The organism is Desulfoferrobacter suflitae, assembly GCF_022603395.1.
Taxonomy (GTDB): domain Bacteria; phylum Desulfobacterota; class Syntrophobacteria; order Syntrophobacterales; family Syntrophobacteraceae; genus Desulfoferrobacter; species Desulfoferrobacter suflitae.
Window position 1 is genome coordinate 574741 of the sequence record NZ_JAIBKA010000001.1, and the last position, 45317, is coordinate 620057.

Annotated in this window: 42 protein-coding genes and 1 tRNA gene (1 of these 43 running past the window's edge); 24 read left to right on the plus strand and 19 right to left on the minus strand. The window is 53.8% G+C overall.

Going from position 1 to position 45317, the window contains the following annotated elements:
* The 7 genes from K1V27_RS02710 to K1V27_RS02740 all read right to left on the minus strand — a co-directional run.
* Positions 1-402 carry the 5' portion of a hypothetical protein gene (locus K1V27_RS02710; RefSeq protein WP_258927977.1) on the minus strand. It extends 216 nt beyond the left edge of the window, so only the first 402 of its 618 coding nucleotides appear in the window; the start codon lies at positions 400-402; its stop codon lies beyond the left edge, outside the window.
* A 324-nt stretch (positions 403-726) separates the two neighbouring features.
* A complete protein-coding gene (locus tag K1V27_RS02715; RefSeq protein ID WP_258927978.1) occupies positions 727-2241 on the minus strand; it encodes an ArnT family glycosyltransferase in 1515 nt (504 codons plus the stop codon).
* Between the two features lie 68 nt (positions 2242-2309).
* The gene (locus K1V27_RS02720) at positions 2310-2672 is read right to left on the minus strand and encodes a response regulator (RefSeq protein ID WP_258927979.1); all 363 of its coding nucleotides are present in this window, start codon (positions 2670-2672) and stop codon (positions 2310-2312) included.
* Positions 2673-2691: 19 nt separating this feature from the next.
* Complete coding sequence (locus K1V27_RS02725) at positions 2692-3906, minus strand: glycosyltransferase (protein WP_258927980.1); 1215 nt, start codon at positions 3904-3906, stop codon at positions 2692-2694.
* 16 nt (positions 3907-3922) lie between these two features.
* Positions 3923-4906, minus strand: a complete 984-nt coding sequence (hflC, locus tag K1V27_RS02730) for a protease modulator HflC (protein ID WP_258927981.1) — start codon at positions 4904-4906, stop codon at positions 3923-3925.
* 88 nt (positions 4907-4994) lie between these two features.
* Positions 4995-6053 carry an FtsH protease activity modulator HflK gene (gene hflK, locus K1V27_RS02735; protein ID WP_258927982.1) on the minus strand — a complete coding sequence of 353 codons (1059 nt, stop codon included), beginning with the start codon at positions 6051-6053 and terminating at the stop codon, positions 4995-4997.
* An 89-nt stretch (positions 6054-6142) separates the two neighbouring features.
* On the minus strand, positions 6143-6310 hold the full coding sequence (locus K1V27_RS02740; RefSeq protein ID WP_258927983.1) for a hypothetical protein: 168 nt from the start codon (positions 6308-6310) through the stop codon (positions 6143-6145).
* 538 nt (positions 6311-6848) lie between these two features.
* On the opposite strand from K1V27_RS02740, the gene K1V27_RS02745 reads away from it, so the two are divergent.
* The 3 genes from K1V27_RS02745 to K1V27_RS02755 all read left to right on the plus strand — a co-directional run bounded on the left by K1V27_RS02745 (position 6849) and on the right by K1V27_RS02755 (position 8945).
* On the plus strand, positions 6849-7337 hold the full coding sequence (locus K1V27_RS02745; RefSeq protein WP_258927984.1) for a universal stress protein: 489 nt from the start codon (positions 6849-6851) through the stop codon (positions 7335-7337).
* A gap of 67 nt (positions 7338-7404) precedes the next feature.
* A complete protein-coding gene (locus K1V27_RS02750; RefSeq protein WP_258927985.1) occupies positions 7405-7875 on the plus strand; it encodes a universal stress protein in 471 nt (156 codons plus the stop codon).
* 50 nt (positions 7876-7925) lie between these two features.
* On the plus strand, positions 7926-8945 hold the full coding sequence (locus tag K1V27_RS02755) for an NAD-dependent epimerase (RefSeq protein WP_258927986.1): 1020 nt from the start codon (positions 7926-7928) through the stop codon (positions 8943-8945).
* A gap of 25 nt (positions 8946-8970) precedes the next feature.
* Here the strand turns inward: K1V27_RS02755 and K1V27_RS02760 are convergent, their stop codons facing one another.
* Entirely contained in the window at positions 8971-10089 is a 1119-nt protein-coding gene (locus K1V27_RS02760) for a M24 family metallopeptidase (protein ID WP_258927987.1), read from the minus strand.
* Positions 10090-10264: 175 nt separating this feature from the next.
* On the opposite strand from K1V27_RS02760, the gene K1V27_RS02765 reads away from it, so the two are divergent.
* From K1V27_RS02765 to mtaB, 4 genes are all read left to right on the plus strand, one after another.
* A complete protein-coding gene (locus K1V27_RS02765; RefSeq protein ID WP_258927988.1) occupies positions 10265-10693 on the plus strand; it encodes an NIL domain-containing protein in 429 nt (142 codons plus the stop codon).
* A 68-nt stretch (positions 10694-10761) separates the two neighbouring features.
* A complete protein-coding gene (locus K1V27_RS02770) occupies positions 10762-11271 on the plus strand; it encodes an iron-sulfur cluster assembly scaffold protein (protein ID WP_337833344.1) in 510 nt (169 codons plus the stop codon).
* The gene (gene mnmA, locus K1V27_RS02775; RefSeq protein ID WP_258927989.1) at positions 11213-12280 is read left to right on the plus strand and encodes a tRNA 2-thiouridine(34) synthase MnmA; all 1068 of its coding nucleotides are present in this window, start codon (positions 11213-11215) and stop codon (positions 12278-12280) included. Before K1V27_RS02770 ends, mnmA begins: the two co-directional genes overlap by 59 nt.
* Positions 12277-13596, plus strand: coding sequence for a tRNA (N(6)-L-threonylcarbamoyladenosine(37)-C(2))-methylthiotransferase MtaB (mtaB, locus tag K1V27_RS02780; RefSeq protein ID WP_258927990.1), 1320 nt, complete (start codon positions 12277-12279; stop codon positions 13594-13596). Before mnmA ends, mtaB begins: the two co-directional genes overlap by 4 nt.
* On the opposite strand, the gene K1V27_RS02785 is transcribed toward mtaB, so the two are convergent.
* On the minus strand, positions 13586-15268 hold the full coding sequence (locus tag K1V27_RS02785; RefSeq protein ID WP_258927991.1) for a DUF6178 family protein: 1683 nt from the start codon (positions 15266-15268) through the stop codon (positions 13586-13588). The genes mtaB and K1V27_RS02785 overlap by 11 nt on opposite strands.
* A gap of 262 nt (positions 15269-15530) precedes the next feature.
* On the opposite strand from K1V27_RS02785, the gene K1V27_RS02790 reads away from it, so the two are divergent.
* The 3 genes from K1V27_RS02790 to K1V27_RS02800 are packed head-to-tail and all read left to right on the plus strand — an operon-like array spanning position 15531 to position 17926.
* Entirely contained in the window at positions 15531-16307 is a 777-nt protein-coding gene (locus tag K1V27_RS02790; protein WP_258927992.1) for an ABC transporter ATP-binding protein, read from the plus strand.
* Positions 16286-17512 (plus strand): SufB/SufD family protein, encoded by a 1227-nt coding sequence (locus K1V27_RS02795; protein ID WP_258927993.1) that lies wholly within the window; start codon positions 16286-16288, stop codon positions 17510-17512. The genes K1V27_RS02790 and K1V27_RS02795 overlap by 22 nt, the downstream gene beginning before the upstream one ends.
* 42 nt (positions 17513-17554) lie before the next feature.
* Positions 17555-17926 (plus strand): hypothetical protein, encoded by a 372-nt coding sequence (locus tag K1V27_RS02800; protein WP_258927994.1) that lies wholly within the window; start codon positions 17555-17557, stop codon positions 17924-17926.
* Positions 17927-18018: 92 nt separating this feature from the next.
* Here K1V27_RS02800 and K1V27_RS02805 read toward each other — a convergent pair whose 3' ends face one another.
* Genes K1V27_RS02805 through K1V27_RS02825 form a run of 5 tightly spaced genes read right to left on the minus strand, consistent with a single transcriptional unit; the run spans position 18019 to position 24656 of the window.
* Positions 18019-19917, minus strand: a complete 1899-nt coding sequence (locus tag K1V27_RS02805; RefSeq protein ID WP_258927995.1) for a peptidylprolyl isomerase — start codon at positions 19915-19917, stop codon at positions 18019-18021.
* A 28-nt stretch (positions 19918-19945) separates the two neighbouring features.
* Positions 19946-20155 carry a PLDc N-terminal domain-containing protein gene (locus K1V27_RS02810; RefSeq protein WP_258927996.1) on the minus strand — a complete coding sequence of 70 codons (210 nt, stop codon included), beginning with the start codon at positions 20153-20155 and terminating at the stop codon, positions 19946-19948.
* A 3-nt stretch (positions 20156-20158) separates the two neighbouring features.
* Complete coding sequence (locus K1V27_RS02815; protein ID WP_258927997.1) at positions 20159-21886, minus strand: GTPase; 1728 nt, start codon at positions 21884-21886, stop codon at positions 20159-20161.
* A gap of 54 nt (positions 21887-21940) precedes the next feature.
* Positions 21941-23683 (minus strand): dynamin family protein, encoded by a 1743-nt coding sequence (locus K1V27_RS02820; RefSeq protein WP_258927998.1) that lies wholly within the window; start codon positions 23681-23683, stop codon positions 21941-21943.
* Positions 23667-24656, minus strand: coding sequence for a DUF4126 domain-containing protein (locus K1V27_RS02825; RefSeq protein WP_258927999.1), 990 nt, complete (start codon positions 24654-24656; stop codon positions 23667-23669). The genes K1V27_RS02820 and K1V27_RS02825 overlap by 17 nt, the downstream gene beginning before the upstream one ends.
* A gap of 311 nt (positions 24657-24967) precedes the next feature.
* On the opposite strand from K1V27_RS02825, the gene rpsF reads away from it, so the two are divergent.
* From rpsF to hflX, 7 genes are all read left to right on the plus strand, one after another.
* Positions 24968-25408: a 30S ribosomal protein S6 gene (gene rpsF, locus K1V27_RS02830; RefSeq protein WP_258928000.1), complete on the plus strand. Its 441-nt coding sequence runs from the start codon at positions 24968-24970 to the stop codon at positions 25406-25408.
* Positions 25409-25438: 30 nt separating this feature from the next.
* Entirely contained in the window at positions 25439-25684 is a 246-nt protein-coding gene (gene rpsR / locus K1V27_RS02835; protein ID WP_258928001.1) for a 30S ribosomal protein S18, read from the plus strand.
* Positions 25685-25821: 137 nt separating this feature from the next.
* Positions 25822-26799, plus strand: coding sequence for a YybS family protein (locus K1V27_RS02840; protein WP_258928002.1), 978 nt, complete (start codon positions 25822-25824; stop codon positions 26797-26799).
* A 54-nt stretch (positions 26800-26853) separates the two neighbouring features.
* Positions 26854-27300, plus strand: a complete 447-nt coding sequence (gene rplI / locus K1V27_RS02845) for a 50S ribosomal protein L9 (protein ID WP_258928003.1) — start codon at positions 26854-26856, stop codon at positions 27298-27300.
* Between the two features lie 5 nt (positions 27301-27305).
* Positions 27306-28646, plus strand: a complete 1341-nt coding sequence (dnaB, locus tag K1V27_RS02850; RefSeq protein WP_258928004.1) for a replicative DNA helicase — start codon at positions 27306-27308, stop codon at positions 28644-28646.
* A gap of 265 nt (positions 28647-28911) precedes the next feature.
* Complete coding sequence (locus K1V27_RS02855) at positions 28912-30210, plus strand: phenylacetate--CoA ligase family protein (protein WP_435051656.1); 1299 nt, start codon at positions 28912-28914, stop codon at positions 30208-30210.
* Positions 30211-30357: 147 nt separating this feature from the next.
* A complete protein-coding gene (gene hflX, locus K1V27_RS02860) occupies positions 30358-31944 on the plus strand; it encodes a GTPase HflX (protein WP_258928006.1) in 1587 nt (528 codons plus the stop codon).
* A 28-nt stretch (positions 31945-31972) separates the two neighbouring features.
* On the opposite strand, the gene K1V27_RS02865 is transcribed toward hflX, so the two are convergent.
* Entirely contained in the window at positions 31973-32953 is a 981-nt protein-coding gene (locus tag K1V27_RS02865; RefSeq protein ID WP_258928007.1) for a bifunctional riboflavin kinase/FAD synthetase, read from the minus strand.
* 174 nt (positions 32954-33127) lie between these two features.
* Between K1V27_RS02865 and K1V27_RS02870 the strand changes: the two genes are divergently transcribed.
* Positions 33128-33214: transfer RNA gene (locus K1V27_RS02870), tRNA-Leu, on the plus strand.
* A gap of 888 nt (positions 33215-34102) precedes the next feature.
* On the opposite strand, the gene K1V27_RS02875 is transcribed toward K1V27_RS02870, so the two are convergent.
* A complete protein-coding gene (locus K1V27_RS02875; RefSeq protein ID WP_258928008.1) occupies positions 34103-35470 on the minus strand; it encodes a DUF7453 family protein in 1368 nt (455 codons plus the stop codon).
* 331 nt (positions 35471-35801) lie between these two features.
* On the opposite strand from K1V27_RS02875, the gene K1V27_RS02880 reads away from it, so the two are divergent.
* The 5 genes from K1V27_RS02880 (at position 35802) to K1V27_RS02900 (ending at position 39106) form a co-directional block, all read left to right on the plus strand.
* Complete coding sequence (locus tag K1V27_RS02880) at positions 35802-36110, plus strand: hypothetical protein (protein ID WP_258928009.1); 309 nt, start codon at positions 35802-35804, stop codon at positions 36108-36110.
* Between the two features lie 196 nt (positions 36111-36306).
* Positions 36307-36516, plus strand: a complete 210-nt coding sequence (locus tag K1V27_RS02885; protein ID WP_258928010.1) for a hypothetical protein — start codon at positions 36307-36309, stop codon at positions 36514-36516.
* Positions 36513-36743: a hypothetical protein gene (locus K1V27_RS02890; RefSeq protein WP_258928011.1), complete on the plus strand. Its 231-nt coding sequence runs from the start codon at positions 36513-36515 to the stop codon at positions 36741-36743. Before K1V27_RS02885 ends, K1V27_RS02890 begins: the two co-directional genes overlap by 4 nt.
* Before the next feature lie 230 nt (positions 36744-36973).
* The gene (locus K1V27_RS02895; protein WP_258928012.1) at positions 36974-38602 is read left to right on the plus strand and encodes a hypothetical protein; all 1629 of its coding nucleotides are present in this window, start codon (positions 36974-36976) and stop codon (positions 38600-38602) included.
* A 144-nt stretch (positions 38603-38746) separates the two neighbouring features.
* Positions 38747-39106 (plus strand): TraR/DksA family transcriptional regulator, encoded by a 360-nt coding sequence (locus K1V27_RS02900; RefSeq protein ID WP_258928013.1) that lies wholly within the window; start codon positions 38747-38749, stop codon positions 39104-39106.
* A 659-nt stretch (positions 39107-39765) separates the two neighbouring features.
* Here K1V27_RS02900 and K1V27_RS02905 read toward each other — a convergent pair.
* Genes K1V27_RS02905 through K1V27_RS02915 form a run of 3 tightly spaced genes read right to left on the minus strand, consistent with a single transcriptional unit; the run spans position 39766 to position 43616 of the window.
* On the minus strand, positions 39766-42216 hold the full coding sequence (locus tag K1V27_RS02905; protein WP_258928014.1) for a glycosyltransferase: 2451 nt from the start codon (positions 42214-42216) through the stop codon (positions 39766-39768).
* Between the two features lie 24 nt (positions 42217-42240).
* Positions 42241-42942 (minus strand): phosphatidylserine decarboxylase, encoded by a 702-nt coding sequence (locus K1V27_RS02910; protein WP_258928015.1) that lies wholly within the window; start codon positions 42940-42942, stop codon positions 42241-42243.
* On the minus strand, positions 42924-43616 hold the full coding sequence (locus tag K1V27_RS02915) for a class I SAM-dependent methyltransferase (protein WP_258928016.1): 693 nt from the start codon (positions 43614-43616) through the stop codon (positions 42924-42926). The genes K1V27_RS02910 and K1V27_RS02915 overlap by 19 nt, the downstream gene beginning before the upstream one ends.
* A 515-nt stretch (positions 43617-44131) precedes the next feature.
* On the opposite strand from K1V27_RS02915, the gene K1V27_RS02920 reads away from it, so the two are divergent.
* Positions 44132-45317: cache domain-containing protein (locus K1V27_RS02920; protein ID WP_258928017.1), on the plus strand; the 1186-nt coding region annotated here is incomplete at its 3' end.

The window sequence follows — 45317 nt, forward strand, 5'->3', positions numbered from 1 at the left end:
CTCGATTTTGATCGCTTCGCTCACCGGGGCGGGGAACTCCTCCCTTGTCAACTCAGAGGGCAGCTCGGATTCCTGCTCGGGAGCGATGCTTTGCGACGCATCCATGGACTGCTTCCGATGAGCGTCCCGGATGTTTTCCTCTTCGAAAGAGAACCCGCCCAGGTCGTCCTCCAGAAACAACTCTTCATCACTCTCGAAATCCAGTTCGATCTCCTGCAGGTCCAGTTCCGAGTCGGTCTCTGCACCCACCTCGCCAGGAGGGACTGGCTCTTCCGCTATTTCCAGAACATCCTCCAGCTCGATGATCTCTTCGCCGTCATCAAGGTCAAGATCAAAACTGGCCTGCGCCCTCGGGTCCACTTCATAATCCTGCCACTCGCCGGGCCGTTTGGGTTTTTTCATGGCATGACTCTCTCATTCGCAGCTCCGGCATCCCAGAGCCGCCTCGCAACTGATACAAAGAAACCATATCCTCCCGGCCGTGCATCCCCGCCGGATGAATCCAATTCCCGCCGCCGGGTCCCGCCCCCGAAAGGTCGAACATCAGGCAACATGACAGGCAGGTCTGACTGCCGTAAGGCATTAAAGCAGCAAGCGGCCTTTGCCATCATCGATGTCCCGGGCCCCTTTCATGCCTGCCAAAAGAGGTTACTTTGCCGGATGCCCGCAAACTTGTCAAAATAGAAATCGCCGTCGGCCGCATATTTGTCTTCCACCACCTTCCTGTCAATCCGGCGGTTGCATGACGGCAATTCCCACCCGCACATGCTCTTTATCGGCATACTTGTAAGGCAGGTCGTGATAGACAATATTGAATTGATGCGGGGCGACCCGCACCTCGTTGCGCAGAAATGTTTTCAATCTGTCGGGCATCCCGTCCGTCTTTGTGCTTTTCCAAAAGGCTACCAGGCACCCTTCTGCAGATCTTCTGTCGCTGTCAAGCCCGGTGAGGTTGGATGCCAAGACCAGGCTATCAGGCAGTTGTAATCGGATGTTGCCGGCATCCAGCTGACTGTCGGCCAAAATCATATTCGGAACCGAGCACTGCTCCTCTATTTTGTCCGCCAACGCAGCATAGGGAAAATTAAACGCTGTGTAATAGCCCAGAGAAGGCCCCAGGACTATTCTTGCAGGCATCATCACCAGAATCGTGGAAGCGGTCAACAGGGCCAGGGCCAGAAAGACGCGCGACGCCCTGGGGTGGGAGGAAGTATCCTTGACATAGGTGAAAAAATAGAGGGGGAAGAGGAAAAACAACGGTTGCATCCAGCGATCCTTAAAGTAGGTGACGCGCCAGACCAAAATCATGACCCACAACAGGCAGAAGAGCGCCAGGAAGTAGCGTTGCACCGGAAAAGAAGTCCTGTGCATGGGGTGATGGCGCAGAATCATGGAGAACCCGCGGGGGAAAAGCAGCAGGTAGACCAAACAGAGGGGACCGAGAAACATAAGTGTGACATAGATCAGACGCCCTGTCCCTTTGACAAAATAATTGCTCGGGCCGATGTCGAGGTCATGCAGAGACGAAGTGACGGAATCCAGATGGAAAACAACCCACCCCGCATAGGGCAGCACAATAATCAGCACAGCCGCAAGAGTCAGCAATGCCCGTCGATCGGACAGCACCGAGCGCCCGCGTGCGTAGGTCAAGAGCGTGATCAGAACAGCCGCGATAAACAATGCAAAATTGTATTTGGCCAGGGTGCCGAACCCGATGGCCACCCCCAGCCAGACATAATCTCTGCTGCATTGAGACTGCAGCAGCCGCAAGACAACGTAAAAGCTCATGGCGCTCAGAGCCGTAACCAGTATCGAATGGGTGAGATCCCTTTGCGATTCCCAGGATATCTGAGGAATCAACAATAGGGACAGGGTCGCCAGGACAGCCAAGCGGGCATCATTGAAAAGCAGGCGTGCGCCGGCAAACACAAAGGCATAGGTCGAGAACAGGAGACCGTTTTTCAGCAAGCTCAACGCCAACACATTGGTGCCGAACAGCTTAAAAAACAAAATTTGCAGCCAGGTATACAAAGGAGGCTTGGAAAGATAACTGGCGCGCAGCCATTGGGAGAACAAAACCTGCTCCGCTTCATCCGTCTCCAGAGACGACGACACCACGGTGCGCAAAAATATGTGGGCTGCAAAGTAACAAAGCAGCCCAATGAGAAACCGTTGCGAGATGATCTGATCGGTTGAGGATACACAGGGAGTGTTGCTATGGATGTTGCTTGAAGAATTCAAGCCGTCGTCCCCAGGCAAAGCCATTGGCCCATCGGGTATCGGGAATCCGGATTTCAGCAGCACACGCCCTAAGGCAGTCGTGTTTCAAGAGCCATTGCAATTTTTTTCTTAAGCTCTGTTAAATCAAAGCTTTTTACCACATAGAAGTCAGCTGCAATGGACTTCATGTCTTCCTTGAACGTGTCATATGCGGTGGACAGTATTACCGGCAGATCGTAGTACTGGTTGCGAATGTCCTGCAGCAAATCAAGACCGTTGTAGTCCACCATTTTGATATCGAGAATCACCAGGTCCGGCTTCTCTTCCTCGATCCGCTCCAGCAGCTTATATCCACTGTCTGCGGTAATCACCTCGTAGCCCGCTTCCTTTAATTCCTCAGAGTAGAGCAGCCTAATGTGTTCTTCGTCATCGACAACCAGAATCTTGGGCATTTCACTATCCTCCACCTTTTTATTCCATTATTTTCACTAAATAGGGTTTATTTTCTTCAAAAACCATGCACTCATTTTCTACATATTCTTCGGCCTGCTGCAACGACATTCTCTCGGTCTTCTTAACGAAGGACAATACCTTGCCCAAATAGAGAGGCAGCAGAGAATCGATGAGGTTGGCACGCTGCTCTCCCTGCATGGCCGAATAGGCTTTGAAGGCTTCAAACAATATTCGGGCCCAGGTTTGACCCGGGAAGGAAAAATGTTGCAGGCCCAGGCTGCGGATTTCCTGCAGCTTATTGACGTGGGTCTGATCAAATTGGGCTTCCCACAGGGCGAAATGATCATCAAAGCCCTTGAGAAACCTCTCATGCAACTTATTCATATTGATTTCAACAGGTACCGGCGTGGCCACTTCCTGAGCGTCCATGCCAAACAGTGCGGTCGGCTTACTCCATTTGACCATGCGCCAAAAGTCGGAATAAACCGCCATAAGGTCAAACATGGCACTCACAATCTGCCTGAAAAGAACACTCAATTGCGCATAGGGGTCTTTCACCCGGTGGATCTTGGGACTACCCATAAATGACTGATAGATGGGCATTCGAGCATTCAGGGCGACGGTGGTCATCCAGATGTCCACTCCGAAATGTTCGATGGATTCCGTCCAGACGGGAGAATCCAGGAATTGGTTCACCAGCTCACCCCTGAAGCCGAAATCCCCGGCGTCCGGCTGTCTCACCCGCCGCCCGTAAAGGCAGCGCGTGAGAGGATAAACGAGGGAGCTCGTTAAAGTCCCCTCATATTTGTGTCGCACATAGAGCGGGCACACGTAGCCGGCACCCTTCACTATAGGCTGCCCAAGATTTCTGATCCAATAGGGCGCCAGGTTCTTGACATCCGCTTCGATGACTACAACCGTCTTCGCCTCCAGTTCCCGCACCTTTTCAAACAGATTGCGCAGGTTGTTGCCTTTTCCCCTCTGATCCTCCGGCGTAGACAGGTATATCTTGGGCACCTCGCCCGCAGCTTTCAGGAAGGCGTCTTTGGTTCCGTCCGTTGAATGATTGTCGCAGTTGATCAGTACGCCCTGCAAATCGCCAAAGAACTCGACCAACCCCGCACCCGCCTGTTCAGCCACGGACCCGATGGTCTCCGCCTCGTTGAACGACGGGATAGCCACCACTATGTCCGCCTTGCTAATATTCCGGGGGTTCTCCTCGTAGAATGCCACAGCTCCTCCTCCTGCTCTACTCCCTCGATGTTCCCGCACTGTTTTTGAGATATTTGAAAATATCCGCATCAGTCGTCAGAACAAAGGAGCTTTTGGGATTGTTGAAATTCTTATAAAAATCCAGAGTGCGGTAGAACTCAAAAAATTCAATGTCTTTTCCGAAGGCCCTTGCATAAATCGAGGTGGCCTCTGCGTCCGCTTTGCCTCGGATCTCCTGGGACGTGCGAAATGCTTCGGAAGTGATCTTGGCCAATTCCCGCTCCATTTGCCCCAGAACCGCAGCTCGTTCACCTTCTCCTTCAGACCGATACTGAGAGGCGATGCGCTGCCGCTCCGAAATCATCCGCTCGAAAACCTTTTCCTGGACCGAGTCAACATAATTGATGCGCTTGATGCGAATATCCAGCAGCTCAATGCCGAACTCGGGCACCAGCCGGGAAGCATCGGCGACCATTTCGCGAGTTATCTTTTCGCGGCCCTTGATCAGCTTATCTCCCTGGGATTCGCGGAAAGCGCCCAGGAACTGCAGGTCGGGCAAGCCCGCCTCCATCAGTTTCTGCCGGGCCTCCTCCCAACCTTCACTGCGAACCAGCTCTTCCAGGTTGTTGTTGGAAACCCGATCACGCACAACGGAATCAATGATGCCGTCCAGGCGGCTGAGAGCGGTCGCATTGGAACCCATCCGTTTCAGAAACAGTAACGGATCCTGAATGCGCCAGCGGGCCGTGGTGTCCACCCAGATGTATTTTTTGTCCTTGGTGGGGATTTGATTCGGACTTCCATCCCATTTCATCACCCGCTTTTCGAAATAATTGGCTTTTTGTATCACAGGTATCTTGAAATGCAGCCCCGCCTCGGTAATCGGTTCGCCGACCGGCCTCCCGAGCTGCGTGATGACCACCTGCTTGGTCTCATCCACCACAAAAAGCGCAGTGGCTGCAAACAGGCCCACCACCGCAACAACAATGATCGCTACTACCCCTGTTCCCTTCGCAAGCATTTAATTCCTTTTCTCCCTCCGAGCCGCAGAAAACTCTCTACTGCTTCAATTGGGTCAAAGAGTCTTCACAAAATTTGTCGACTGCCGACTATTGAGCGTCCACTGCGGGCACGTCCTGGGCGGACATTTTGCCGATGTCAAAAAGAGGCAACAGATTTTGCTGACTCTCATCAATGACGATCATGCGGTCTATCTTGCTGTTAAAATCGGCGAAGGCCTCCAGGTACATGCGGCTGCGCGTGACATCCGGCGCCTTCTCATATTCGGTCAGAATGTCGGAAAAACGGGCCACTTCTCCCTGTGCTTTGTTGATTCTCTCCAAGGCATAGCCTTCCGCCTGAGTTATTCTTTGCCGTGCCTCCCCTTTGGCCCGCGGAATCTTCTGGTTGTATACCTGCTGGGCCTCATTGATCATGCGCTCCTTTTCCTGCTGGGCTTCGTTGACCTCATTGAATGCCTGTTTTACAGGATCAGGAGGATTGGCGTTCTGGAGCTTGACCATCGTGATCTCCAAGCCGGTCTTGTACTGATTCATGATCTCCTGAATCTCGACTGCAGCCATGTCCGCGACGGAAGCCCTGCCCACGGTGAGCACTTCGTCCACATACCGGTTTCCCACGATTCGGCGCATGACCGATTCGGATATGTCATCCAGCGTCGCTTCCACATCCTGCACCTGAAACAGATAATCCATGGGGTCTTGTATCTTATATTGGACTGTCCACTGCAGGTCGATGACGTTAAGATCGCCGCTCAGCATCCGAGCTTCCTCTTCGTAACCCTTTTCTACCAGACGGGAACGTGCACCGGGCTCAATGGTTCGATATCCGTATTCGCGCTGCAGCACACGTCCGGTCACAACCTTGCGCACCGTCTCGATTCCGAAGGGGATCTTAAAATGCAGGCCGGCATCCGCGGTCCGCACGAATTTACCGAAACGCTGGACGACCGCCGTTTCCTGTGGATCAACGGTGTAATAGGAGTTGAAGCCGATCAAAATTAGAACAACGAGCACTGCTATCCACACAATGGAACCGCGTGGAAATTTCGAAAAATCATAGCGGTCTTTGAGCCGCCTGAGCACCTCTTCGAGATCTTGGATGTTCCCAGGTCCCGGACCCCTGTGAGGCTGTCTGTCCCAATCCATATTCTCTCCTCAAAAAAAATTTATCCTCACCACTGCGTTGCATGAGGATCAAAACGATTCCTGCTGCCACAACCATCGAATCGATTCAGCTACTTTTCACGCCGGTGTATCGCTTCAAACACATAGGCAAAGAAAACCAGCACCAGCGCTGCTAAAATTATTGTTGCGGGCCCGCCGGCAGGAAAGAAAAAGCGGGCCAGCAGAAACGCAAAGAAAAGGCCAAGAATAACCCTCATGACGAGAACTTTTGGCTTCATACCGCTTCACAACCCAGACCCTGGTGGAACGCCACCCGGTCCTCAAATCATTCCTCTGCAGTTTTGACCGATCCCGCTGAACACCCATAGAAATCACGCTATCCTATCGGGGCACGGGTACAATGTCAAGATTATCCAAAATTTCTCAGTCTTGCGGCAGGAGGAACAAAGCGAGCAGACCGTGCGTACCCGGACTTGTTGGAGCATGACGCTCAGGTCAGCCAAAGAAGTTATACCGGTTAAACATTAGATGTTTCATTGCAGGCCTTGTTGATGGGTTTCGCTTCGCTCTACCCATCAGTGACTGCCCGCATGGAAATGCATGTCTCTTCCCTCAACAAGTATACTATTGCGTTGTTGTGCTGCCCGGATGTATAAGAATGGCCAACAGTTGGAATGCAGCCCGGCTGGTTCCGGCTGGATGAACGCGGTCAACGCTTTTGAGACGGCCCCTGTCCGCCCAACCAAGGCGGGCAGAAGAGTGTTTGGGACGGGCTCCTTGCCGGCCACTTCAAGGAAATGACGAAAGAAAAGCAGCATGGAACATTTTATTGTCGCACTCGATGACACACCGGGTTCTCTCAAGAGCATTCACTACCTGAACCGAACGTTGAAAGGTGTCAAACACGTCCAGTTGACTCTTTTTCATGTCCTGGACACGGCGTCACCCAATTTGCTCAAAAAAGAAGAGGTGCGCCGCATCGAGAGGATCCACGAGGAACAGCCGCACCTCAGCGGGTATTTTTGGACTGCCGAGAACGAGCAGAGGATGCTCGATACCTTCCATCAAGCCAGGCTGCTGTTGCTGGAAGGAGGATTCCCCGAAGAGCAGATTCGCACACACTACAGCGTACAATTTGCCGAGGTTGCCCAGGTGATTTTGAACGAGGCCAAGGCGCTGCAATGTTCAACCATCGTATTGGGCCGCCGCGGGCTGGGGCGCGTAAAGGAATTTTTTCTTGGCAGCGTTTCCAACACGGTCACCAAATTCGCACGCAACATGACCGTGTGGGTGGTGGACGACTGAGAGGTTCAAGGCCGGCCATTGCCCATTTGAATGGAATATTTTCGCACTGAATTCAATGGAGGTCGCCATGACAAACCATACTTTCAAGCAAATCGCTTTCTGCACCGACTTTTCAGAAAATGCGGACCTGGCCTTCAGTGTCGCCAAAGACTTGGCATGGCATTATGCGGCCACCCTGCATATCGTGCACGTGATGGTGGATTTTGCTCTTTCTCCCCCCATTCACTCGACGTACATGCCGATCGAGTATCAGCCGGAATTCATTGAACAGGTCTCCAAGGCTTCGCGCGAATCCATACAAAGCCGCTATGTAGACCGGCTGAAGGAGAAGCAAACTTATGAAATTCAGCTGCTGTCCGGCTATGCTTCCACCGAGATCATCCGGCTGGTGAAAGAGAAGGCCATTGATCTGATCGTCATGGGGTCCCATGGATTGACCGGACTCGCCCATGTACTGTTTGGCAGCACGGCGGATCGGGTGGTGCGCAAATCGCCCTGTTCGGTACTGACAGTGAGGCCGCAGGGCAAAGCTGAATGAGCTTTCCCTGTGGTATGGGCAACCCATGTGCGAATCAGGACGTCCCACAAATGCATAGTGACCAACCTGTACTGATCACCGGTGCGGCAGGATTTATCGGCTACCATCTGGCGTTGCGCCTGCTTAAGAGCGGCACACCCGTCATCGGACTCGATAATATCAACGACTACTACGACGTCAGGTTGAAGCTGGACCGCTTGAAACAGCTTGAACAATTCCCTGATTTTCAATTTCAGCGGGTCAGTCTTGAAGATCGCCCCTCGATGGAATCCCTTTTTCAGCAGGTGCGCTTCGAAATCGTTGTGCATCTTGCGGCCCAGGCCGGCGTCAGGTACTCTCTCACCCACCCCCATGCTTATGTCGACAGCAACCTGGTCGGTTTTGTCAACATCCTCGAAGGATGCCGGCATGCTTTGGTAAAGCACCTGGTGTTTGCTTCCTCGAGCTCCGTTTACGGCGCCAACACGGCCATGCCGTTCTCGGTGCATCAGAATGTGGACCATCCGGTGTCACTCTATGCCGCGACCAAAAAAGCCAATGAGCTCATGGCTCATACCTATGCGCACCTGTATGGACTGCCCTGCACGGGGCTGCGTTTCTTCACCGTCTACGGCCCGTGGGGAAGACCCGACATGGCATTGTTCCTATTCACCCGGGCGATGTTGGAGGGACAACCCATCCAAGTCTTCAATCACGGCAAAATGCGCCGAGATTTCACCTACATCGATGACATCATCGGGGGCGTGCTGCGGGTGATGGAAAACCCGCCCCGGCCGAACCCCGGTTGGAACTCGGAAACGCCCGATCCAGGCACGAGTTATGCTCCCTATCGCATCTACAATATTGGCAACAATCAGCCTGTGGAGTTGATGGAATTTGTCGAAGCCATTGAAGAGGCGCTCGGAATTGGGGCCAAAAAGGAGTACCTGCCCATGCAGCCCGGCGACGTGCCCGCAACCTATGCCGACATTGACGACCTAACCCGAGACTTGGGGTTCAGACCTCAAACCGACATTCGCCAGGGCGTTCGCCGCTTCATAGCGTGGTACAAAGAATACTACCGAGTCTGAGCTCTCATCGGCCGCGCCTCACTCGTCAACTGCTCTGCCAAGGGTAAAACAGGTCCAGGTGATTGAGCACTTCGCAGCCAGTGTGCGTGACCCGCACCATATTTTCCAGCCGAACGCCGCCAAACCCGGGCACATAAATGCCGGGCTCGACGGTGACCACCATATTCTCTGCCAGGAGCCGGCCTTTCTTCTTTCTCAGCCTTGGCTGCTCGTGCACCGCAAGGCCGACTCCATGACCCAGTCCATGCCCGAAGTAGTCACCGTACCCCGCCTGCTCGATGACGCTCCTGGCGGCGGCATCGACCTCCCCCGCGTCCACCCCGGGCCTGATGAGTTGCTGGGCGGCGAGCTGCGCCTCGCGCACAATATGGTAAATGGCGCGCAATTTTTCCTGCGGCGCTCCCGCGGTCCAGGTTCTTGTCATGTCGGAACAATAGTGGCGCAATTTTGACCCCAAATCCAGGATGACCGGGTCTTGCGCCTGAATTTTGCGATCGGTCGGCACTGCATGCGGTAAGGCGGCGTTGGGCCCGCTGGCCACTATGGGAGGGAAGGAAACACCTTGGCCGCCGCCTTCGCGGATGAGCACTTCAATTTTCCAGGCGACTTCCTTTTCCGTCAAGCCCGGCTTCAACATGTGCCAAACGGCGTCCAGGGTCTTTTCCGTCAGAGCCAGGGAGTCTCTGATGCGATCCATTTCTTCCGGTTCCTTGATCACCCTCAACCGCTCGACCAGCCCCTCGACAGACAGCGTGACGGCTCCGGGGAAGACTTCCTTGAGAGCTTCTTCAACGTCCAGGTAAAGGCTGTGAGTGCAATAGTGCCCCTCGACTCCGAGTCTTTTCACCTGGAGGTCGCGCAGCAGTTCAGGCAGCACCTGGCGGAGCCCCTCTCTGTAGACGACCAGTTCGAACTCCGGTGCATCCTGCCCGGCCTCCTCCTGATAGCGGAAATCGGTCAAAAGCAGCTGCCTGGATTGGGAAATCAACAGGTATCCTGAACTTTCCACCAGATTCATGTCTTCAGCCTGATAGCCGCTCAGGTAGTATCGGTTTTCAGGAACCGCAACCAGGAAAGCATCCAACCGCTCCTCCACCATCAACTCTCTAAGCTTGCCCATTCTGTTCACTACGGCACTCTTCATCCGTTTCCTGCTCCTCTCTGCGGCACGATGACGCTCAGGCGGCATGGCATCTGCGGGTAACGAGAATACAACCCCATCCACAAAAAAACACCGACAAAACGTTGGGAATTTTAATCACAAAGTGTTATTTTTGGTAGGTTTACATATTTTCTGCTGATGATAAGGAGCCTCCCGCATGCTTGCAAGAATGCTGGTTCTACGTTTTTCCAGAGAAATCGTAGACAAGCCGATCATAACCAATTTGGTGCGCAATTATAATTTGACCTTCAATATCCTGAAGGCTCAAATTTACCCGCGAAAAGAAGGCATGGTGGTGCTTGAACTGCGCGGCAACCGCGACGACTTTCACGCCGGAGTGCAATATCTCAAGGATATCGGCGTGGTTGTCGAGTCCATCGCGCAGGCGATTCGAAGGGACGAAGAAAAATGCTACCAGTGTGGCGCCTGCACCGCCATTTGCCCCACCGGAGCGTTGCACATTCAACGGCCGGAAATGTGCGTTCTTTTTGAATCCGAACGCTGCAGTGCGTGTGAGTTATGTGTCAAGGCGTGCCCTTCCAGAGCCATGATAGTGACCTTTGACAAGAACATTGCCATGGACTGAAAGTTCAGGCCCGCCAGGCGGAGACGCCTTATCAATACCTGACCGGAGATCGGCAAGGAGCGGAGGTAATGAATTACAGTGACAAAGTGCTTGACCATTTTATGAACCCGCGAAACGTAGGGGAACTGGACAATCCGGACGGCGTAGGACAGGTTGGAAACATCAATTGCGGCGATATTATGCGGATGACGATCAAAGTTGTCGACAATCGCATTTCCGACATCCGCTTCAAGACATTTGGATGCGGAGCCGCCATCGCAGTGAGCTCCATGGTTACAGAAATGGTGCGCGGCAAGACCCTTGAAGAATCAGTGACGGTGAATCGTGACGATGTGGCCGGAGCCCTGGGCGGCCTGCCCGAGAAGAAGCTGCACTGCTCCAACCTGGGGACCGACGCCCTGAAGGCGGCTGTTAACGATTATTGGAGACGCACCGGCCATCCGGAAAAAATTGTGCCCCTTGAAGATGAACATTTGGAACATCAGGCGGAAGAACAAAACAGTGCGTGTTGCGGTAGCAATGAGCGGGGGTGTCGACAGTCTGCGGACAGCGGCCCTGTTGAAAGAACGGGGGATTGAAGTTTTCGGTATTCACATGCAGCTTTTCCCCGATCCGCGATCCCGAGGATGGAGCAATGACTCCATCTTTGGAGATCGACAACACAACCTCAAATCCCTGGCTGACCAGCTTGAAATCCCCCTGGCCACGGTCGATTTCCGGGATTTGTTCAGAACCAAGGTCATTTTGCCCTTCATGCAGGCCTACCGTGACGGATTGACGCCAAATCCCTGTGTCATCTGCAATCCGACCATCAAATTCGGTTTTCTCTTCGAGGAAGCACGACAGCGCGGTGCGACATATCTGGCAACGGGCCATTATGTCACATTGGTGCCGCCGACAGGTGCGTCTGACCGCTTCAAACTCTACCGCGGTAAGGATTCCGGAAAAGATCAGTCCTATTTTCTGTACGGGTTGAGCCAGCAGCAATTGTCGCGCGCCTTGTTTCCACTGGGCGACCAGAGCAAGGAACAAGTGCTGGAGTGGGCCTTTAATCAAGGGTTTCCCAGGGATCTTGCCATAGAAAGCCAGGAGCTTTGCTTCATCCATTCGGGTACTTACCGGCAATTACTGGCGCAGGATTCGCCTGCAGCGGCAAGCGGCGGACCAATCGTTGACATGGAGGGCAATTGCCTGGCTCGACACAAAGGAATTTTTGCCTACACCATCGGCCAACGCCGCGGCCTGGGCATTGCCTCATCGGCCCCGTATTATGTCGTTGACCTGGATGCCGCAAGCAACACGGTGCGGGTCGGCCGAGAGCAGGACCTGTATCGTTCGCAACTGCTGGCCGACAAGGTCAACTGGCTTTCCATAAGCCCCCCGCAAACACCCTTGCGGGCTCAGGTGCGCATCAGAAATCAACATCAACCGGCTCCGGCCTGGATTATTCCAGGACAAGGCGCCGACCGGTGTCTGGTACTTTTTGATGCCCCCCAGCGCGCCGTTACTCCAGGGCAGGCCGCCGTATTCTATCAGGACGCTCTGGTTTTGGGCGGCGGTACCATTAAAAAGCAGCCCGCATCATGAATCCAACCGTCGCGCTGGAGACCCTGGGCTGTAAAGTCAATCAGTACGAATCGTCCCATTTGGCGGAAATTCTGACGACGGCGAACTACCATTGGGTACCCTTCCGCGCCAAGGCGGACATCTATATTGTTCACAGTTGCGCCGTCACATCCAGGGCTGCTTTCCAGACCAGGCAGCTGCTGCGTCGCGCCAGGCGCAACAACCCTGCTGCCCTGGTGCTGGCAATCGGTTGTGATGCTCAGTTGGAACCGCACCGAATTGCGCGCGAACGACTGGCCACCCATATACTTGGGACTGCTGAAAAACTTGACCTGCTGCACTGGCTGAATGCCGCCGGAAGTTACTCCAACCCCTGCCTGGCCGTGAGTGATGCGCGCCTGGCCGCTACCCTGAAGCCTTTGCCGACAACCCGCATGCACTCGGGTCGTGCCAGAGCGTTTCTAAAGGTGCAGGATGGCTGCGATTCCTTTTGCTCGTATTGTGTCGTTCCCTATACCCGGGGCAAAAGCAGGAGCCTGCCGCAACAGGATGTTCGCGCGCAACTGGAACGTTACACGCGCCACGGCTACCGGGAAGTGGTCTTTACCGGCATCCATTTGGGGCAGTGGGGGAAGGATTTGGAACCTTGCCAAGACCTAGCGGGGCTGCTCCAATTTCTTGCCGCGGACGCACTCCCTCCAAGGATCAGACTCAGCTCCTTGGAGCCCGGGGAGTGGAGCGATCACCTCCTGCGTTGTGTCAGCTCCAATCCGAGCATCTGCCCCCACTTCCATGTTCCTCTGCAAAGCGGGAGCCGGGACGTGCTGCAGGCCATGCACCGGCCCTACACGCCGGGGCAATACTCCGAACTGATATGCGAGATGCGCCGCAGATTTCCGCGCGCAGCCCTGGGAGCCGATGTCATGGTGGGTTTTCCGGGCGAAACGGAGCACCATTTTCAGGAAACGGTTGAGCTCATCGAGGCATTGCCTCTAACCTACCTGCACGTCTTTCCGTTCTCTCCGCGGCCGGGAACGCCGGCGGCGGATCTCGCCAACCGCATAACCGGCAGCACCCTCAAACAGCGCGCGAAGGTGTTGCACAATCTCGATACCCGCAAACGAATACAGTTTCGCCAGGCCAACATCGGACAGCCGGTGGAAGTTTTGGTCGAAAGCGAGATCGAGGCCGGGCTGTGGCGAGGGACGACCGACAACTACTTGCAGGTAATGTTTCCCATGAACCGCCCGCTCTCCCCGGGCGCCCTGGTAACCGTCCGACTCAGGGACCAGCACAAAAGCGGTATGGTCCTGGGCGAGCCGCAAGTTACTCCCTGAACAGGAAAAATTTAACCAGACCTGCATCGGGTGGATTCCCCCCCTCGAAGGCTCCCACCTCATCCTGGTATGCCGCCAAAAGGTGAGCCAGGTAAGCCTCTATGCAACCGGCATCCGACCCGTCAAAGGAACGCTCGATCCACTGGCCGAGAACCCGCCGCATTGTCTGACCACTCACCAGGGGAAACAGGGTGCTCCACGCCCGCACCGGGATCGGCTCAACCGCCCATTCCCCCTGAATGATGAAGTGAGCGGCGGCGGTCCACAGCATACTGCCGATGGTCACATCCGCCAAATCTCGTATTTGCCCCCGGCGCCACAAGATTGACTGAAGATAGTCCGGTTTCGGCGCGAGGGAATCATACACCTTGCCCAGGACCGCAACCGTTTCCACAATGTACTCAGCATGACGGAGGTCATTGATATCTCTTAATAAATCTTCTCGATGCGGGGATTGATGAGACGATGGCCTGATAATTTTGGGAGTCTTTTCGAGAAGCAATTCGGCCGCTTCCATCCACTGCTGATCCAGGCAGTTGAGCTTTTTGGGCCATTTTGCAATCCAGCCGTGTTCACAGATGTGCTGCAGCCTGCGTTTCAGCTTGGCTATGGGCACCTGCGCCAATCTGAACAAATGTTCCAGGAAGAGTTCCCGAAGCTTTTCCGCGGCAACCTCCGGCGAATCGCCTGCAGCCAGATGCAAACCCAGGTTGACATAAGCGGCGGCTTTATCCACCGCGGCGTGCAGCGCTGCAGGATTGTCCGGAGCCAGCTGGTCCGCCACGACCACCTTATTGGCCAGGGACGCAAGTTCCAGCTGCAAGGAACCGATCATGGAAGGCTCGGTGATCAAGCGGAGAGCTCGACCAAACAAGGTGGTCTCCGACGCCAGAGCCAGAGCAAAAGCGGGGGAAGGGCCGGAGGGGCCGATCGAGTCCGGAATGTTCTTGGAACTGGTGATTTCCTGCGAACTTAACGGTTGGTAGATATTGAGGGCATCATAAAAATCAGGAATTGCCAGGTCTTCCAAACGGCCTAAATGAAACCGATATGCTTCTTCCTCCATTTCCGAATCATTTGAGAAAATGATGTGGTTCATGAGCTCTCGGTAAAAGCCGTAATTGACCTCAAAAATCACGCCCAGCAGCTGCTTGAAGAAGTCCTCGTACTGGGGATAGAGGGGCTCCCAGAAGTACTGGTCATCCAGTGTGTTTCGCGGCATTTGATCAATGAACTCCACCATTTCCACGTCTTCCGGGGCGACACTGACGCGCAGCCATTTCTTGAACAGGGTCACCAGCAACTCAAAATCTGCATGGTACAGCCACTCCAGCAGCTTGTCTTCATTGGCCCGGGCCAGTCTGTCCAGCCAGTCAACCGCCTTGGTTGCATGTACTTGATCCTTATGCCACCATTCCAGATCAAACATATGATTGAGCTGCTGCAAGCGCGCCATGCCCAGAAGCGCAAGGGCATCCTCGGGTCCGATTTCTTTTACCGAAAAATAGAAATCCTGCTCTGCCAGGGCCGCCACAACCTGCTCCGCATCTTCGCGCTGCAGGATCATCTCCAGTCTTCTCCTGGCAGGCAGACGCATGAGATCGAGGCTCAGTTCACCAGGAGCCAGTTTTTCCAACCGTTTTTCTGTAAAATCAATTACTGCTGTGGGCATAGACCGTCACCTGTGTGTTCTTCCATTGATTGTTGTCGCCTGTTATATTCCCCTTAAACGGAGCAATGTCAAGACGGGGTGATGCTGCTGTTCGCCAACTCGCTAACGTTACCCGGGGAGCAGGCGCAGGGGGTGGATTTGCGCTTGCGTTAGCACATTGTAAACATTATATGTAAATTCTAAGTTCAGGACCACACAGAAGATTGAAGAGCGTTGCGCATCCCCTGCGGGGTGCGATAAACCCTTTACAGGAGAAGCAAAAATGCTGCTCATCGAGGATTTGCAGGTTGAACTTGCGGGCAAGACCATACTCAAACACATTGATTTGGAAATCAAGCCCGGGGAGACCCATGTACTATTCGGCCCCAATGGTTCGGGTAAGACATCCCTTTTGATGACCATCATGGGCTACCCCCAATACAAAGTCACGGGGGGCAAGATCGAGTTCAAGGGGGTCGACATCACCCATAGCCCCATCGACGAGCGAGCCAGACTCGGCATCGGGATGTCCTACCAGAGACCGCCTACCATCCATGGATTGAAAACGCGGCAGATGGTTCAGATATGCGCGGACACACGCGGCAAGCAGGACGTTGACGTCGAACAATTGGCTCGAAAGGTGTATTTCGCTGATTTTTTGGAGAGAGACGTCAATGCAGGTTTTTCAGGCGGAGAAATCAAACGTTCGGAACTGCTTCAGCTGATGGCTCAAGATCCTGACTTTATGCTTTTCGATGAGCCCGAATCCGGCGTGGATCTGGAAAATATCGCTTTGGTCGGCAATACGATCGCCGCGCTGCTGCAAAAGGAGTGCATGCCCTCCAAGAACAAGAGCATGCTGCAGATGAAGCGCGAACGAACCAAAATGGGCTTGATCATCACGCACACCGGCTACATTCTGGATTACGTGACGGTGGATAAGGGGCAAGTGTTGTACGACGGCGTGCTGAGCTGCAGCAGCAACCCGCGTGAAATTTTGCGATGCATCAGTGAAATGGGATATGAGGAATGTGTGCGATGTACGATAGAGAACAATTAAGAGAACAAGCAAAAAAGGCTTTGGGCAAAGCCGCCGCCATTGGCCCGGACGTCAATCTTGATGAATTCGAGAAGGCTCCGGTTGACCACAAATATCTTGACGACAATGAACTGCGCTCTCTGCCGGAGGATGAGCAAAAGCGCCTGATCATGGCGGGCCTGGACTTGACCGAAAAAGAACGAGGCGGAACATATTTTCAGAAGGACACGGCAGTCATACACTGCAAGAGCAAGCAGGCAGGCGTTGAGGTGATTCCCATCAAGAAGGCGCTGCAGGAGCTGGACTGGATTCGCGACTATTACTGGAAGCTCGTCTCGGTCGATACCGACAAGTATACGGCCGCCGCAGAATTGGATTTGCATGACGGTTACGTGATCCGCTCCCTGCCCGGCGCCAAGACGGTCTACCCCATCCAGGCGTGCCTTTATCTGGATAAAGAGGGGCTCCAGCAAAATGTGCACAACATCATCATCGCCGAGGAAGACTCCGAGCTGCACATCATAACCGGCTGCTCCACGTCGCCCCACCTCAAAAAAGCGGCACATGTCGGCATATCGGAGTTCTATGTCAAAAAGAACGCCAAACTCAGCTTCACCATGATTCACAACTGGGCTGAAGACATGCAGGTCAGACCTCGCTCTGTGGCCCAGGTTGAAGAGGGCGGCCTGTTTTTGAACAACTACATTTGTATGAAGCCGGTTAAATCCCTGCAAATGTACCCGACCACCCATCTGATCGGCAACGATGCGGTTGCACGGTTTTACAGCATTATCGTGGGAAGTCCCGGTTCCGAATATGATGTGGGAGGACGCATTTTCCTCAAAAAACCCGGCAACCGTGCAGAAATCGTGGCACGCACCATCAGCAACGGCGGCAAGATCATTGCCCGCGGCGATTTGATAGGGGAAGTCGCCGAAATCAAGGCTCACCTGGAATGCAAGGGACTGATTCTAAACGGTGGCGTCATTCACGCCATCCCCGAGCTCAGGGGGTATGTCGATGGCGTCGAAATGTCGCACGAAGCGGCCGTCGGCAAGATCGCGCAGGAAGAAATCACCTATCTGATGTCGCGCGGATTGACCGAAGATGAAGCCACTTCTACCATCGTGCGCGGTTTTCTGAGCGTTGATATCCCTGGGCTTCCCGCTCAGTTGAAGAGCGAAATCGACCGCGCCGTCGCCGCCAGTGATGAAACGGTGATGTAATTGGTGCAGGGGATATTCTTGGTTAAGGGAGGGACATAACCCATGAGACGATTTGCAGTTTGTGCCATCACCGTGTTGTTCCCGGCGCTGCTCGCGGGGCTTTCCGCCCACGCGCAGCAGGCTGGTTCGGATTACACCGCCAGCTACTCCTCCTATTACGTTTCGCCCTATGCTACCCACTACTCTCTGGAGGACGAATGGGACAGCGATCCGCCCGGCGAGCTGATTTTGGCGGATGTTCTCATCTTGCGCCCCCTGGGGATCGCCTCGCAAATCGTGGGTCTTGCAGGCAGCATCGTCTCGTTACCCTGGGCTGCCTCCTCATGCAGCGGCTGCCTTGTGCAAAGGGAGCTCATTCAAGAGCCTTTTGAATACACGTGGTGTCGCCGCCTGGGGGATTTGGACGACTATTAATAATACCCGGCCGTCTTCGACTGCAGAGGCCGGCCGCGGCTTTGCTGCCGGGCGCGGCGGCCGGAGCTTTGGTAGAAGTCTAGAAAGGGAGTCTAGAGCTCCTGAATCATTTCGATGTCCGCCTGGCTGCTCTGCTGATCGAGCCACGCCTGCCACAGCTGATTCTCCTTTTCCGTTTGCAGCCGCTGCTGGATCTGCGTGCGATTCTTGGCCAAATCTTCCTTGGCCGGCTCCTTTTTCCCAATCAACTGATAAACCATAAAAAATTGTCCATTGACATCCAGAGGTTCTTCGGGGAAAGGAGCTGCTTCGTTCAGCCGGAACATCTTGTTGAGAACATCGCCTCCTATCCTCAGGTTCCGGTCCGGTTCCGTGCGTGAAAACCATGCGCTTTTCTTGACATCCAGCTTCTTTTCTGCGGCCGCCCGTTCCAGGCTGTTCACCTTCCTTGCCTGAGCCAACAGCTCTGCCGCAGCTTTTTGCGCGAGCTTGGCGGATTCCTGAGCCTTATAGTCCTGTTCGACCTTCCCCTTGACTTCATCATATTTCGGCACTTCCGGCGCTTTTACAGCGTCAACCTGAGCAATCAAAAAGCCTTGAGGTACTTCCAATGAACTGCTGATCCCGTTTTGCGGCAGATCAAACAACTCTTTCATGGCCTGTGGAGAAGCCGGAGCCTCGGGGAGTGATTCCGTCTGGGCAACCCAATCTTTGGTTTCCGTAACGGAGAATTTGTGCGCTTGCGCTGCCTTTTTGAGATCACCCTCGGCGTATGCCAGGTCGGCAAAATCGCGCGCCTTGTCGAAAGCAATATCCCTCGCCTGGTCACGCTTTAAAGTCAGCTCGATCTCGGAGCGCACCTCTTCCAAAGGAATCGTCCTCTCCGGGCGGGAATCTTCCACCTTGATGATATGAAAACCAAAAGGCGTGCGCACCAGTTCGCTTATTTCGCCCGGCTTGAGTGCAAAAGCGGCTTCGGTAAAGGGCGGCACCATTTGACCACGGGTAAAGTAGCCCAGATCTCCTCCCTTTGGAGCGGTCGGTCCCTGCGAGTACTTTTCTGCCAGCTGAGCAAAATCCGCATCCTTCTGCCTGACTTCCTCCAGGACTTTCCCCGCTTCCGCTTTAGCTTTGGCCACTTCATCCTCGGGGGCGTTTTCATCGACGCGAAAAAGAATATGACGGGCCCTGACTTCCGCCTCTTTGTGATACTTGTCTTTATTGTCCGTGTAATATTGCTCTATTTCGTCCGGCCCGACCGGCACATCCTGCAGGAACGCATCGGTTTTGATCAACACCAGGGAAAATTTTCTCTTCTCAGGTTCCTTGTAAGCCTCCTTGTGCTTCTTGAAATACTCCTGCAACGCCTCGTCCGTCGGCACGACCTGACCGACAAATGCTTTGGGCTCTATTTCCGCGTAACTGATCTGGATGGGGCTGTAGCCGAAACGAAACTCGGCAACCACCTCTTCTTCGGTCACGACCGTCTGACGCTTGATAAAATTTTCCACATTTCTGATGCTCAAATCCTCACGCAGCTGCTGTTCAAACATCTCCGGAGACATGCGATTTTGCTGCAAAATGCGCACATAGCGCTCCTGATCAAATACCCCTTCTTTTTGGAATACTGGATACTCCAGGATTTGCTGCTGAACGTCCTGAGCGGTGGCGGTCAAACCAAGCTGGTGTGCCGCTTCGCTGACAAGATATTTCTGAATCAGCATGTTGAGCGCCTGCTGCCTGAGGTTGAGCTGCCGCAGCATATCCTCGGAAAGAGTGCTGCCAAACTGGCGCTTGTACATCTCAACCAGGTTGTTGTAGGTTTGGTCATATTCAGCAATGGTGATGAACTTGTCATTCACCCTCGCCATGCGAGTTGCGTCTCTGGAGGTAAACGAATAGCCGCCCCAAAAAATAAAAACAATCACGATCAGGAAAAGAGCGACTTTGATCAACCAGGAGGTCGCGTGTTTTCTGAAAACGTTAAGCATAATCGGCAAAGGCCTCCTTGCTAATGAATTAGGTTCTCTCGAGCGGTTCTGTGTGCCGCCGCATGAACAAAATATAAATCATGCCACCCACGAAGGGTAAAGTCGCGACCAGGAAAAACCACATCATCTTCTTTCCGGGAGTGGCAAAGCGCCGCTTGGGGATGTCCAAGATGGACCAGAACGTGGGGATGAGCGGGGTCCCGAAAAGGACAATCAATATCAAAATCTGCAACGGCATAGGTCAGTCTTCCGATTTTCTTTCATGAAGGACACCGATGGCTGCCATGCGCGCCTCCAATTCTCGATCATAATCCTGCATTTGTTCAATAATGGAATCCAGCTCCGCTTCCCACACCCTGATCAGCTCTGATTTGAGTGACTCTATAAACTTTTGAGCATGCCGCTGCAAGAGTTTCTTGTACCGGGCATAAAAACGAAACGCAAAAAACACATTGAGCAGAATGTAGCTCCCCAACGCGGCCAGCCCCACAGGACTGAATAGATGCTGCACCAACGCGGAGAGCACAATAACCAAACCGGACCAGCCCGGGTTTTCCAGGAAGCTGCGCCATGCCGATTCCCCTGCCAGTGCCAGCAGCATCAGCAGCAGGACGAATCCGTATGTCAGATACTGAATCGAGCGAAATCCCACGGCAGCGGGGGCCCGGGTCCTTGCCAGCCACATTTCAGCGGCACGATCCAGTCTCTCCTTTAACTCATCCCACTGGCTTGCGGGGTCAAGAATCGACTCGACTTGTTGCTGGAACATGGGCGGCAGTCCGCGACTCAACAGCCCATGTGCCACGCGATCCTGCAATCGCTCCAACCGGCGCTGCAGCATTTCCGCCGTCCGGCCCTCGATGAGCAGCTGCGTCACGGAGCGCTGCGGCTCCTTCTCGATCCACCGGCGCCAATCCCGAAGCAGGGAGAGCAGTACGCGCCCCGGACCTACCAGAATGCCGGAAAAATCGGTCCAGAAGTAGATGTCTTTACGAAGGTGGCCCGCCAGCCAGACATCCAGGGCCTGACCTCCTATGGCCGCCCAATCGGCGCGCCCATGCTGCACATCTTGGATGAATTTTTCCAGCACCTGCCGCGCGGCTGCAATGTTCATGGCTTCTTTGTCCAAAACCGACAACAGTTGCTGAACCTCAACATCTATGTTGGCGGCTTTGATCGCCATGATCTCTTTGACGTCTCGATGCTGGAAAATTTGCCGGCGAAAGCTCCCGAATTGGTTCCATGGAGCTACCGGGTGATTGCCCAAAATCTGGCCGGCGGAAAGGGCGTAAATCAAAGGATGGGAGACCTCATTTTCAATGAGATATCGCTGAAAATTCTCCGTGACCCTGGATAACCTGTCATAACCCTCCTCCTTGGGCTGCCCCTCAAAGAGGAGGTCTGCTTTGTTCAAGACAAAGTAAAAATTTTGCTTGGCTTTGGGAACATGCCGCAGGAATTGATAAAAGCGTTCATCGGCGTACTTTTCCGGCGAGGTGATCCACACCAGTACATCCAGATGTTCCAGGAATGTGTTGACATGCTCCCGGTGCAAGGTGGACAGGCTGTCGAAATCAGGCAGGTCACACAGCAGGATTTGCCGAATGGAATCCGCCTGGTGCTTGATACTGCGCCAGGGAACCGCGGCCTGCTGCAGATTCGCAGGGAGAAAGCTTGCCTCGTGGTGGTAGATGAGAACCTGATTCGTATGGGGACGGCGATGGCTGGTAGAACTGATCTCCGACCCCGCCAGGGCGTTCATGATGCTCGACTTTCCGACTCCGGTCCCACCCAGGAGGCCAATGGTCAAGAAACCTTCGGCAAGACCGTCAAGCTTGTGCAGGTATTTTTCCGACTGTGCCAGGAGGTCGTCCCTTTCTTTCGCGGAGAAAGTAAAGAAGGACCCGTCACCCAGCAGCGCCTGGAATTGAGTGAGGTCATTGCGCAGTTCCAGTACAGAATGTTTCACAGAACCTCTCCTGGTGCAATTCGATCACCGAATCGCGTGACAGCACCCGCATCCTCAAGCAGCCGCCAGTGAATGCCGCAGCGCCTCCAGTTCATCCATGGTTCCCTTTGGAGTTGTGAGGGACTGGATCCCTTCCACATAACGATCCCGCTGCTCGTGCAGAACGGAAAGCACTCCTTCCTGGTATCTCTTGGCCAATTGGCGGGCGATTTTGTGCAGTTCCTGGTAAGCAAACAGTTCGACGGCTCCCTTGGTCACAAAGGGAGCCAAAACCGAATCCAGTGCCGCCTCCAAAAAAGTAATTCCACCTCCGATAGCGGTTTCAAACGAAAGGATCAAGGCTCCCCACAGAACTGAGGTGGAATAAATACCCCACTCCTTGCTCTTGGGAATGCCCTGGGCCAGTTGATTGAAGGTATCTTCCAGCCACACGGCGAGTTTTTCCTGTTCGTCCCAAACTCGCGCCCTGATCTCCTCATCACTCAGTTTGATCCCGCTCTGGCGCAAAGTACGGTACAGAGGGGCGTTCGGGTCCGAGGGGGACAAATTTTCCAGAACCGACCTGTTCAATTTTTCCACCGCCGCCATGATCGGTTCAAGATTAAGCTTTTTGCGAATTCTCAGCAGGACGTCCCGGCGGGATTCCTGCCGTCCTTGGGTCTGCAATCCAAGCAATTTCAGGGGGCTCAGGAGGATCTTGAAGACAAAACGCCGCGGTTTTCTGAGCACGTCGTATTTGCTGAACAGTGCCCGCACCTCCGCCTGCAGGTAATCGCGGCTTTCCTGATCAAAATGTTTGCGCTGCTGATCGAGCAACTTGTCGCAAACCGACTTGTGAAGCGCCTCGAGTCTGCCGAGCCAGGCTCTTGCTTCGCCGTGTTCGTGTTCCAGGAGCTCAATGAGCTCACCAAGCTGCTCCCGTAACGCTCGTGTTCGCCTCTGCCGCTCGAGTGCGAGCACTTGCGGCATGGTTTCCCTGGCAAGTTGTGCCAGAAAAACCGCGAGAAAACCCTTGAACTCCTCCTGCCGGCGCAGCTGTTCGGAAGGATTGGCGGGGATATACGGCAGCACCCAAAGGAAATCCCTTGCCATGCTGACCCCTTGCTCTACCAGGGAGGCGTTCAGGTCTTCCCATCGCAACACCTTTTCCGCTTTGTTGAGCAGCACAAAACAGATCTTGCCGTCCAGGCGTATGCGCTGCAAAAACTGGAAGGGAACCTCGTCAGCATATTTTTCCTGGCTGGTCACAAAGACGACGGCATCCGCCAGCAAATAGAGGTCTTCCACTATCGCTCGGTTCCTCACTTCCAGGCTGTCCAGGTCGGGTGTGTCAACGATGGCCAGATGCGCGAGATCCTCCCGCGAATGCTCAATGATCAACAGATCCCCCGGGGCCCCCGGGCGAGGGCTCGAGATTTCACCCTCTGCAGAGTGCGAGCGGACGGCGACCGATTCAAACGGAAAATCGTCTTGGACGGGCGCTTGGCGATGAGCACAAACGATGGGGCCGAGGGTTTTCGGCCTTTCTACACCGGTCGCACTCAACCCCTGACCGCATATGGCGTTGAAGATGGTGGACTTTCCCGTTCCAGTACCGCCCACCAACACAACCCAGAGCAGCTCTCTTCCGTGCTTGTAGGCATAGACGGCCCACCTCCTGGGCAGCTCCTGCACAATCCGCTGGATGTGTTTTGCAGCGGGCGTCAGTCCAGGGCATCTGATGTTCGCCCATGCAAGGGGACTGTGATTATCGGGCATGAGATGGCTGGGGCGCCTCCAATCAAAAGAGCTTTTCATCGGGCTTATCTTTGGGAGTCAAATCCGCCGGCAGAGTGGTCGCAAGCGGTTGATAAAGCTGCAACAGCCAGTCGCCGCTGGCGGTCCGCAGCAGCCACTTGGCCAGTAACGAACCCGGATAGCTCTTGTGTTGCGTAAGCTCATCCAGAGGCAGGACCTTATCCTGCAGGCGAAACCGGCGACGGTGAAGCAGGTGAATGGCTTGGGAACTGATGACCACCCGCAGCGGACTGAACTTTGCCATACCAGGCACTTTCAGCGAGTGCGCACGGCCCGTCCAGCAGACCTTTTCACCGGGCTGCTTGTGCTGCTCATAAAATCTGTCATACTGGAAGGGCAACGAGCGCGATTCCATCCAGGCCGCTTCCTTGCGGAGAAAACATTTTATTCTGAAAAGGATTGCTCCCAAAAGCATGCGCACCGTTCGAAAAATGAGGGGGAACACCATGACAAAAATCGCTAAGCACAGCAACGTCAGAAAAAAGGTGACTTTCGGGTAAGCCAGGCTCAGATACGTATATCCCACTGCCAGCACGTCTTCACCGGTGCTCACGACAAAGTTGGAAACGGGCTCGGGGCTGGCATTGACGATGACCCGCGTTCCTGCTTTGGTGATATGCGCCACCGAGGCGAGGCTGGCGCCGAGCATGAAGACCATCACTTCCATCGCGGGAGAAGCTTCCCCCACCTGCATCAGGGCCAGCATTGCTCCCCCAAGAGGGCGAATGATGGTGTGAAGGGAATCCCATAGCGTGTCCAGCCCCGGCACCTTATCCATCAAGAATTCAATGACATAAAGGAAAACCGCCAGAAAAATCACCGCGTCGTTGGCCAACACATGAAGCTCCGGCGGAAGCCCCTGTACCAGCTGGTACTTGACGCAAATACCTGTCACCGCCACCGTGGCGTAGAGGTTGATACCCGCAATAAAGGACAATCCCAATAATGAACCAAGCTTGGCAATCACTTCCATAACGTGTCATCCTGAAATTCAGTTTTTTCAGTCATTCTAGGAAATTTTGCCGTTCATGGCAAGGAAGAGTAACGACGGGCCGGCACCTGAGGGTTCAGACCTTGAGTGACATGGTTCATGAGATATGCTACATACAGCGGCATAATGATCGGTCAATGCCCAAGTGGAACTTGTGCCGAAGCGACTTCGGCAGAAAAAATATTGACCTGCCATAGACAGTCGTGGTATTCATTTCGCTTTATGATTATTTTGGCTCCTTGCTCCGAACCGTCAAGCGGAAGGGGCTGCTAACCCGAAAGGAGGAACTAACAATGCGGAAGTATGAAACGTTTTTCATCGTCGATCCCGACCTGCCCGATGAGGTAACCGCGAGTGTCGACGAAAAATTCCAAACCATCATCACTTCCCAGGGGGGTGTCGTTTTGAACTACAGCCCCTGGGGCAAGAAAAAGCTGGCTTATCCCGTCAAAAAGCGCTCCCGGGGTCTGTATGTGTTGGCGGAATATTCGGGCGGTCCTGAATTGGTCGCTGAACTCGAGCGCAACATGCGGCTGGACGAACGTGTTCTCAAATTCATAACCGTCAAGCTCGAAGATCGTTTTGACCCCGAAAAAGAGCTCCCGCGCGATTCCGGCGCACGTCCCGTGTTTGACGAAGAAGATGAAGCTCTGGTTAAGGCATCTGAAGCATCAGATGAGGAAGAAGGCGAAGAGTACGAGGAAGGCGATTACGAAGAAGAGGAAAACGAGTAAATTCATAGAGCACTTAGATCGGAGCAGATTATGGCTTTCAGACGCAGACGACGAACTTTTCATAGACGTAAGGTATGCCGCTTTTGTGTGGATAACGAATTGAAGATCGATTACAAGGATCCCAAAACGTTGCGATATTTCGTCACAGAACGAGGCAAGATCGTTCCCAGACGCATTTCCGGAAATTGTGCAAAACACCAGCGCGAACTCACTCTGGCCATCAAACGAGCTCGCCAGGTGGCTCTGTTGCCGTTTACCACAATCCACACTATTTAGACGAGGTCCATCCGCGAGCCTGGCAGAGCGGTAATTGATTGAGATAAAGCCGTGCCATGCCGGGCGGCTCGGCAAAACGGACTCGCCGGATTGAAATCATGCAGTTGCTGGTGGAGCAAGGCTCGGTATGACGACCGATGTTGCCCAATAACAAAAAGATGGTGCCACTGCACAACAACAGCGTTGCCCGCGAGTTTGCTGTGGGAATCGCAGCAACGCTCATATTCTTTACCTCCGTACTGCTGATCCCGATGATGGGAATATTTGTGGGGGTCTTTACTCCGCTGCCCACCCTTCTCAGCTTCTACCGATATGGTCCGCCCCTGGGACTTCTCGTCCCGGGCGGCGCGCTCCTGGGAGGGTGGGCGCTGTTTTCCTATCTCAACATTACCCAAAGCATGCCCTATCTCATGGAAATGCTGCTGTTGGGACTCATGCTTGCCGCCGGCATGCGGCGCAAATGGACGCTGGAAAAGACCATCGGTGTGGCCGGCCTGCTTGTGTTTGTGACGGGATCGATGATTTTCCTGCAAGCCCACAGTGCCGCTGACGGGGGGATATTTGCGAGTCTGGAAGAAGGACTGCGGAGAACCATCGAGGTCACTCTGCAACAATACGCGGGCATAACTCCTGAAGCACGCTTGCTGGAAGAATCCCTGGCCGGAGTGGTACCGGTAATCGTCAGGATTCTCCCCGGTGCTTCACTGGCTTCCGCTTTTGTTATGGCGTGGCTCAACCTGCTGATGGCAAAGCGCTTTTGTGAGGTCCGCCGCATTCCATTGCCCCCGTGGGGCAAATGGATCAGGTGGAAGGCCTCCGAACTTCTGGTTTGGGTGGTGATCGTAACCGGTTTTGCGCTCCTCCTTCCATCCCCATCAGTGAAGATGGTCGCCTTGAATCTGCTGATCATATTGGGAACTATCTATCTCTTTCAGGGATTGGCGATTATTTCCTTTTATTTTGAACGATGGAAGCTGCCCAAGATGCTTCGAGCCGTCTTCTACGGTTTCCTGCTGCTCCAGCAGTTTGCTTCTCTTGGTGCAGTGTTATTGGGGCTTTTCGATGTCTGGTTCGACTTCCGACGCCTGTCAAAAGAATCGCCCTCGAACGCCTGACCCCGGTTATCACGACCAACGCATTAACGTATAGTTGTTTTTAGGGAGATGAGCATGAAGATAATCCTTACCGAGAACATAGCTTCGCTCGGCGAAATCGGCCAAATTGTGAATGTTGCGCCCGGCTATGCGCGCAACTACCTCCTTCCGCAGGGACTGGCGCTCAAGGCCACTGGCGAAAACGTCCGTGAGCTCGAGCATCGCAAGAGAATTCTGGCCGCCAAACGAGAAAAAGTCCGCCGGGAGATGCTTTCGGCTGCAGAAAAACTCAATCAGGTCAGCATCCAGCTGCATCGCAAGGTGGCAGAGGACGATAAACTGTATGGTTCCGTGAGTGTTGTGGACATTGCCAATGCGCTCGAGGGGCAGGGATTTGAAGTCGACCGGAAAAACATCATCCTCGACCAGCCCATAAAGCAGCTGGGAACCTACTCAGTGCCAATTCGCATGGGCTCGGATGTCAACGCCAACATTCAACTGGTGATCGAAAAAGAAGAATAAGGCTCATGGAGAGTTCCACCGACGAGCTCAAGCGAATTCCCCCCCATCAGATTGAAGCAGAACAGTCTCTGCTGGGAGGCATTCTGATCGACAACGAGGGCCTGCCTTCGGCCCTCGAGGTCCTCAGAGGCGATGAGTTCTACCGTGACTCTCACCGCACCATATTTCGAACATTCCAGGAACTGTTTGAACGCAACGAGCCCATCGACCTGGTCACCGTAGCCGATCACCTGGCGGAGAAAAATCAGTTGGAAGCCATTGGAGGCGCCACCTACCTCGCGTCCCTGGCGGAGATGGTTCCTTCCGCGACCAATGTCCAGATCTACGCCAAGATTATCAACGAAAAGGCTCTGCTCAGGCGCCTCATTCAAGCCGCCCACGAAATTATGGCATGGTGTTACGGGGGGGGTAAGACGGTGGAGGAGATTCTGGACGTCACCGAAGCGGCGGTATTCAACATTACGGAAAACCGTCTTCGATCCAGCTACTTCGCCCTCAAGGATGTGGTGAAAAAGAGCATCGAGGTGATCGAGAGCTTCCAGGAAAACCGCGAAATGGTGACCGGAGTGCCGTCCCATTTTGTCGACCTGGACAAACTCACGGCCGGATTTCAGGCATCCGATCTGATCATTATCGCCGGTCGCCCGAGCATGGGCAAGACCGCCCTGGCGCTGAACATTGCCCGCAACGCGGCTCTGGAAAGCGGAGTGCCGGTCGGTTTTTTTTCCCTGGAAATGAGCAAGGAACAGCTTGCCATGCGGCTGTTGTGCTCGGAAGCGCGGGTCGATTCACACAAGATTCGAACGGGATTTCTGAGCAGGCAAGAGTGCGCCAAGATGCTGACAGCAGCCGGCTATTTCATGGATGCCGCCCTCTACATCGACGACACTCCGGCAATATCCTCCCTGGAGCTGCGCGCCAAGGCACGACGCATGAAAGCAGACCGCGGACTGGGACTGATTGTGGTGGACTATTTGCAGCTCATGCGCAGTCGTGATGGAGCCGAGAGAAGAGAGCAGGAGATTTCTGAAATTTCCCGCTCGTTAAAAGCCCTGGCCAAGGAACTGAACGTTCCGGTCATCGCCCTGTCACAGCTCAACCGAAAGGTCGAAGAGCGGCATGACAAAAGGCCGCAGTTGAGTGATTTGCGGGAATCCGGAGCGATCGAACAGGATGCCGATGTCATAGCTTTTGTGTATCGGGACGAAGCCTACAATCCCATGACCACGGAAAAAGGCATCGCAGAGATCATCGTCAGCAAGCAGAGAAACGGGCCCACAGGAAGGATCAAGCTGGCCTACATCAATTCCTATACCCGCTTCGAAAATCTCGCGGCGGGCACCTAGGAAACAGCCCGAGGATGCGAGACTTTAATGCACTGGGTCGCCTCCCCCCTTGAGGGGAGAGGGTGAGGGGTGATCGGACGGCCCGGTTACTTACCCAATCCCCCGCCACGGCGTCCTGCATCCAGAGGATCATATGATTGCTGGATTCAGGTGCCTGTCCCGGAGCCTGATCAGGGATTTACCGGAATGACTGAAGAACGCACAAGCTTAATTTTCGAACAGTCTCGTAGATTGTGAATCACCGAGAAAAATTGCCATGGAAAAATTGTACTGGGACGAATCCGTCGAGTCATTATCGCGCTCGGAGCTCGATGCGCTGCAATTGCACCGGCTGCGACACATGGTTGAGCGAGTTTCCAACTATTCCTTTTACCATAAGAAGTTTGCCGACAACCATATCAGCGCCTCTCTGATCAACAGCCTCAAGGACATCAGAAAGCTCCCCTTCACGACCAAGCAGGATCTGAGGGATCACTACCCATACGGCTTCTTGTGTGTGCCCAAGGAGCAGCTGGTCCGGCTGCACGTCTCATCCGGCACCAGCGGTCAGGCAACCGCCATATTCTATTCGCGAGGGGACGTGGAGCACTGGGCCGAATTGATGGCACGCTGCATTTATATGACCGGCGCGCGCGCCGGTGATACTTTTCAAAATCTGACCGGTTATGGCCTTTTTACCGGCGGACTCGGGTTTCATTACGGAGCCGAGCGGCTGGGCCTGCTGACCATTCCGGCCGGAGCTGGCAACAGCAAGCGCCAGATTCAACTGATGAAGGACTTCGGTACCAATGTCATGCACATCATCCCGAGTTACGCGCTGCGCCTGCAGGACATCATGAAGGAAGCGGGCATCCACCCCAGAAGGGACCTCAAGCTGCGCATCGCATACCTTGGAGCCGAACCGTATTCGCAGGAAGTCCGCCGTAGAATCGAAGAGTTTTATGGCGTGCGTGCCTACAACAGCTATGGTCTTTCGGAAATGAATGGCCCCGGGGTTGCCTTCGAATGCCCGCACCAGCTTGGCATGCACATTTGGGAAGACTCCTATTTTGCAGAAATCATCGACCCCGTAACCCTGGAACCGGTTCCCGAGGGTACCATTGGCGAGCTGGTTTTGACCACGCTGCACCGCGAAGCGATGCCCCTGATCCGCTACCGGACCAAGGATCTGACCCGTTTTATGCCCGGCGACTGCCCGTGTGGACGGGCACACCGGCGCATCGATCGCATGCAGGGGCGATCCGACGATATGTTCATCATCAAGGGAGTGAATATCTTTCCCATCCAGGTGGAACAGGTTCTAATGAATATACCCGAAGTGGGCAACAATTACGTGATCGTTCTGCAGCGCGAAAATAATATCGATACCATGATCGTTCGGGTTGAGGTGAACGAGAAAATTTTTATAGAGGATATGCGCCATCTGCAGCGCATTCAGAAAAAGATCACACATGATTTGCGCAGCGAATTGCTGCTCACCCCACAAGTGGAGCTGGTAGAGCCGCACAGCCTGCCGAAAAGCGAGGGCAAAGCGGTTCGATTGGTTGACCAGCGATCCCTTTAGACACAGGAGGTCCATCAGATCAAAAAAGTTTACGGTAATACCGCCGGCTTAAAAAGCAGTATTCTGCAGCGCATCCAGAAGCTGCAGCGGCGACGAGTCCCGCCCAGGCAAGTAGTATCTCCGGATTTATCCCGCGATATCGCTCGATTGTCCTTCGAAAGCGGCCGCCAGATCGGGCTGCTCCTGTCCCGCGACGGTGCGGTAGAAATGGTTCTGGTCGGCGGTCCGCGCTCTCTTTACATCCCCGATTTGCCCAAAAGCCGCGGAGGGCGATGGCGCCTGAGGGGACTTCGCCTGGTGCATACCCACTTGCAGCAGGAGCCTCTCTCCCAGGACGACCTCATGGACCTGGTTTTCCTGCGACTCGATTGTATCGCTGCGGTGCGGGTCGATCAGCACGGTGGAGCCACCCAGCTTGAGGTCGCCCACATACTTCCCCATGGCGGCACCCATCGGCAGGGATGGGAGACCCTGCCACTAATGCCCTGTCATGATCCCCACCTCGACTTTGTGGCACTGGTACAGTCCCTGGAAGAAGAACTGGAGCGCAATCGCCCGGCAATACCCGCGGCCGCGCAACAGGACAGAGCCATCCTGGTGAGCGTTTTTGCCACCCATGACGCTGCAGACAGGGCAACACTGCAAGCTTCCATGGATGAGTTGATCGAACTGGCTCATGCCAGCGGAATCACACCGGTCGACACCATCGTCCAGCGACAACGCCAGGTCAATCCCAAGTATTTGATCGGCAAAGGCAAGCTGAGTGAAATCGTGCTGCGGGCATTGCAGCTTGGAGTGGACTTGCTGATCTTCGACCAGGATCTCAATCCATCCCAGGTGCGCTCGATCACTGACACTACAGAGCTGCGGGTCATCGACCGCACCCAGCTGATCCTGGATATTTTTGCCCAACGCGCCAAGAGCCGGGAAGGAAAAATCCAGGTGGAAATGGCCCAGCTCAAGTACCTGCTGCCGCGCCTGGGCATGAAGGACGACGCCCTATCGCGTCTCACCGGAGGAATCGGGGCGCGGGGGCCCGGCGAGACCAAGCTGGAAATCAATCGGCGCCGGATCAAGGATCGCATCTCCAACCTGGAAAACGAGCTGCGTATCATTCGCAAAAACCGCAGTCAACGCCGCTCCCGCAGATTGCGCAAGGAGCTGCCGATTATCTCGATTGTGGGGTACACCAATGCCGGCAAATCGACTCTTTTGAATACTCTGACGCACAGTTCGGTGTACGTGGAGGACAAGTTTTTCGCCACCCTCGACCCCACCACGCGGCGGCTGCGATTCCCACGCGACATGGAGGTCATCATTACCGATACCGTGGGATTTATCCGTGATCTCCCCAAAGATTTGCTCGATGCCTTCGGAGCTACCCTCGAGGAACTCGATGATGCGGACCTTCTGCTGCACGTGGTTGATATCAGCAATCCGCAGTTCGAGGATCAGATGGCCGCGGTCGAGAAGATTCTCTCCGCCCTGGAATTGCATCGGAAGCCCACCATCTTGGTGTTCAACAAAATGGATTTGGTCAGTGGCGAGTACGTTGCCCAGAAGCTGGGGCGCCATGGCGGTGTGGCGGTCTCCGCCCTTGCCACCCAAACCCTGCAGCCCCTCATCGCTGCCATGGAAGACCAGGTGGAGCTGCTGCTTGAACAGTTTGCTCCGCAATCGACCCGCCAGGCGTTGAAAGAGCCCCCCCAACCGCCGGTCTCTTCCCCCAACTAGCCTCTAACCGGGCGGCTCAAAATGCTGGTCATTCCCGCCTTGGGGCCGCCGTCAGAATCTCTCTGGCTGTTTGAATATCCCGGTGAATTTGAACCGCCAGCTCCTCCGGTCCCGCAAAGCGCTGTTCGTCTCTCAGGCGATCGACAAATTGAACCGTGATTTCCTTGCCGTACAGATCCTGGTTGAAATCGAAGATATGGACCTCCAGGGAAAGGTCGGTATCACCGAAGGTGGGATTGTAGCCCAGGTTGGCCGCACCGCCATACGTCTTCCCATCGATTTCCACTCGAACCGCGTAAACTCCGGTCTTGGGAGGTGCCTGGCAGGACAGGCGAATGTTTGCGGTGGGGAATCCAAGAACACGCCCCCCTCTGTCCCGTCCCTTGACCACCGCCCCGCTGATCTCGTAGGGGCGCCCCAGGAGTACATTGGCTTCCTTGAGCTGACCTTGCTGTATGCACTGACGGATTGCGGTACTGCTCACAACCTTCCCGTCCATCTTGATGCCCGTAACGGCCTCCACGTCAAAAGCATATTTCTTGCCAAGATTTCTTAAAAATTCGATATCACCTTCACGGCCGTGTCCGAACTTGTAATCGTATCCAACCACGAGGGCCTTGACCCCTATTTTTTCCACCAGGATACGCTTGACAAATTGTTGAGCACTCATGCGGGCAAATTCCCGGCTGAACGGAATGACGATGGCGATGTCAATGCCACAGGATTCGATGAGCCTCAATTTACGTGCGTGCTCAGTAATAAAAACCGGTCCGTTTCCGGGGGAAAGCACCTCCAGCGGGTGCGGATGGAAGGTCATCACCACCGACTCGCCGCCAAGGTCCTGGGCGCGGTGCTTGACCCTGTCAAAAAGCGTCTGATGCCCCAGATGAACTCCGTCGAAGTTACCAATGGTCAGGACGGGATTCCTTAAGGGCCTGTTGATCTGATCGATTCCGCAAAAAACTTCCATGTAGGGACCATTACCTCCAGCACTTGATGGCAGTTTCATTTACATATCCAGCCTGAGCATGAGAATCAATTGTGGGCAAGCAACGTCTTCACTTTATTTTTCAACACTAACACTAATCACTGGCATCACCCAATTAAACAGAGGAAAATAGCTCTTGACAGCGCAAGTTTTTTACAATACGTTACCGGCGTTTTCTTTGCAACGGTTTTATCAGCCGAAGTGGCGGAACTGGTAGACGCGCTAGGTTCAGGGTCTAGTGGGCGTACGCCTGTCGGGGTTCGAGTCCCCGCTTCGGCACCATCGATTTAAATCATTGAAGAAATCGTGACAAGACCCTCTCCGGCCCGCCGGTAGAGGGTTTTGTCATTTCTGCCGGTCAAGTATAGAGAGAATTTCTTGACCAGTGCCCATAAATGTCAACCGTCATGGTGGTCGAGTGAAGCCCGAGTTGCTTCCGCACGCAGGCTGAGCTCATGTGGTCCACCAGCAGCATACATTTCGCACACTGAGACCATGGCAAGTAGGCTGGGGTGAGGTACGAAACCCAGCAAAATAGGCGTTGGGTTTCGTCATGCGAAACACGTGACTCAACCCGACTACACCAAATACATTATCCTGGAATCTATATTATCGATTTCGGAAAGTACAGCATGCATGGTAGGCTCATTGTAAGGATGCATGTTTCCCATCCTCGTCGCAAATATGCAGCAACGGACAAACTACAATGTCATTCATTTCACCGGGTTTTCGGGCGGCTCCTCAACCTGTTTTTCGCTCTCCATCGGTTCCTCCGCTTCATCACGTCTTCCTGCCCCATCCTTATCTCCTCGATCATCTCTCGTGATTGCGACAGGCTCTACACTTTTGCTTCGTGCAACAATTGGGGGAGTCTATCGATAGCTTTGGGATTAAGTTTTTCCCTCTTCCGCTTATCATGACTACTCACCAAAAGTACCTTGGCTGTTATCTTAAGAAGCCAATTCTGTAGGAAAAACGAAATTATTCGAATTGACATTGCCTAAGAGACTGCCCGCATATACTCCTTTCATCAATTCGCATCACGCCCTGTGATGTGAAATCCAGAGTTAGACGCGCCCATGAAATTATGTGTTTCTTTGGTTATTGAATCTGGTCTACCACGTATAGTTCACAAAGTTCATACTCCACCTTCTTATCACCTCACCTCACCTATTCCACCGTGATCAGGAGAACGGCAGGCAGCGAGGGGTTGGAGGGCGTCCCCAGATAGATCCCTTCCTGCGCCGATGACCCTTGCCCGCGAAACACAACGTTACAGCCGCTGTTGTCGTATCCGGCAAATCCCGTGAAGTTCCCGCTCCCACCGGGGATGGGGGTGGCCGTATCCGCCACGCTACTGAGGGTGCTTCCCCGGTAATGGTAGATGCCCTCGATCACGGCTCCAATGGCTTGAAAGACCACGCTGCCGGTATTGATGATGGGGAAGTGGAAAGACGTGAAGCGGTTCGACACGCCCGTCACCACCGGCGGGATATCCGTGGTCAGATCGGCCACCTTGCGGAGCACACTACCGTCGAACAGGTAGACTCCCTGCTGCCCGCCCGAGCCAAGCCCTTTGAAGGTAACTTTACCTCCGCTTATCCTGAAGCTAGGCTCAAAATTTGAGAAGTTGCCCGTTCCATCAGGGATGGGGGTGTTGGTGTCCACCACCTTGCTCAGTGTCGCGCCGTCCGAGAGATAGATGCCGCTGCCGACGCCTGGTCCGCTGCCCAAAAAGGCAACACTGGCGCCGCTGATCCAGAAGGCTGTGATGGAACTAAAGTTTCCCGCGCCGCCGGGTATCGCCGTGTTGAGATCCACCCGCTTCTCCAGGGTGGAGCCGTCGAATGCGTAAATCCCCGACTGCCCTAAAGGGCCGGATGCACCAAAAAATACGTGGCTGGCACTCACCAGGCTGGACCCAAAAAACTCGAAGGCTCCTGACCCATTGGGGATGGGTGTGTTGTAGTCGGCCACCCGCAGGAGGCTTGTTCCGTTGTGCAGGTAGATCCCTGCCTGACTGGCTCCTTCGGCATAGAACGCCACATTGGCACCGCTGATTTTAGGGAACCCGAAGCCGGTGAAATTGCCCTCGCCACCCGGGATGGGTGTGGTTAGATCGGCGATCCGGCGCGCATTTACTCCGTCGAACAGGTACATCCCCTGCTGCCCCGTCCCGTCTCCTTTATAGACCACGTTGCGGCCGTCGATGCTGAGAACCGCCGATAGGGCAAGCCCGGTGAAGGTGCCCGTGCCATCGGGAATGGCGGTATTGAGATCCGCCACCCGGTGAATGCCGGTTTCATCGAAAAAATACACGCCCTGTTGCCCGGAGCCCCCCAGGCCCATGAACCCCACATAGCGGCCGCTGATGACATGCCCATACACATGGGTAAAATTCCCGGAACCCTCCGGAATGGGGGTGTTCAGGTCCGCTACCGTGTGCAGCATGAATTTCTGGGCCCTCGCACCCGAAACAACACAGCAAGAAAAAGCACCAGCCAGTAAAACAAGGGAAATTCTTTTTGACGGTTTCATTGCCTCAACCTCCCTTGGAAGGAACGATTTTTTTCCCGTGATTGAAGCCAAGGGATGAGCCCGGTTTAAGTGAGCTGTGCCTGCTTCATCCGGGGAGCTGCCAATGGCACCGGGGTCTCATCAGTGAAATGGAGTGGAAAGAAGTGAGATGGAATGGGATGACAAGAAGTCGCCTTTTAAGGTCTTCTCTATAACACTAACACGTGATGCTGTCAAGGTCATTGTCGTGCCAGAACATTATTGTGCTAATGAATAGATATTTTCGAGCTCATTTTTGATTTCGACTGATTTAAGGTCGATCTTGCCGCTTTCCAAACGAGTAACGCTTTCTTTGAGGCTGCTGGACTCCAAAGCCGACTCCATCGTCGGCGCTCCCTTTGCCAAGTGCCCGACCGGCAGCGACGGTTTCAGCAGCTGCAACTACTCGACCCAGGACCGCAACGACCCCAGCGGCGTAATGCTGGCTTCACTGCCACCCGTTGCGCTGAATCACAGCACGACATACACACTGCAAGCGCGCTTCTCCGACGACGTCGAAATTTACTGCGGATCGGTTTACTGCTATTGCCAAATGTACCCCTCAAGCGGCAGCCATGTCACATGGAATGTGTTTAATCCGACCATAACTCTAACCAAGTGAACATGCCGGCCGGGTCGGTCATCAGAAGGGTCCTCGCTTTCGTGCTACTCTGTTCATGCGCGTCTTCCTGTTGATGCTTCCAAGATTCTATAGCTTCCAAGAGGGAGCATTCCCCATTTGTCCCATGCTATACCGGTTAAGCAATAGATGTTTCATTGTTTGCAGGCCTTGTTGATGGGTGGAGTCGCGCCCGAGCGTGACGAAAACCATCAGTGACTGCCGGCATAGGAATGCATGTTCCTTTGGCAAATATAACAAGTACAACATCACGCAGCGCAAGTTCGTAGCCGGTGACGGAGGCATCAAGAGGCTTGTCTGGATGCCGAAAATGCTCAAGGATGAAATCTATTCATTTCTGGAACAAGTGGGCCATCCGGTTCTCGCGATGGAGCCAATTCTCGGATGAATAAATTTTATTTTAAAGTTGCACCTGACACCAAAGGTCCAAAAGATACACAAGAAGCGGCTGAACAGCGTGCATCGAGAACGCCTCAGGTGATTCGGCACTGTTTTGCGGGCAAAACTGAAGTTCGCTGCCTGGCCTGGATAAATCCCCCGACGCTTTCAACCAATTGTCACATCACCGTCACCCTCGGGTCATTCAATAATTGTTTTATCGAAATGAAATTCTAGGCAGACCCATTAACCCGGCTGCAGCGAGGAGAGCTCCCGTGCTTCAGCAAAGGATTCCCAGGTATCGAACCCGTGCGGCATTGGAGTGCGACTTCGGCGAAGGCTGCAAATCGACCAACTGCCGGCCCGTGAAAAGGAGGTGATACACCCAATCGTTTATTCTGAATCGAACAGGTCATTTGATGCACTCACAACCAACCTGATATTCAGTTTTTCCAGGAGGATGAAAAATGGATTTGAAGAGCCTCAGAAAAGGATTCAAGAGCTGCCTTCTTCGGCCTACCGCTCTGTTAATTGTTACCGCATTGATGCTGGTCGGCGCAGTCCCGATAAGCGCCAAACAGCCCAAGGGCGAATGGCTTGCGGGCGATTTTCATCAACACACCCTCTACACGGACGGCAGCACTTCTTTTGATTTTGTGATGAGCAAGAACAACGAGTTCGGTTTGGACTGGTGGGCCAATTCGGAGCACGGGGGCAGCCGCAACCGCGACGGGAACGGTAATTTTTGGGACGACCCCATTTTTTACCCAACCAACCCGATCCTGGGCGATCAAGCGTTCAGCAACGGTCACCAGGTGATGTGGCGCTGGCAGAGCCTGCGGGACTTTGTTTTTCCTGACATTCTGCAGAACCGAGCTCTGTACCCCGACAAGAAGATCTTTTCCGGCTTCGAGTGGAACGTTCCGGCTCATGAGCATTGCAGCACCGGCATCGTAGCCGACGATGCCGGCGCCATCAGCGCTTTTGAATTCCAGTTCGATAAGTCGGATTCCGATACGAGCCGCACCGGGGAAGACTTTGCCGGTATGAGCCTGTTGAAGAAGAACAAGAGCCATCAAGATGCCGTGGATGCCTGCGCGTGGATGCAGAAACAGTACGAGGATGGCCTGATCGATAATGGCTGGATAATCTTCGCTCATGTCGAGCGTGCACAAGCATACGGAATCGAACACTTCAGGGATTTCAACAATGCAGCCCCCGATGTTTGCTTTGGCTTCGAAGGCGCGCCCGGACATCAGGTCAACGGTCTTCGCGGGTTCGGCAATTTGGCTTTCGGCGGCACATTCGGTGGCGTCGGCTTCTTCACGGCTGAGGTCGGCGGCCTCTGGGACGCCCTCCTGGGCGAAGGACGGCGCTGGTTCAATTATGCCAGCTCCGACTATCACAGGCACTACACCGCCGGCGGTGACGACTTCTATCCCGGCGAGTACCAGAAGACCTGGGTTTATGCCGTCGATCAAGACGATGACGGCGAATACTCCCTGGATGAAATCGCCGACGGTCTGCGCAGCGGAAACGCCTTTTTCGTGCATGGCGATCTGATCGACCACCTGGAATTCGAAGCTCAGAACCAAGACGATAAAGTCAGCATGGGCGGCGACCTTGAGGCGAAAGGCACAATCAAGAACCTCAAGCTGAAGATCAGGTTCAAAAGCCCCGAGAAAAACAACTGTGCAGTAGACGGGATTCACATTCAATCCTGTGCGGCCCCGACGGTCGACCACATCGACCTGATCGCGGGAGAAATCACCGGAGTGGTGAATCCAACGGACGCCGATTACACCAACCCGACCAATCCGACCGCGAAACTCGTAGCGACCTTCAATGCCAAGGACTTCAAGAAAGACAAGGAAGGGTACAGCACCATCGTTTATCACATCAAGAACGTGAACAAGAACATGTACTACCGTCTGCGCGGAACCAATTTGGCGCCCGGCACCCCTTATGAAACCGATGCCGAAGGCAACCCACTGCCGGACAATCTGCTCACTCAGGAACTCGGGATCGACGGCGCCCAGGAGGCTTGGAACGACTTGTGGTTCTACTCGAACCCCATCTTTGTCTATGTCCATTAGCCTTGACCCGGCAGGTGCTTGATCCGGTTCATTACGATGGAAGTTGAATGTTTGGGGGACTCATTCAAGTCCCCTTTCTATTCGTCTCATCGCAGCAAACCTTTTGACACCATCACGACGATATCGGCAGACAAGGAGAAGAGGATGAGTCGGATGAATCAGGAAAATCTCAAGCGATTTGATACTCTTCTGCGGGCACATTTGAACGAGGCGCTGCCCGAGTTTAAAGGACTTCTCTCCAGTATGATGGATGGCGAGCTTCTGCAGGGCCCCATGGATGAAGCTGATCTCGCTTCTGCCCGCTATGAACGAGAGCTCGCTCTGCAGATCCATTATCGCAATCATCGATTGGTTCAGGAAATCCGGGGAGCGTTGAGACGAATTGAAAACGGGGTCTATGGCATCTGTCTGGAATGCGGTCAGGAAATCGGTCTCGACCGTCTGAAAGCACAGCCGATGACGGCTGTCTGTGTGGACTGCAAGAAGGCTCTCGAGAAGCTTTAAATCCGGTGCATGGTCAGTCTGCCTTTTCTTGCAGATCCACCGGGCCAGGTTTCTCAACACAACGAATGGCGGATCGTCCGCCATTTAATTCCATTCTCTTTTGTGTTCAACACGATATATTCATACCCTCGTATCTCGATTGAAGTTCGTCTGCGTGTCCATGGTGCGGTTCGCTTCACCGCCCGCGATATTATGGATCACCAGCGCCCCCAGGGGCGATCTTCCGTTGATCCGGGTCCTGTTGACGATCGAGCTAAAACGGCTGTGAGGCAGCAGGTGACTTAGTCCCGAGCGTCCGCAGTCACCACATTGGTAAAATGATAGATTCCAACGAATCATCCCTTGTCGGCAGAGCTGATGGTCCTCAGCAATTCCGTGAGCAGCTCGGCATTTGGATTCTTATCTTGAAGAAGGGTGACTCGGACAAACAGCATCGCGGCCAAGACAACAATCACAACAATAAATGCAACGATCTCCCCCATGAGGAACCCCCAACTGCAGATCTTAAAGGAAACGCTTGCAACTATGATTTAAGGAACAGTTATGTTGATTCCTGCCAGGCGCGGCCTGTGCCATAGACAAGGCTTGCCTCCCCAGGCGCCGGGATAATGTACGAAACCCATCGCCGGGCCTGCCCGCGTCGCGGCGGCCAGGCTCGGCTAAACAGCCCGGGCCAGGTGGGAAGGCTCCGGTGCACGCCCCTCATAGATCTGCCAGGTCTGTTCAAAGGCTTTTTCAAAAGACCGCCCTTCCATGTAGCGCCGTGCTTCTTTGCCCATGTCTCTCATCACCCCCGGGTTATCGATGAGCTTCAGCACTGCCCTGAGGATCGCATCCGCATCTGCGCAGGGAACTACGATCCCCGTTCTTCCCGGGATTAAATTCTCCTTTGGTCCGCCGCAATCGGTGACGATGACCGGCAACCCGGAAGCTTGAGCCTCCAGCACGACATTGCCGAAGGTGTCCGTGGTGCTTGGGAATACGAACAGGTCACAGGACGCATAGGCTTCTGCCAGCGCATCTCCCTGCAGGTAGCCCGTGAACAGAGTCGGCGTGTTTTCCAGCTCCTGCTGCATTTCCTGCAGGTAGGGTCCATCTCCCACCACGATGAGGGAGACGGTGTCGGCAACAGCGATCAAGGACCTGAACACCTGGACCAGTAGCTGCAGGTTTTTTTCCTTGGAAACGCGACCGACATACAAAAGCTTGATACGTCCATTGAAGCCGTATCGACTGTCCAGAAAGCCGTTTCGCTTGGCCGGATGGAATCTTTCGATGTCGATGCCTCTTGGGAACAGCCTGATTTTGGCGGGATTGACGCCCTTATCCTGCAATTCCCCGGCGGTGCTCCGAGAGGGCACCAGAATGCTGTGCATTTGATCATAGTACCAAAGCACATAGTGCCACATCAGCTCCTCCATATCGGCGTCCCCGGTGAGGTAGCTGGCATATTGGGGAAGTGAGGTGTGATACGTCCCGCTTATCGGCACCTTCAAGATCCTGGCTATTGCCAGCGCCGCCAGTCCGATGGGGCCCGGGGTGGCCGAGTGGATGCCGGTGAATCCCTGCTCGTAGCAATAGTTGAGCATCTCTAGAAAGGGCGGATAAAAAAGCTTCAGCTCCTTATAAAACGGAAGCTCGTAAACACCCACCGGAGCGAAGTTTTGAACTCCCGGTATTGGCGAGTGATTTTCGGCATCACACGTGATGACCGTAAGCCTCTTGCCCGTTTTGACCGCCGCCTGGATATTCTGCTGCAACGTGAGGGCGACTCCGTTGACTTCATAAAAGGTGTCGGTGAAGTGAGCAACATGAGCATTGCCGTTATTGTGGTGAGCCTTCGCAGCCTGGTGGGGAAACCTTTCCCGGATCTTCTCAACCAGCTCCCTGTCCTTGGTGAAATGAGAAAACGAGACGAAATAGGGCGCCAGTACGGAATAGAGGGCGCCCGCAGAGCCGATTGAATTGAAAATGTTGAACAGGTTGGCGCCTGAGAGATGGTTCAGCAGATGGTCGCCGAAGTGCGGCAGGACCCGGTTGGATACCTTGTTGACGAACTCAAACCAGATTTTCTCCAGATCCCGATGCTGCCCGTTTCCCGACCTGGTCACTTCCATCAGGTGCGGATCATTCCAGATAAGCTGCTGGGATTCCAACCGGAGAAGCTGCTGCAGCGAGACGGATCGATCGGTCCCTTTGCGTTGGCTGCGCCTGTAATTCCACATGCAGTAGAGCTTCGAGATCATGCCCTCTTCTTCTTCCCTGCCCACATGCAGGGAGTGGTCGAGGAACCGCAGGAAGATGTCCTTGGGCACATGGCGGCCCAGGTTCAGCTTATGCTTGTAGAACTGATAGGCAATGCCGTAGAGGTTATGGGCCATCGTCCGGGGCGTGGCCGGAAGCCCGGCGACCTTGGCACTGTGGCCGTCGATGCCGCGGAGAAATTCACGAACATTTTTCGCTTTCGCAACCTGCGTGTACCGTCGAGCGATATTGAGGGAACTGTGGTCGTCTGAGCCACCGGTGAGATTCTTCACCCACGGTTCGGGAAAACCGGGCATAAAACCATGTTTATCCGCGAGCCCGCCGATCTCGGCGGAAGTCAATGGGAGCAATATCTGTTTCAGGCACTCGTTTTGTATCTCGTCCCGCGCCCCGTTGAGCTCGAAATTTTTAAACAGCAGCAGCAACTGCTCGAAATGGTCTGCACTGAGCCGATCATTGACGGAATAGAGCGGGTGTGCGAGCACGTGAAAGATCTTTTCCTGCTGAAGATAAGCCACCAGGTCGAATATGTTCTCGCGCGCCTTCTGGATATCCTCATGCCGGCCCTCGTCGATGTCATAGGCGAGCACGTGTATTTTGCAGCCGTCTTGCGGGAAATAGGTGGTGATTTCTTCACTGATAAACGTATCCGCAAGGTGGGCAATCTCCAGGGCACCTGCGATGGTGTTGTGGTCGGTTATGGTAACGAGCGACATTCCTCTCGTTCTGGCAAGCTGATACAGCTGAAGCGGCTCGGTGAAGCTCTCGGGACAGTTCAACTTTTGTAGAAGCCATTGCGACGGGCGCTTGGAAAACTTCGAATGCACATGCAGGTCGGCCTTCATTGCACCTCCTCTTCGAATTTGAGGCTATTGAATAAGGATACTCTCGCCGGCTCTCACCTTGTCGCCGGGTCCGACCCGGATTTGCATTCCATCCGTCCATGGAACAACCAAATCCACCTGGGAGCCGATGCGAATCATGCCGAATATGGCGCCGCGCTCAATTTCCATTCCTTCATGCAAGTAACTGTCAATCCCCCGAACGCTCCTCCCCGCAATCTGAATGACATAGCAGGACAGATCACGCTCCCTGTAGGTGCCGGTGATTTTGGTCACGGTGCGCTCGTTTTGCTTCACATGAAGACTGTTCCGGTAATACGGCCTGCGCTTCAAAACGGTCCGCAAATGCATGGGCCACATACTGAGATTATGCCCCTGTGCCGGATAATGGCGGATGAATTCGACCCTGCCGGTCAAAGGAGAGCGATTATAGTGGACGTTGAAAGGGCTCATGAAAACGCCGATCAGGATTTTTTCCCCGGCCATGTCCTGGCGGGCAATATCTTTTATGCTGGCCTGCGAGCCCTTTTTGATGACCAGCACATCCTGATCCGGGCGAATTTTTTTGACGTAAACCACGGTGCCGTCCGCACAGCTCAAGATCCCCTGCCACCCGGGGGGAAACCTGGCAGGGTTGCGAAAGAACCAGACAAGGCGCCAATAAAGAAATCCTGCAAGCGCGACAGCGAGAAGGCCCGTGCAGGCCATTATCACTGCAGATGCTCCCACACATTGTTCTCCTTCAGCCGAACCAGGGCGACTCCCGATGAGAAGGGAAAGTTGATCACTTCAAAAAGCTCTTTTTCCTGCTTCAGAAACTTGAGCCAGCGGTTCACTCCCGAGTGGCGGATGGTCTCGCGAATGAAAGTATTGGTATCGTGCAGGAAGATATACGTGTTCTTGCGGCTGTACCGGCACGTTTGCTGGAAATCGTGGCGCACGTCCGAGTAACTGTGATTGCCGTCGATAAAGGCGAGATCGATTGGGGGAAGACCTGAAGCTTGGTAGGCGGCAAAGAATTCTTCACTCTTCAATTTATGATGGGACACGATCCCGTCCAGACCGAACTGTTTGAAATGCTTGTGCACCTTTTCCGGTTGATCCCATTGGCCGGTCCCGCCAATGGTTTTGAAAGGTCCGTCTCTCAACAATGCATAGGAGGGGTCGACAAAAGTGAGGCCTCCGCTGCCGTTATCTTTGATGCCCAGGGCCAGACAAACCACCGTGAAGCCATAGCCGGAACCGATGACCAAAGTGTGCCGCGGCCTTAATGCCCGCACCGCCCCATAGTAGAGAAACCCGAAGCCGAGGTTCAGGTTCTTGAGGTTTTCATGATGCCCAAGGGGCCTGGCATGGTGGAAAATATCTTTAATGAGTGCATCATTTAGACTGAAAGCTTCCATAAAGCGCTCCTGCTTGTTTTTGTTCCACTGCTTATAGGAAAAGAAGGTGACAATCAGGTTTCAATGAGGCGAATTTGTGGTGACAAGACATGCGGAAGATGGCTGGACGTGTTGCGCAACAGTGAGCTCCTTCGCTGTGCAAAGGGTTTGCTATACCGGTTAAGCATGAGATGTTTCATTGTTTGCAGGCCTTGTTGACGGGTTTCGTCACGCCTTGCGCATGACGAAACCCGACGCCTGTTTTGCCGGGTTTTGTGCCTCAACCCGGCCTGCAAGCATCGCTCAATCCGCCACAGTTCTCATTTTTATAATAATATTAATAAAATGCATTATGATCTTCAAATTCTATTCAGATACTGCTTTAATTGCATTTCTCCAATCAATTGGATGTAGGCAATAAACAAGGCCTTGATTGACTCTCCGACCTTCGTATGCAGGGGGCACCGGCAGTTCGTTTGGACCATAATCGGTTTTTGCACCGCAGGTGATCTTGAATTTCCGGCTGGGAACTACCAATGAAAAAGAAGAGAAGCTTTATCAAACTGACTCAGGCATGGGGAATTGTCTGCTTGATAGGACTTGGTGTGAGCTTTGTTGCGATCGATACTATCAACTCCTATCGCGACCTCAAACTTCAGGCTCATCAAATTCGAACGGACTTTATTGACCGACAGAAACAGCTAGTCAAGCAGGAGGTGGATCGTGTTGTAGACATGATTCGCTACGAAAAAACTCAGAGCGAAACCTTGACCAGGAAGACGATCAAGTCGCGAGTTTATGAGGCCTATTCCATTGCTGAACATATCTATCAACGCAACCATGCTACTCAGAATGAGATGGAAATTCAGCAAATGATTCTGGATGCATTAAGACCCATACGGTTTGAGAATGGAAAAGGCTATTACTTTATAACCCACCTGGATGGTGTAGAAGTGCTCTTTGCCGATAGACCCGAAATGGAAGGATCAAACCTGCTCAACACACAGGATATGCGCGGGCGATACGTCATTAGAGACATGATTAAAATTGCGGAACAGTCGGGCGAAGGCTTTTATGAATACCTGTGGACCAAACCTAATGAGATAGGCAATGATTTCAAGAAAATATCTTTCATCAAACGATTTGAGCCATACGATTGGCTGATTGGGACCGGCCTGTACGTTGATGATGTTGAAAATCAGATAAAAGCGAATCTCCTCTCGGCCATCAGCAGGATACGGTTTGGCCAAGAAGGGTATATTTTTGTTAATAAATTCAATGGAGATGCGTTGGTCTCAAATGGGACCCTTTTTAATGGAACAAGGAAACTTTGGGAGATTTTCAATGACAATCCCGATAAAATGAAAGGTATTTTTGAAAAGGAATACCACGCGGCATTAAAACCTGAAGGTGACTTCATCTATTATTCCCACATTAAATTGACCAAACCCAATGAAGAATCGCCAAAAGTATCTTTCATTTATGGGATACCCGACCTGCATTGGCTTGTCGGCGCCGGCGTGTATCTTGATGACGTGGAAACAAATATTGCTCTAATGCACGCCAAATTAAACAATCAGATAGAAAGGACCGTCATCTATTTTATCCTGATATCCACATCACTCATTGGACTCTTTTCCTTGTTCTTCAGTTGGCTGAACCACAGACTCAAGAGCGACATGAATTTGTTTATTTCATTTTTCAAGAAGGCGGCACATTCTG

Coding starts and splice junctions, on each gene's coding strand:
- K1V27_RS02720 (WP_258927979.1), bottom strand. CDS start 2,672: ATGCCCAAGATTCTGGTTGTCGATGACGAAGAACACATTAGGCTGCTC.
- hflC (WP_258927981.1), bottom strand. CDS start 4,906: ATGCTTGCGAAGGGAACAGGGGTAGTAGCGATCATTGTTGTTGCGGTG.
- hflK (WP_258927982.1), bottom strand. CDS start 6,053: ATGGATTGGGACAGACAGCCTCACAGGGGTCCGGGACCTGGGAACATC.
- K1V27_RS02740 (WP_258927983.1), bottom strand. CDS start 6,310: ATGAAGCCAAAAGTTCTCGTCATGAGGGTTATTCTTGGCCTTTTCTTT.
- K1V27_RS02745 (WP_258927984.1), top strand. CDS start 6,849: ATGGAACATTTTATTGTCGCACTCGATGACACACCGGGTTCTCTCAAG.
- K1V27_RS02750 (WP_258927985.1), top strand. CDS start 7,405: ATGACAAACCATACTTTCAAGCAAATCGCTTTCTGCACCGACTTTTCA.
- K1V27_RS02755 (WP_258927986.1), top strand. CDS start 7,926: ATGCATAGTGACCAACCTGTACTGATCACCGGTGCGGCAGGATTTATC.
- K1V27_RS02760 (WP_258927987.1), bottom strand. CDS start 10,089: ATGAAGAGTGCCGTAGTGAACAGAATGGGCAAGCTTAGAGAGTTGATG.
- K1V27_RS02765 (WP_258927988.1), top strand. CDS start 10,265: ATGCTTGCAAGAATGCTGGTTCTACGTTTTTCCAGAGAAATCGTAGAC.
- K1V27_RS02770 (WP_337833344.1), top strand. CDS start 10,762: ATGAATTACAGTGACAAAGTGCTTGACCATTTTATGAACCCGCGAAAC.
- mnmA (WP_258927989.1), top strand. CDS start 11,213: ATGAGCGGGGGTGTCGACAGTCTGCGGACAGCGGCCCTGTTGAAAGAA.
- mtaB (WP_258927990.1), top strand. CDS start 12,277: ATGAATCCAACCGTCGCGCTGGAGACCCTGGGCTGTAAAGTCAATCAG.
- K1V27_RS02785 (WP_258927991.1), bottom strand. CDS start 15,268: ATGCCCACAGCAGTAATTGATTTTACAGAAAAACGGTTGGAAAAACTG.
- K1V27_RS02790 (WP_258927992.1), top strand. CDS start 15,531: ATGCTGCTCATCGAGGATTTGCAGGTTGAACTTGCGGGCAAGACCATA.
- K1V27_RS02795 (WP_258927993.1), top strand. CDS start 16,286: ATGTACGATAGAGAACAATTAAGAGAACAAGCAAAAAAGGCTTTGGGC.
- K1V27_RS02800 (WP_258927994.1), top strand. CDS start 17,555: ATGAGACGATTTGCAGTTTGTGCCATCACCGTGTTGTTCCCGGCGCTG.
- K1V27_RS02805 (WP_258927995.1), bottom strand. CDS start 19,917: ATGCTTAACGTTTTCAGAAAACACGCGACCTCCTGGTTGATCAAAGTC.
- K1V27_RS02810 (WP_258927996.1), bottom strand. CDS start 20,155: ATGCCGTTGCAGATTTTGATATTGATTGTCCTTTTCGGGACCCCGCTC.
- K1V27_RS02820 (WP_258927998.1), bottom strand. CDS start 23,683: ATGAAAAGCTCTTTTGATTGGAGGCGCCCCAGCCATCTCATGCCCGAT.
- K1V27_RS02825 (WP_258927999.1), bottom strand. CDS start 24,656: ATGGAAGTGATTGCCAAGCTTGGTTCATTATTGGGATTGTCCTTTATT.
- rpsF (WP_258928000.1), top strand. CDS start 24,968: ATGCGGAAGTATGAAACGTTTTTCATCGTCGATCCCGACCTGCCCGAT.
- rpsR (WP_258928001.1), top strand. CDS start 25,439: ATGGCTTTCAGACGCAGACGACGAACTTTTCATAGACGTAAGGTATGC.
- K1V27_RS02840 (WP_258928002.1), top strand. CDS start 25,822: ATGTTGCCCAATAACAAAAAGATGGTGCCACTGCACAACAACAGCGTT.
- rplI (WP_258928003.1), top strand. CDS start 26,854: ATGAAGATAATCCTTACCGAGAACATAGCTTCGCTCGGCGAAATCGGC.
- dnaB (WP_258928004.1), top strand. CDS start 27,306: ATGGAGAGTTCCACCGACGAGCTCAAGCGAATTCCCCCCCATCAGATT.
- K1V27_RS02865 (WP_258928007.1), bottom strand. CDS start 32,953: ATGAAACTGCCATCAAGTGCTGGAGGTAATGGTCCCTACATGGAAGTT.
- K1V27_RS02875 (WP_258928008.1), bottom strand. CDS start 35,470: ATGAAACCGTCAAAAAGAATTTCCCTTGTTTTACTGGCTGGTGCTTTT.
- K1V27_RS02890 (WP_258928011.1), top strand. CDS start 36,513: ATGAATAAATTTTATTTTAAAGTTGCACCTGACACCAAAGGTCCAAAA.
- K1V27_RS02895 (WP_258928012.1), top strand. CDS start 36,974: ATGGATTTGAAGAGCCTCAGAAAAGGATTCAAGAGCTGCCTTCTTCGG.
- K1V27_RS02900 (WP_258928013.1), top strand. CDS start 38,747: ATGAGTCGGATGAATCAGGAAAATCTCAAGCGATTTGATACTCTTCTG.
- K1V27_RS02905 (WP_258928014.1), bottom strand. CDS start 42,216: ATGAAGGCCGACCTGCATGTGCATTCGAAGTTTTCCAAGCGCCCGTCG.
- K1V27_RS02915 (WP_258928016.1), bottom strand. CDS start 43,616: ATGGAAGCTTTCAGTCTAAATGATGCACTCATTAAAGATATTTTCCAC.